This window comes from Cellvibrio sp. OA-2007 (genome assembly GCF_000953825.1).
Lineage (GTDB): Bacteria > Pseudomonadota > Gammaproteobacteria > Pseudomonadales > Cellvibrionaceae > Cellvibrio.
In genome coordinates this window covers 57,285-114,955 of sequence record NZ_BBUL01000086.1, presented here as the reverse complement: position 1 = coordinate 114,955, position 57,671 = coordinate 57,285, and the positions used below count along the sequence as shown (strand labels likewise).

Sequence of the window (57,671 nt, the reverse complement as noted above, 5' to 3'; positions counted from 1 at the left end):
CAAGCCTTATTGCCCAACGCGACACTTTACGCGGCATCGGTGTTTTATCCGCGCAATCAATATGCACAGGGCGCGACCATGATGGATTTGGTGCGCGCATTAAATTGGTTGGCTGGTGAAAAAGTCAGCGCAATTAATATGAGCTTGGCGGGGCCGGACAATCAAATTTTGCGCACAGTGATTGCACGTATTGCTGCGCACAATATTGCGCTGATTGCCGCTGCTGGCAATGAAGGCCCAGCGGCGCCGCCTATGTATCCTGCCGCTTATGCCGATGTGATTGCGGTGACTGCGGTGGATCGCGCGCAAAAAATCTATCGCTGGGCGAATCGCGGCGATCACATTGATTTTGCGGCGCTTGGTGTGTCGGTAAAGACGGCGCGTAGTGATGGCGGTTTTGGGCGGGAGACGGGTACTTCTATTGCAACGCCTTTGGTATCGGCATTTGTAGTCTGTGAGGTGGCGCAAGCCAACAACAGTGTTTCGAATGCACGTGCGGCATTGAGCAAAACCGCTATTGATCTTGGTGCGCCAGGCCGGGACCCAATGTTTGGGTTCGGCCTGTTGGATGCAACTCAATCAGTTGAAGTGAACAACAAATTAGAAAGTCACAGCAAAGATAATTGACCCGAGTGTTTCTGAATAATCGGCAGCGGCGAAATTGGACTCGTAATTACCGCGCTCAATTTTGCTGGTGGCGATAATGTTTTCGGTGAGATTAATTTCCCATTCAATGTTGGTTACGCGATGGGTGTCGGCGCGACGGCTATTAACTGCCGATGTGATGTCGGAATAATCCCGTGCGTGGTAGCGTGTACCCAGTTGTACTTTACTGTTCTTGCCCCAAACCGAAAATTTATGATTGATGCTCGCCCGCAAGCTGGTTGCATCGTAGTCAAACGAGGCTTGGTTTGCGTCTTCCTGTTCTTGTGTAACACCAGTGGCGATAAACGTAGCGCCTTGGTTGAAAAAAACAAACACATCGCCCGCAAAACCAGTATTGCGCGCATTGCGCTCGCCATTGCTGGGGAAATCTTTATCCTGAAAATTCACTGCGCCGCGCACGAACACGCGTTGATTGAATAAACGTGAGGCGTAGAAGCTGGTTTGTTGCAAGGTTAATAAATCTTTGTCAGCGAGTTCTGCATCGGCGTTGTGAAAACTTGCGCCTATAGTTACCGGTTCAAATTGATAACTCACATCGGCAAACAATTGCTGGATCGCCAAATCAAAATCGTCATAGTCTTGATAGGTTTTACTTAGATAAGAATAACCGCCTTTGAGTTCGAGTTTGTCGGTTGCTTTCCAGCGGCCATTTAAGCGTGCATTTAACACCGCAGCCCAATCGCTTTGGGTTGAAAATTGATCCAGCTCGATCACGCTCAAATTGGAATCGTATTCGGTGCCGGCCTCCAAGCGGATGGTGCCCTTTGGTGTTGCGGCGTGGAGAGTGTTAGCCAAACCGATCGCACTCACAATTAACGATACAGATAAAAAATGTTTCATGATGATTGCTCCACCAAAAAATGTTGCACAGAAATAAAAAAATAGGCGCGAAAAAAGGCGCCGAAGCGCCTTTCAGTTTAGATTCCCAGGCCCAGGCTGTTATTCAGCGCGGTGTTGACCGAGCTTTCTACAGTGGACTCGATAGTGTCGTCTATAGTTGCTTGAATGGTGTTGTTAATCGCGCTGTCAATAGAGTTGGTCACGGCACTGTTAACGGATTCATCCACCGAGTTGCCCACGACTGTATTGACAGTGTTATCAATTGTGCTGGAAACAGTAGCGTTCAGTGTGTCATTGATTGAGTTGTTGATTGAATTGTTCAGTGTGCTTTGCACGTTTTGCTGCGCACCAGTAGTGATTAGTGAATTGACCTGACCACTTACCCCATCAATCACCGCTGAGTGGGTGGCGGCAACTTTGTTTTGCACTTGAGCCCCAAGTTTGTTGCTGGTATCGGTTGATGCGTTGAGCGTTTGGTCAGCGCGGTTGTCCAGCGTAGCAGATGCTTTATTTGCCTTCTCTGCGGATTGATCCGCCCGATTGTTTACAACATTTAAGGCCTTTTGTGCTCCGACTGTTGCCTTGCTGGTGAGCGCAGCGGCACTGGTCACGCTATTGTCCGCGGTAGCGTTGGTGCTGTCTGCAGTTGACTCTTCATCAGCAGCGACGGGTGTTGCTGTTGAATCTTCTGCGGCTGGTGCTGTATTTGCGTCGGCACTCACGCTGCCTTGTTGGCTGACGGATTGTTGTTGCTGTAGTGAGCCGCCGAGCGCGATAGATCCGCTTTGGGTATCAGCTTGCATGCTGTGTGATGCTTGTGCGTTCACATTGGCATCGACACTGTAGGTAACCTCGTTCGCCAAGCACACAGATGACGCCAGACTGCAAACAGCGATGAACAACACGTTGCGGGTGAAAGTTTGGTTTTTCATGATTAGAGCCTCTTGGTTGTTTAGGTGGTTAGTCACTGAATTAGTTGACTTACAACCTGTTAACGGATGAGGCCTGGGTTTTATTCCCACCTAATGAAAATATTTTTATTAATACCGCTACAGCGAAGGTTCGACTTTTCTTCACTGAGTAAGGTTTTGCCTTGGCACGACCGGTGTTAGGGCTAAAACTGGCCACCAGCCCCCTGTTTTGGCGCGCTAAAACGGGTTTTAGGCTGCTAAAAGTTTTCATGGCTGGCGGTTAAAGCATTCAATATTTGTAAATTATTTTCTTTTAAGTGCCATTATTTGGTGTTAGGCTAGCAAAAATGATCGTTTTTTCTGCGTTTGATGAGAAAAAAGCATGTGCCAAGAAAATAATTTACAAAAAGCGCTTTCCGAAAGAGTGCTTAGCCCAACTGGAAAAGGCTTGGGTGATCTGAGTTCCCAGCTGCCCGTCTCTGCAACAGCCCAACTGGGGTGGAACCTCCTGCAGGAGGATGTGAGCTTGCCGGTGGCAGTGCTCAGCAGTAGCCGCGTGCAGCATAATCTTGAGTGGATGAAATCCTTTATCAGTACCTATGGGCTGAAACTCGCACCTCATGGCAAAACCACCATGAGCCCGGCACTGTTTCATCAACAACTTGCCCATGGCGCCTGGGGCATCACCCTTGCGACCGCGCCGCAGGTTCAAGCTGCTTACCATTTTGGTGTGCGCCGCGTGATCATGGCCAACCAGTTGGTGGGGCGCGCCAATATGGCAATCATCTCCCGCCTGTTACAAAACCCTGAGTTCGACTTTTTTGTGATAGTGGATTCCGCGGCCAATGTTGAGCAGTTGGGGCAGTTTTTTGCCCAAGCCGGACAGCGATTGAACCTGCTGTTGGAGTTGGGTGTGGAGGGGGGCCGCACCGGTGTGCGCGATGAACAAAGTCGCGCCGCTGTGCTCGATGCCATCGCCCGCTACCCTGAATCCCTTGCTTTGGCGGGCGTTGAGGTTTACGAAGGTGTCCTCAAAGATGAGCCTTCGATCCGCAACTTCCTGCGCCGCGCCGTGCGCGAACTGATGACGCTGGAAGCGCATGGCTTGTTAACTGCTGAGCAGCTAATCCTTACTGGCGCCGGTTCCGCCTGGTTTGATTTGGTGGCGGAAGAGTGGACTGGCGTCGCCTTGGGGCGCCCGCTCGATATCATCCTGCGCCCCGGCTGCTATCTGACTCACGATGTCGGCATCTATAAGGCTGCCGAAACACGTATCCACGCCAGCAATCCCGTCGCCCGCAGCATGCAAACAAGTTTGCTGCCCGCGCTGCAGCTCTGGGCTTATGTGCTCTCTATCCCCGAACCCGGCCTTGCCATTCTCGGCTTGGGCAAGCGCGATGCCGCGTTTGATGCTGGCCTACCCATTCCCGCTATGCACTTTCGTCCTGGGACTGAAGCTCCGGTCGCTGCGCCTGCCGATTGGCAGCTCACCGCAATGATGGATCAACACGCGTTTATGAAAGTGGCGCCGGATGCCGATGTGCAAGTGGGCGATATGCTCGCGCTGGATATTTCCCACCCCTGCCTGACGTTTGATAAGTGGCGGCAGCTACTGGTGGTCGATCATAACTACACGGTGATCAATGCCGTGGAAACTTTTTTTTAAGGCGCGTTTATGGAATTTGCTTTGAGCCCCGGCCATTGGTTACTGGTTTACGCCGCGATCAGCATTATCGCGCTGGTGTTGTTAATTGCCCGTTATCGCCTGAACCCGTTTATCACACTGACATTGGTGTCGCTTGGTTTGGGTTTGATGGCCGGTATCCCTGCAAAAGATGTGGTGTTTGTTTACGAAGCCGGCGTAGGTAAAACGCTTGGGCACATCGCGCTGGTTGTAGCACTGGGCACCATGCTTGGAAAAATGATGGCCGAGTCGGGCGGTGCAGAACAAATTGCGCGCACTATGATTCGCTGGTTCGGCGAAAAAAATGTGCATTGGGCGATGGTGTTTATTGCGTTTCTGGTGGGCTTCCCGATTTTTTTCGAAGTCGGTTTTGTTTTATTAATTCCTATCGCCTTTAACGTTGCGCGCCGCACGGGCACTTCCATGTTGTTGGTTGGTTTGCCGATGGTGGCGGGTTTGTCGGTTGTACATGGGTTGGTGCCACCGCATCCAGCGGCGATGATTGCGGTCGGTGAATATCAAGCCAACGTTGGTCGCACCATTTTTTATGCGCTGCTCGTGGGAATTCCCACCGCGATTATTGCCGGGCCCATTTTTGCAAAATGGATTGCTCCGCGCATTCAATTGCCAGCGCACAATCCGCTGGAAGAACAATTTATTCACGCCGATGCCGAGCGGCAGTTGCCAGGCTTTGGCATTACGCTCGCGACAATTTTGTTGCCGGTATTCTTAATGTTGTTGGGCGGTTGGGCCAATTTAATTGCTGCGACCGGCACAGCGCTAAATGATTTTTTGTTGTTTATCGGTAATTCGGTCGTCGCTTTATTAATTGCAACTCTCGTGAGTTTTTACACACTCGGTATTGCACGCGGTTTTAATCGCGATTCAATTTTGAAATTCAGTCACGACTGTCTTGCGCCAACGGCGGGTATCACGCTGTTAGTGGGTGCGGGCGGCGGCTTAAATCGTATTTTGGTAGAAGCCGGTATTGCTAAAGAAATTGTGGCCTTCTCATCTGATATGGCATTAACACCCTTAATGATGGGTTGGTTGGTCGCAGCATTAATGCGCATAGCAACTGGTTCTGCCACTGTGGCAATGAGTACTGCCGCGGGCATTGTTGCACCGATTGCGCTGGCAGCAGATTATCCGCACCCCGAATTATTGGTGATTGCGACCGGCGCCGGTTCATTAATTTTGTCGCACGTGAACGACGGCGGCTTCTGGTTGATTAAAGAATATTTCAATATGACTGTGACCCAGACATTAAAAACCTGGACGGTACTGGAAACGATTATTTCAATAGTAGCGCTCGGTTTTGTGTCACTGATTGCAGCATTTATCTAAAAGTATTTTGGAAAACATTATGACGGCATTGTTCGATATTGTGTACCACATGCGTGCCAGTCGCGATCGACTATCTGCGACCGAGCAAAAAATTGCTGATGCAATTTTAGAAGATATCGCCTTTGCTGCGTCGGCCAGTATTGATCAGTTAGCGGTGAAAGCGGCAGTTAGTATCGCGACAATTTCGCGCTTTGCCAAAGCAGTAGGTTGCGAAGATATCCGCGATCTGAAGTTAAAATTGGCACAAGCCAGTGCGGTAGGGACTCGTTTTTTGGCGGAGGTTCCTGCCGTAGAAGAAAGCGCTTTTTATACGCAAATTTGCAGCGATGTTGAATCGACGTTGCGCGCAAATCTGGCGCGGTTTGTGGAAGAAGATTTTCGTGCGGCGGCCGGACTACTCAATTCGGCGCGCTTGATTTATATCGGCGGTATGGGCGGCGGATCAACCATGCTGGCCGATGAGGTGCAATTTCGAATTGCGCGTTTAGGCAAGGCCGTTACAGCCTACCATGATCCGGTATTGCTACGAATGTTGGCGGCAACCCTGACCGAACAGGATGTGTTGGTGCTCTTGTCAGTCACAGGTGTTACTCCGGAAATGTTGGAAGTTGCCGATATCGCGCGTGAATACGGTGCGCAAATTATTGTGCTGACCTCCAAAAGTTCGCCGCTCGCCAGCAAGGCAAATATCGTTTTGCCGGTGGTCACCGAAGAGACCGATTTCATTTACAAGCCATCGGCATCGCGTTACGGCATGTTGTTGGCGATCGATATTCTTGCCACCGAATTGGCGCTTGCGCGTAAAACCGAGAGCAAGGAATTATTGCGCCGGGTGAAATTTGCGCTGGATGAATATCGCGGCGGCGATAACCGTTTGCCGTTGGGTGATTAGTACCAAGTTGATTGTCGGATTATTCAATTAAAGCAGTTAATAAAAAATTTTTAATAAAAAACGTTGATCAAAAAACGTAATTGGGAGCAGTGGGTGAAGTTCGATTTAATTATTCACAATGCGCAGATTATTGATGGCTCAGGCGAGCCCGCTTTTAACGCTGATCTCGCCGTCAGCAAAGGTAAAATTGCTGCGATTGGCGCTGTGTCCGCAGCAGATGCAACTCTTGTGTATGACGCACAAGGATTGGTTTTGGCGCCGGGTTTTGTTGATGTACATACGCACGATGATTTGCAAGTAATTCACGCGCCGCAAATGCTGCCGAAAATATCGCAGGGCATTACTACGGTAATTGTGGGCAATTGTGGAATTAGCGCTAGCCCTGTGACCTTAACGGGCGCGCTGCCTGATCCAATGAATTTACTTGGCGCAGCAGAGGATTTTAGCTACGCCGATTTTGCCAGTTACAAACAGGCAGTGAATCGCGCGCAGCCTGCGGTAAATGTTGCAGCGTTAATTGGGCACACTGCACTGCGCAATAATCATATGGACCGTTTGGATCGCACTGCGACTCAAGGTGAAGTCGAATTAATGCGTGTGCAGTTGCGTGAAGCTTTGACCGAAGGTGCGCTGGGTTTATCGTCTGGATTGGCTTACGGTTCTGCTATCGCCAGCAGCACCGAAGAAGTAAAAAAATTAGCAGAAGTGTTGAATGAGACTGGTGCAGTTTACACCACACATTTGCGCACCGAATTCGACGAGATTTTAACGGCACTCGACGAAGCGTTTGAAATAGGTGAACACGCAAAAGCACCGATTATCGTTTCGCATTTAAAGTGTGCGGGCGCGGGTAATTGGGGTCGCAGTGGTGAAATTTTAAAAAAATTAGAAACGGCTTCACAAAACCATCCGGTCGGTTGCGACTGTTATCCCTACAGTGCAAGTTCTTCAACATTGGATTTACAGCAAGTTACTAGCGACTTTGACATTGTGATCACCTGGAGTGAGCCGCATCCGGAACAGGGCGGAAAAAAATTGGCTGATATCGCCAAGGACTGGAATGTAAGTTTGGTTGACGCCGCTAAAAAATTGCAACCTGCTGGCGCCGTGTATCACGGAATGAGCGAGCAGGATGTACAAAAAATTCTGGCGCACCCGTTGACCATGGTGGGTTCGGATGGCTTGCCGGTTGACCCATTGCCTCATCCACGTTTGTGGGGCGCATTTCCGCGCGTGCTGGGGCATTACAGCCGCGATTTAAAATTATTCAGTTTGCCCGAAGCCATTCGCAAAATGACGCGTATGTCTGCCGATCGTTTTGGTCTGGACGATCGAGGCCGTATTGCAGTTGGCGCTGCCGCTGACTTGGTATTGTTTGACCCGGCAACAGTGAAAGATGCCGCAACCTTTACCCAGCCGCAACAATTGGCGGAAGGTATTGAAGCTGTTTGGGTAAATGGTGTTTTGAGTTACGCACAAAAAACCGTAACCGGAATGCGTGCGGGAAAATTTTTAACAAGGCAGCGTGATTTACGCATGGGGTTTTATTGATTTTTTTTTTGAGAAGCAAGATCGGCATTTAATAATCCGTCGTCATCCCCGCTTGCGGGGATCCATAGGTTCTAAAATAAAAAGCTGGATTCCCGCAAGCGGGAATGACGACTCCCAAAAAATGAAAAAGATGTGTATTGCGAAAAAGGTAGTCTCCTGATCAGCTCATTTAAAGAGAGAGAAGAACAATGTCAGAAATAAAACGTTACGGTGTTGAAGGTGGAAAAGGTACAGGCGGGCAACATTTGCCATTTGCTCGCGCTGCCGGTGCGGATGGTTGGTTGTTTGTATCTGGCCAGGTACCCATGGTTAACGGAGAAATTATCGACGGTGGCATTGTTGCGCAATCCCATCAAACTATTAAAAACGTACTTGCGATTTTAGCCGAAGCCGGTTATGGCCCTGAAGATGTCGTGCGTTGCGGTGTATGGCTCGATGACCCGCGCGACTTTATGTCATTCAACCGTGTGTTTATGGAATATTTCGGCGCTAATCCTCCTGCGCGCGCTTGTGTGGTGTCCAGCATGGTGGTGGATTGCAAAGTAGAAGTAGATTGTGTGGCCTACAAAAAGCCGTAAATAATTTAAAAATTCGTAGAGAAATCCAGATAGAAAATAGTGATGAATAAATACCTATTGTTAGTTAGCTGTTTACTCTGCTCCGTTTGGGCTACAGCCCAGGTGGAGCAATTGCCATTAATGCCTTATCCGCAAACTGTTGAACGTCAACAGGGGCAATGGGTATTAGGTGAAACACTGAACTATGCAGTAGACGGTAAAAAAACAGCAGCGATTAAAATGGCGGTAAAACAGTTTGCTGTGCGCGTAAAACAGCAGACCGGCCAAGCACTGAAACTAAAAGAAACCTCTATACCCAAAGCGCAATTCGTTATTCGTATTAAAAATACTCAAGCTATATCCAATCAAATCGGTGACTGGAATGAGGCGTATCAACTGCGGATTACAGCAGCAAAAATCGAATTGAATGCCAAGCAGTTGATGGGCGCCCAGCGCGGTATGGAAACCTTGTTGCAACTGGTCGGAACCGCACCGACCATCACATTGCCCTTAGTGAACATTCAGGATCATCCACGCTTTAAATGGCGCGGATTATTATTGGATACCTCCAGACATTTCTTTTCAGTCGCGACTATCAAGCGTCAGTTAGATGCGATGGCGGCAGCGAAATACAATATTTTTCATTGGCATTTGACCGATGATCAAGGCTGGCGCCTTGAATCAAAAAAATATCCAAAACTGCATAAGCTGGCATCTGATGGCGAATATTACACGCGTGCACAGATTCGCGATGTAGTTGCCTACGCGCGTGAACGCGGCATTCAGGTGTTACCGGAAATTGATCTGCCCGGCCATGCCAGTGCCATTGCAGTGGCCTATCCGGAATTAATGTCCGCACCCGGCCCCTATGCGATGGAATATCGGTGGGGAGTTCATAAACCTACGTTGAATCCAGCCAACGAAAAGGTGTACGCATTTGCCGATGCCATTATTAGCGAAGTGACGGAATTATTTCCGTTTGAATATTTGCATATCGGTGGTGACGAAGTGGATCCGGAGCATTGGAAAGCAAATCCGGAAATTCAAGTTTTTATGCAAAAGCAGGGTTTAACAGATCATCATGCACTGCATGCGTATTTTAATCAGCGGCTGCAGAAAATTTTGCAAAAACACAAGCGCAAGATGATTGGCTGGGATGAAATTCAGCACAAAGATCTACCTAAAGATATAGTTATCCACTCCTGGCGTGGGCCAGATGGGGTGAGTGATGCAGTGAGTCACGGTTTTCAGGCCATTTTATCCACGGGATATTATTTGGATCAGCCGCAAACAGGTGCTTATCACTATCGCAATGACCCAATTCCACCCAAGCCGGTAGTGGTTAAAACGCTTGCTGCTAATGAAACGATTAATAGCTGGCGTTTTGCAATGCCACGTAAACGCGGTAAGCCGGTAACTGGTACCTTCACATTTATTGGTAATGATAAAAAAATTACTCAGGCATTTATCGATTTTACCGGCAAGTCGCGGCGCGAAGTTTTGCTCAAGCAATACACTGGCAATAAAGCGGTATTTTCGCTGGATACCTGGATGGGTCCAGTTGAGTTTCGGGTGAGTTTTTCAGCAGATAAAATTCACGGTAGTGCTATCGTGGGCAACGCGCCCTATAGCCTTAGCGGCGACAAAATTCTTAATAACTTTTCTTTACAAAAAAATCAAAAAGTTACCGAAAATAATGCACAAAAACAGCTACCTAAAACTGAACCGGTGGCGCATTTGAGTGCACAACAGGAGGCGTTAATTTTAGGTGGTGAAGCTGCGCTTTGGGCTGAAATCGTTGATGAGCAAAGTATTGACCTGCGCTTGTGGCCGCGCGCATTTATTGTTGCAGAACGCCTCTGGTCGGCGCGGGATTTGCAAGATGAAAATAGCATGTATATGCGCGTAAATTTGGTTGCACATTGGGCAGAAAAATCCACGGGCTTATTGCATCGCCAACAGCAAACGAATGCATTACAAAAATTGGCTGGTAAAAACGAAATAACTCCAGTAAAAATATTTGCTGAGATGCTGGAATCTGCGCATTACTACCATCGTCAACATGAAAAATCAGTATATGAGAGTTATTCCAAAACAGATCCGCTTGACCGATTGGTTGATGCGTTACCTGCGGAAAATGAATATGTGCGTCAGTTTAATCAGCGTCTTGATAACTGGCTGAAAGAGCCGCGCGAAAATGCAGATTATTTTTCACTTTACGCTGAGCTGGAGCGCTGGGTTGCAAATCGCGAACAGCTGCAACCCTTGCTGGAAATGCATCCAGAGTGGATTTCCCTGGCGAGTAAGGTGAATTCAGTGGCGCGCACAAGTCTGGATCTGCTTGCGCTGCGTACAAAAACAAATTCACTTGCTCAAAGTGAGCGAGAAAAAATATTGGAAATGATCCAACAGGCTCAAATGTTGGATCAGGAATTGGTTGTAGCAGTAGCCTCTTCGTTGGAAAAAATCCTGAATTCATTTGCACATCCCTGATTAATGCATTGCGTTGGTCGGAAAAATTGTAAATTAAATTGACAACGTTGTCCTGCAGGATGTAAGTTGGAAGAGCCAAAGGCTGCGAGTTTTTGGTTCAGGTGACGAACAATAATTTAGGGGCGCAGAAGTAATAGCTTAGCGATTGGTGCATAACGCAAATTTATCAATATGGTTGGAGAGTGGCCATAGCGTGCGGCACCAGCAGAGTTACAACTGCGTTAAATATAAATACGTTATCTATGATGACCTGCGCTATCGGTAGACTGATATGGTTGAAGTAGCACTGTTTAATATCAATGATATTCCGCTGATATTCAGTGGTTTTCTCGCATTGGTTTTGGCGTGCCTGTTGTTTTTTACCCAACAATTGGGATGTGTCAAAAAACTGTATTGGCAATTTCTGGCGCTGTTCTTTTTGTTGGGCGCGCTGCGCACGTTCGACACCTTGGTATATTGGAATATTAATGTGCGCGACACCTTGTCATTGGTGTCGGCCAATTTTTTCTTTCTGTTCGGTTTTGTATTTTTTTTGCAAGGGCCGCTGCTTTTTTGGTTTTCCCAAGCGGCTATATCGCGGGATTTTTCCTGGCGCAAGGTCGAACTATTACATCTGTTGCCCGCATTTTGTTATCCCTTATACATTTACCACATTTTTCACCGTTTAGCGCCCGAACAAAAAATGCAATATGTGCACGATTGGGCTCATGTAATTAGCGATCCTTATTTTGAAGGTTTGATTTGGGTGCAGCGGTTAGTTCTATTTAGTTACAGCGCATGGTGTGTCGTTCGGTTATATCAAAGGCAATATCAAGAGCGGACACGTCACAGTCTGTTGAATAAGGTGGATCTGCATTGGTTAAAGCTATTGCTGGTTGGATTTTTCATAGTCAACTGCTGGGCACTATTTGCGTTGTTTGAAACACGTTTTGTTCAGCTGTTGCCATTAGGTTTGTTGGGTGAGTTTGAAAACTATTTGCTGCTGATTTATATGAGCCTGCTAGTGGTGTATTTGCTAAAAAACGCCACTGGTTTCTCTGCCGAGCAGATAGAGAGCACGGCTTCAGCTGATTCGCAAGTAGAAGAGCCGCAGCAGCAGTTGGTAGAAAAACTCACTAGTTTTATGGAAGAGAGCAAGCCGTATTTGGAACCACATATTACGGTGGAGCGTTTGGCCATTAAGCTGAATGTTTCACCAAAGTTATTGTCGTGCACTATCAATAGTCAAATGAATATGAATTTTTTTGAGCTGATTGGAACCTATCGTGTCGCCGAGGCAAAAAAACGTTTGGCGGATTCAGAGCTGCGCCAAAAGCCGATTGGCGAGATCATGAAAAGTTGTGGCTTTAATAGTAAATCGGTTTTCAACCAAGCGTTTAAGAAAACCGTTGGTGTTACTCCTAGTCATTATCGGCAGCAGCATCTGCATTAATTTTGCGGCTGAAGTCGCCTCGGGTTTGTTGGTTGGTTCGACTTTTAGTAGTGCGGTGTTCGATTTTTAGTTGTGTATAGAATCGATAAAAGGTGAATGTTAAATTCGGATGTTACTTCGTTTTTAATGGTTTGCACCTGGGTAGGCGAATTGACAATAAAAAGTAGTAAAAAGCAGTAGATGGAGCGCTTGATTAGGTGCGCAGAACTATCTCCAGTAATGCGCTTCCGTGGGTTTAATACGAGAGAAAACAACTAAGGGGTTGGATATGTTTACAAGTAAAAACAATATAGCCGAAACATCTAGTACACGATTTAAAAAATCGTTGTTGGCTGTTTCAATCATGGCGCTGAGTGTGCCAACGTTTGCACAATCAAGCGCAGCTCAAGATGAAAATCTTGAAGAAGTTGTGGTGACGGGCATGCGCAGCAGTTTGAATACTGCGCAAGAGTTAAAGCGTAATGCTGACACAGTAAAAGATGTTATTACTGCTACTGATATCGGCGCCTTGCCAGATAAGTCAGTCACCGAAGCGCTGCAGCGTGTTCCCGGTGTGACCATTGAGCGTTTTGCATCATCCAGTGACCCCAAGCACTACGCCGATGAAGGTACTGGTGTTTTGGTGCGTGGTTTGGATCGTGTGCGTTCAGAAATTAACGGTCGCGATGCATTCAGTGCTAACCCCTGGGGCGGTTTGAGTTACGAAGATTTCCCGGCAGAGTTGTTGGGTGCAGTAGAAGTTAATAAAAACCAAACAGCAGACAAAATTGCAGGCGGTATTGCGGGCACTGTTAATCTGATTACGCGCAAACCATTTGATTCCGATGAGCGTTTAGTGTCTTTTAATGCCAAAGCCAGTTACGGTGATTTCCGCGAAGAGGTTACACCGTCTTTTTCTGCGCTGTTTGCGGATAACTGGGAGACCAGCGCGGGTAAATTTGGTTTCTTGGTTGCGGCTTCGCAATCTGAATATAAAACCCGTGGCGATGGTGTTGGTTTAGGTAACTATCATAGCCGTGGTGTGATTGATACTTTCTCTTACGACGAGTGGGGCACACCTTCTCCAGGCGTTATTGCCGGCCAGTATTCGCAACCTTGTATTCCGGGTGATCCGGGCTGGCGCGCATGTAGTGCCCAGCAATTGAGTAATGGTGCTACTAAATATTCTGCGGAAGATTCGGCAGCCTATGTACCAAAATATGAAGGTGAAGCACTTGAGGGACAGCCTGAAGGTGTAACCTGGTATGCGCCCGCCAACTATCACATCAGCTCTGCAGAAAATGATCGTGAGCGCACTGGTTTCACTACGTCGTTGCAATGGGCTAATGCGGATGAGACGGTTACTGCAACTCTCGAACACATCAACTCTAAAGCATCGTTGGAATGGCGTGAACGCGTAATCGCATCTGGCGACCGCGGTTTCTTGCCCTATGTGCCGAACACTATTCAGTGGTTTGATGAGTCTGATGATGGTCGTCCGTTAACTGTAGATGACAAAGGCTTTTTGACTTCAGGCGTTGGTATTTCCAATGTTCCTGATATGCCATTGCAGTTCCGCTCGCGTTACAACTACAACGAAAACACCGTTGAAGATACTTCATTTAATTTGACGTTGAAGCCAACTGATCGTTTAACGGCATCGTTTGATTATCAGCACATTGATTCAGAGCAAGTGGTGCATAACTACGGTTTAACTTCGCGTATTAACGGAAATCAAACCGCTACAAATGCGCCTTTCTATATGGATTTGCGCGGCTCCACTCCCACTTTCGAATACTTGAACGAGAACGTATCTAACCCAGCTGATGTTGCGCCAAACACTAATCCGATTTTGCGCTTGGCCAGTGGTATGCAACAAGAAGTTCATGCAACCGCGCAGGCAGACAGTGTTAAGTTCGATCTTCAATACGATCTTGATGGTGTTTTCACCGCAGTAAAAGCGGGCGTGTTCTATTCAGATAAAGATCTCTCTATGGGTGATACTGAGTATGAAGGCTGGCAGGCATTAGGCACTCCATGGAATGCACAAGCTTCTTACAATGCATCACCACAAGCTGCGCCACAATTGTTTGAACGTGTGAGTTTTGCCGATCAGTACAACGGTAAAGTGGTTCAAGGTGAATACAACAGCTTCCTGTTTCCAAGTATGGATTTGACCAAAAACTACGTCCAAACTTTACGTGATGGCTGTGGCACTTGGAATGCTTTGGGCAATGCAATGGGTGCAGTTAAAGATGGCTTGCAAAATTGTGCTGTGCCCTACGAGGATCTCAAAGATCGCACCACTAGTCACTTTGCGCCACGTCACCTCAGCTCAACTAATGAAGAGCGCACCGAGTTTTATGTTCGCGGTGACTTCGCATTTGATGATTTAAGTGTGCCGGTAAAAGGTAATGTTGGTTTGCGCTATGTGGGGTACCAACTGGAATCTACCGGTAGTTTGACCTTGCCGGCAACCGCCAGACGCGGCACCAGTGCAACACAATCACTCTACCAAGTTATGCAAACCAAATATCCAGCTCTTTTTGCATTGGCATCGGGCGGCGCAGTCTCCAGTACAGTTGACGGCACTGACTACAACACTGTGTTGCCAAGCTTGAACCTGAGTTTTGGTGTGGCTGAAGATGTGGTTGTACGCTTTGGTGCATCGAAAGGGCTGTATTACCCTTCACTTACCGATGCGCGTAACAGCATGGTTGTTAGCTTGGATTACACCGAGGTTCTGCAAAAACCAAGCGAAGGTAAAGACGATGATTCAACCAGTGCAACCTATAACCCGGTTGTGGATTTAAGAAATGTGGAAATTAGTGCAAACGCGCGCAATGCATTTCTGGAGCCGGAAGAATCAGTTAATTTTGATTTGACGACTGAATGGTATTTCGCACCTGCTGGTTCGTTAGCAGTTGGTTTATTCCACAAAGAGCTGGATAACATTATTCGCAACAAGCAATTCTCGTTGGATATTGATTACGCTGGCAATAACTATCCGGTATCGGCTTACGGCCCTGATAATACTGGCTCAGGTACTATTCGCGGTGTCGAGTTCTCCTACTCGCAGTTCTACGATATGTTGCCAGGTGCCTGGAGTGGTTTAGGTATGCAGTTTAACTTTACCTATATCGATCAAAACGGTTTGGAAGATCCAAATACTAATCCAGCAGAAGAGTTGCGTTACGACGGTAACGGTAATCCAATTACCGACAACCGCAACAGCTTCCGTGTATTTACTGGTTTGCCATTGCAAGGTTATTCAGACAAGAACATGAATATCGTCGGTATGTATGAATACGAAGATATTGCGTTCCGTTTGGCATACACCTGGCGTTCAGAGTACTTGTTAACTATGCGTGAGTCGGAAGAATTTGTACCGGCATATGCCAAGGCGCAAGGTATGGTAGATGCGAGCTTGTACTACACTATCAACGACAATGTGAAAGTGGGTATCGAAGCCAACAACTTGCTCAATGAAGCTACCCAAACTCAGTACCAATTGAATCAGGCTGGCGATAAAACTGATGCTCTGAGCTTTACGACTGACCGTCGTTATGCACTGAGCCTTCGCGCAACCTTCTAATTGGCTGTGTTCTGTTAGCAACAGTTGAGATGATGTTGTAGATAAAAAGCGCGCAGCATTTTCACTGCGCGCTTTTTTGTTTTGATCATGTAGGTGAATGAGTTGTTAACTGAGTAGACGCTGGTTATGCAAAATACCTTGAACTCCATCTGTATTGTAGGTGGCGGCACTGCCGGTTGGATGGCGGCAAGCTTGCTGTCATCCGCATTGAGCGGAAGCCAAATTAAAATCACTCTGATTGAGTCACCGGATATAGCCACCATTGGTGTGGGTGAGTCAACTGTGCCCTCGATCATGGAGTTTTTGCGCGTTTGCCAGATTAACCTCAAAGATTTTGTGCAGGCGACATCGGCCAGTTTTAAATTGGGTATTCGCTTTGACGATTGGCAAAAACCTGGCGAACAATTTTTTCATCCATTTGGTGCGGTAGGGCAAAATATTCATGGCTTTGATTTTTATCAAGCCTGGTTGAAAACCGTAACAGATGGCAATGGCACTCGCTGGCTAGAGCATTCCCCCGGTGCTGTTATGGCTGAGCATCAGCGGTTTATGCTGCGCTCGCCCGAGCAACAACATTGGGTATCGCGCAATTATGCATACTCTCTGCATTTTGATGCGGTATTAGTTGCCCGCTATTTACGCCAGTTTTCACTGAGCCGTGGCGTAGAAAGAATTGAGGCAACCGTCAACAAGGTTGTTGTCGATGAGCGGCAGTTTATTTCAGCGGTAGAATTAAACAGCGGTGCAGCAGTCGCCGCCGATTTTTTTATCGACTGTAGCGGCTTTAACGGTTTGTTGATTGAAGGTGCATTAAAAATTGGTTACGAAGATTGGACCCATTATTTGCCCTGCAATCGCGCAGTGGCGGTACAAACAGAGAGTACTGGTGAGTTGCCTCCTTATACAATAGCCACCGCGCGCGAATGTGGGTGGACGTGGAAAATTCCCTTGCAGCATCGCACTGGCAACGGTTATGTGTTTTCCAGTCAGTATTGCAGCGATGATCGCGCAATCGATACTCTATTAAAAGTGGTTGAAGGAAAACGGCTTAATGATCCTCGCGTCATTCCATTTACCACTGGGCGGCGCAAAAAAATATGGCACAACAACTGTTTGGCGCTGGGTTTAGCTTCCGGATTCCTGGAGCCGCTGGAGTCCACTGCTATTCATCTAGTTTATAAAACCCTGATTCGTTTTATTAGTTATTTTCCCGACCGTGATTTTGAGGCGCATACCGAGCAGTCTTTCAACCAGAAAATCAACGGCGATTATGATGAGATTCGCGATTTTATCATTTTGCATTATTGCACCAGCGGGCGGCAGGATACGGAGTTTTGGCGTTGGTGTCAGACTATGCCGGTGCCCGACTCCCTGCGTGAGAAAATAGCTTCATTTCGTGAGCGGGGTCAGATAGATCATCACCCCGAGCAGTTTTTTAGTGCGGATAGCTGGTGTTCAATTTTGGAGGGTATGAAAATACGACCGAAAAAATATCACCCATTGATGGCGGCATTTGACCGGCAGAAGTTGGCGCAGTTGTTACAGGAAAGTAAGCACAATATTTATCAAACCGTGATGCAAATGCCCATGCACAGTGATTATATTGAGCAGCATTGCGCTGTTAAAAAAGATGACTATGTATAAACAAGTATCGGAATACTCGGCTCTGTCTGCGCAGCAATTTTTTGCTGAGCTTGCTCCCGCACAACAACCGGTGGTCATTCGGGGCTTTGCTCGGGATTGGCCATTAGTAAATGCAGCAAAAAAAACACCGCAGGACTTTGCGGCCTATTTGTTGCGCTTTTATACGGGAAAAAAAGCGAGAATTTTTGTGGCCCCCCCTGCGGCCAATAAACGTTTTTATTACAACGACGACATGACAGGTGTGAATTACATCAGTGGTGAAGAGCGTGTGGATTTATTTCTGGGGCGGCTGCTGGAATTAATTGATAGGGAAGTATATCCGGCAATTTCGATGCAAAACTCTTTACCCAGTGAAATACTGCCAGGTTTGAGCGATGAAAATAAATCGGCATATTTTCCGGATGTGGAGCCGCGTTTATGGGTTGGCAATGAGGGTATTGTCAGTGCGCATTACGATGGTGCGGACAATATTGCCTGTGTGGTTGCCGGGCGTAGGCGCTTTGTATTATTTCCGCCTGAACAAACCGGAAATTTATATCCTGGTCCGCTGAATTTTACCCCCGCGGGCGCGCCCACCAGTATGGTTAATTTAAATGCGCCGGATTTTGAACGCTACCCTCATTTTAAAACGGCGCTGGCTAATGCCTATTCTGCGGAGCTGGCTCCGGGCGATGCAATTTTTATCCCTATGCTCTGGTGGCATCATGTTGAATCACTGGAAAAAGTAAATGCTTTGATGAATTACTGGTGGAATGGATCCTCCGCCAAGAGTGCGATATCGCCAAGCCCTATTGATAGTTTAAATATCGCGCTCTTGGCAATGCGTGATTTAACACCTAAACAGCGCGCTGCATGGCGCTGTATGTTTGATCACTATTTATTTAAGCAGGGCGTTGATCCTGCATCTTATATTCCCGAGCATCAACAGCATCTGCTGGGTAAATTATCCTTGGATTATGTAAGAGCTATTAAAGATTATTTTATCGAAAAACTAAAAAAATAATGCTAATTCCGGTGCCCAACAGTGAATTGATCAATATGACAAGTGAAGCGAAAAAACCTGAAAAAATCCTGATTGTTGGTGGTGGAACAGCCGGGTGGATGGCCGCTAATTTATTGGTAACCCGTTGGCCTGATGTTGAAATTTCTTTACTGGAGTCGCACGATATTGGAACTATTGGTGTAGGCGAAGGCTCAACACCTCATCTGAAGTTATTTTTTGATGAGGCAGGGATTGAAGAATCGGAATGGATGCCGCGCTGCAATGCTACTTATAAAAATGGGATAACCTTTGCAAACTGGTCATCTATTCCCGGGTTTGATTCATACTTCCATCCTTTTCCTGCACAGACAGATGATATTTTTACGGTCCCGGTTTTTTTTAATAATATTAAAGCGCGAATGCAGGGGCTGAATGCCAACGCCCATCCTGATCCCTATTTTTTAGAAACCTATATCACCCAAAAAAATCTTGGCCCTATTGCCGCAGAGACTTTTCCGTTTGGCGTCGCTTATGGCTATCACTTTGATTCTGGTTTGTTAGGTCAGTTTCTTGCGGATAAAGCGGTGAGTCGCGGAGTCAAACGAATTGTTGCCACCTTGAACGAGGTAATCACTGGGTCCAATGGCGAATTGTGTTGTGTGCGATTGGATGATAATTCGCTGGTAGAGGCAGATTTTTTTATTGATTGTTCCGGGTTTAAATCTTTACTGTTACAGGGCGCTTTAAAGGCAAACTATAGAAGCTTTAAAGAAAATTTGTTTAATGATTCGGCCGTCGTCATGCCGAGCGTAATGACGGAAATAATTCCCCCCGAGACTAAAGCGACTGCATTGTCGAATGGCTGGGCATGGAAAATTCCCTTAACCAACCGCTATGGGAATGGCTATGTTTACAGTGCAGATTATATTTCACCAGAACAAGCGGAAAGCGAACTAAGACAACATCTGGGCATGCTTGATAGTGACGTTGCTGCCAGGCATTTGCAAATGAAAGTGGGGCGAGTTGAAAAACACTGGGAAAAAAATTGTGTGGCGGTAGGTTTGTCGCAAGGGTTTATTGAGCCGTTGGAAGCTACTGCGCTTGCCTTATCTTTTGAAACTATTTCACGTTTTATGAAATATTACGAAGCCGGCTTATTTACTAACAAGTTTGAAAACGATTTTAACAGCGATATCAATATGAAGTTTGATGGGGTGAGAGATTATATCGTATGCCACTACAAAGCTAATCAGCGCATAGATAGTAATTACTGGCGCGATAATGCCGCCAATACCAACCTGTCAGAAAGGTTAGAAAAAATACTGTATTTGTGGCGAAACAGTAAAGATTTCGCCAAAGAAATGCATATGCATAATTTGGTTGTTAGTTACCAGCCAAAATCATGGGCTTGTCTTTTTGCTGGTTACGGCATTTTTCCACCGCTGAAAAGTGATCATAAAATTGTCCAACAGGAACCATCACAAGAAATGCAGCAGTTGGCCGATTTTATTCGCCGCTGTGGGTTGAACTTTAAAAGCCATAATGAGTTGCTCGGAAAAAAATCTGAATAGCACCTCTTTGCGCTAAAAAAGTTCGATCTTTAGTATTCAGGTACGACTTTTATCCAAGCCAAAAAACGTTATTGCTGGCGGTATATGTCAATGTTAGTTTTGCGCTCACTGCAATGCAAAACTTAACGCTGATTCAGTACTCATGACGGATTTAACAATTTCAAAAAACAGTCTCTTGATGATATTCCATGTTGTGAATGTCGGTTTGTTGTTGACCTTCTGTGTTCTGTTAATAGTAAAGTAGTTTGCTTTTGCAAAACGTGTTTTCCCGTGACTTGCCAGAACCCCGTTCTGGCTTTTTTATTGGGTAATGATTCGTTAATTTGCAACGCCGATTCCTTCCCCCTCATCCAAAAAGGCTTACACTGCGTAACTGGTGTACTTATCTTGTTAATTGAGGAACTACCTGTGAAATCATTTATTACCCCTCTGGCTAGGTTATTGGGAGTGGCTATGGTCGGATTAGTTAGTGCTGCCGCTTCTGCGTGCCCGGACTATATGAAAGGCGAATACCGGAAGTTGCACTCCAAAGATATGGTGGATGTCTGTCAGTTGATGGAAAACAAAACCGTGCTAGTGGTGAATACCGCCAGCCACTGTGGGTTCACTTCACAGTTTAAAGAGTTGGAAGCACTGCACAAAAAATACAAAGACAAAGGTCTCGTAGTGGTTGGTTTTGCCAGCGATGACTTCAAGCAAGAAGATGCGGATGAGGAAAAGGCAGCAGAAATTTGCTACCTCAATTACGGCGTGACATTTACCATGCTGTCGCCAACCCATGTGACTGGCAAAGAGGCCAATCCGCTGTTTAAGGCGCTGGCGGAGCAAGCCAAAGAGCCAAAATGGAACTTCAATAAGTACTTGGTAGGCAAAGACGGCCGGGTTGCCGAGTACTTCGGCAGTATGACCAAGCCCGACTCCCCCAAATTGGCTGAGGCGATTGAAAAATTGCTTTAGTGTCGTTTTATTTCAACGTTCCTAAAACCCGGCATGGCCGGGTTTTTTTATGAATCGTTGGCAGCTCGGTTACTGGATTACAGTGAAAACGGTATCTTTTTACATGCTTGTTTTTTTATTTTGATTCCATATGCTGTTTATTTTTTACTAATGATTTTGTTGTTTGATTGCAATATTTCGTCGGGCATTACTAAAATTCCTATATATTTCATGTTGATAGCAATTTTCTCTGGCTATATTTTGGTTTTTTAGCGCATCTCACCCTCCGTTTTATCATTAATTATTCTATGTAACCGGTCACAAATTCCTCTTGAAACCGATTACATTTTGATTCATTATCACTCAGCTCCATAAATTCCAATAAGTGCCATTAATACTATTTAATCGCGATATCAGTACGGCAATTACAATAAATTTACGCAATTAAAGAATCTTCAGTGCTGCAAAACTAGTAAAGGATCTCATCGGCTCGCCGCTCTTGCAGTGGCTGTGATGCTTTGCATTCTTTGCGTTTGCTGCCGCCTGTATGTCTGGATTTTTATAAAAGATAACAACACGAGGAAGCTCAAGATGACCAAACCTAGCGGTATCACTACCGGAAAAAAAGCGTTGGTTCTGGCGATAGGCTGTGCCCTTTACGGTGTGCAGGCTTATGCACAAGAACCTGCAGCCGCGCCAACCAGCGATGAGCAGGTTGAGGAAGTTTTCGTTAAAGGCGTGCGTGCATCGCAGGCCAAGGCGATTGATATCAAACGCAACTCGTCCGTAGTGGTAGATTCGATTGTTGCCGAGGATATAGGCAAGCTGCCCGATACCACCATCACGGACTCCCTGCAGCGTGTGACGGGTGTGCAGATCACTCGCGAAGCGGGTGAGGGTACCACCCTGAACGTGCGCGGCATGCCGCAAGTATTGACCACGCTGAATGGCGAGCAATTTCTCAGCCCTTGGTCAATCACGGGTATTCAGGCCAACTATTCAGACGTACCCGCTTCAATGATCAGCGGTGTGGATGTGTACAAATCGCAATCGGCTAAAACTCTGGCGGGCGGTATTTCGGGTGTGGTGGATTTGAAAACCCTCGACCCTTCTACTCTGGATCAAGGTCTTACTGCTCGTGCGCGAGTAGAGGGCGGTTGGGGCTCACTTTCTACTGAAGAGTATAACAATGACGGGACTACGGGCACGCGCGACCCGGATTACAGTGTTTCCGGTGTTTTTGGTTTTAACAACGGCGATAACTTTGCGGTGTTGGCCAACCTTTATACGGCTAACTCTTACGCGGCTAACTACTCCATGTGGGAAGAGCATAATTTGGCTTTTCTCGACAGTCAGGGTGGCAAGCCGGTTGGCGATTTGAGTAATCCTCATCCTGACGCGGGCTATGAAACCACCGATTGGTATTTGGTGCCCAACGAATTTGGCGCTAGCAGCAGCTTTGTTGAGCGCGACCGCGATGGTGGCTCTATCACGGCCAAGTACACCTTGAATGACAACTGGTCGGTGCGCGGTGATGTGTTTTACACCCAGATGGATAAATACAATCGCGGTGTAAAAGCCGGCTTTAATGGCCGCCACACGCCGGAGTCTTTCCAAGTCAATGGTCAATCAGCCAAATACCGTGAACAGATCTTTGATGTATTGCAAGCGGGCACTGTGGTGGGCGAAGGCCATCCTTTTACTTATACCGACAGCGAGGGCACTAGCCGAACGGTCAATATCCACTCCCTGCAAAAAGCCGAAATTTGGTCAGCCGATTTTCAAACCAATTCGACCAGTGAAATCGAAAAAACGGCTGCTCTTAACACTAACTTCCAGGTGAATTACACCAATAACGAGAATCTGGAAGCAAGCTTGCGGGTGTTGCATGCCGAGGCGGAAAAGCAGTACCGCAAAGCGGCGTTTCAGCAAGGTACTCCCGCCTGGTTGTGGGTCGATGAAGACGGCATTAGTGGTAAAGATGCGGTGGATGGCTTCCGCGTGACCGTGGATTACACCGGCGACTATCCAACTTTTACCTATCCGGATGATCTCTCCAGTTCTGACTTGCTTAAGCAGTACCAGGGTTTTGCTGAGGGCGCTAATACGGAAGCGGAGCTCAATGTGGTGCGTGCGGATGTGAAGTTCAATCTGGATGGCGACTTTATCGAATCGATTGAAGGCGGTGTGCGTCACTCAGTGCGCGAGGCGGATCACAATAAGTTTTTCTACGTTACCCCAACCGGTCGTTACACCGACTGGGAAGACTCCCGAGTGCCGGTGGACAAGCGCTACAAACTGCTGCCGGGCAACCTGATTTGGCAGAAGTATCCCAACTGGTTGAAGTTTAACTTCGCCGAAACCAATTCCAGCCTGATTGATATTGGCGGTTTGCAGGACAATGGTTTCAGTGCAGCAGATACCATGGCGTTCAGCGACTTTGGCCCGATCAAAGGTTTCGAGCAGGGTGTTGCCTCGCTCAATCCCTCGCAATGGGATAACCCCTACGAGTTTATGAATCGCCTTTACCCCGGTACCCGTACCGTTAACGACCCGGGTTATACCTACGGCGTGGAAGAGACATCAACCAACACCTATGTCCAGCTTAATTTTGGCAACGAAAGCACCGGTCTGTTTGGTATTCCTTACCGCGGTAACCTTGGTTTGCAAGCGGTAAAAACCGAGCGCTCAGTGGACAAGAGTGTCGTGCCAGACGTGCTCGATTCCTTTAACTCCATCGGCTATGACGACTGGCAAAAAATCGCCTATGTCTACGAGACTGAAAATTACAAAAATAGTAATACCGAAGTCTTGCCCTCATTCAACCTGAACCTGTTCCCTAGCGATGATGTGATCGCGCGTTTTGGTGTAGCCAAAACCATGACCCGTAACGACTTGGAGCAGGTGGGTTCAAGTATGGCGCTCTGGTACGGCCAATGTAATAAAACCGATGAAAACGGCAATCCAGTGATGGTGCTTGATCCATCAAATGGCCAGCAGCGTCAGGATACTGTGGGTTGTATTGGTGGCGGTGAGGATAAGGGGAATCCTGATATCAAACCCTGGATGTCTACCGTCTATAACGCATCGGCCGAGTGGTACTTTGATGAGAATGCCATTCTCGGGCTGGGGATGTTTTTGATTCAGGTGGATACCGCAGTAGAGGATTATCAAGAGGCGCGCCACTTTCTGGATATGGACGGTATCGATCGCGGCCGCCAAGCCAATATCTACACCACCCGCAATGTGGGTGCATCGGATCTTTATGGTATCGAATTTGGCTACAAACAGCCGTTTACTTTCTTGCCGGGCGAATATCTGAGTGCCACCGGTATCGAATTTAACTACACCTATTCGCACAGCGAGACCAGCGAAGTGGACATCTTGGGCAACAAGCTGCCACTGCCGTCCAACTCTGAAAATCAAACCAACCTGATTCTCTGGTATGACAAAGACGGACTGAACGTTCGTTTGGCCTACAACTACCGCAGTGCCGAGTTCTCCAAACGCACGGGGGTAACAACCAATGTGGCGGTGATGCAAATGGCGAATTGGGTTGAGCCGGTGGGTTATTTGGATTTGTCCATTAGTTATTGGCTGAACGATAACTGGAGCTTCTTCCTCAATGGCACCAACCTCACTGAGGAGAGCAGAAAAAGCTATGCCCAGTTTGAGGATCAGTTCCAGTCCCTGTGGGTGCAAGAAGCGCGTTACACCGCCGGTGTAAATGTTTCTTTCTAAGTTCATGAGCGATAAGCGCCGCATGGCGGCGCATAACGAATAATAGAATTCTGGAGTTTGAAATGAAAAATAAGATGACGTTAATCGCGCTCATGACCAGCGCAGGATTATTGTACGGCTGCGGTGGCGGCAGCATGTTGGGCTCCTCCGATGCGGAAGATCATAAACTGATACCGGAAGTGGTAACGGAAGATCCCAATCCCCAGCGCCCAACTGCAGGTTTGCCTGTATTGCGCGCAAGCGGTGAAGATATTCTTTTTCAAGGGAAGCCCGCCAGCTTTCACGGCATCAACTTGCAATATGCGGAGGATCCGCTCGGGCGTTTTGATGGCATTAAAGCAATCAGCGAAACCGGCTCCAATATTGTCCGCATCACGGTTAATTCGACCACTGTGCCATCCAATTTAGAGGCGGCACTCAATGCGGCCATTACTAACAAGCTGTTTGTTATCTTGAGCCTCGCGGATACAGCGCTCGCTTGTACTGATGACGAAAGTCTGTTTTCAACTGCGGTAAAAACAACCTGGTTAAAAACCTTTTTGCCGATCATCCATCAAGATCGCTATCAAAATAATTTGATGATTAATATCGCCAGCGGTTGGGGGCCGAAAGACGTGTTTAACGGCAACTCCACCGGCTACAAAACTTACATCGACAATTACAAAACAGCGATCCGCGCTTTTCGTAAAGCAGGTTTTCAACTGCCTTTGGTAATCGATGCGCCTTGTGGTGCGGATTATTACGCGTTTGCGGCTGATCGCGGTAAGGAATTGTTGGCGGCTGACAGCGAGAAAAACTTGGTGCTCTCGGTGCATGGCTACGGCTCATATTGGAACAGCAACGCCAAAATCGATACTGCCTTGGCGGTGCTGCGCTCGCAAAAAATGCCGTTCATTATGAGCGAATTTGGTGGTTCGGGTGTGGGCGACAAACCGGTCAAGCATAAAGAGATTATCGAAAAAGCTGCCGGTGATTATGCGCTTGCAGTCGCTGTTCCCTGGAAGAGTGCAAACGATAAAGTGGGCTACACAGTGCCTTTGGATGAACCCATAGATGTGACTGGTACCGACATAAGTTTTGATGTGCTGTTTGATAAAGCTTATGTCAACGACGGCAACATGGGCTTTCAAATGTACCTGCGCGATGAAAATGGCGAGTATGCCAATCTGGGTTGGAATGGTGTGTGGCAGCAAACGCCGGATGCGTGGAATACCATCAAGGTTGCCGTAAAAAACAAGGGTTCATTTGGTTGGGCAAGTGACAACTTTAATATGAAGCGGGTAACCAAAGTCGGGTTGGAGTTGGTATCCAACGGCAAAGTCCCGGAAGTTGTCGGCGATATCAAATTTGATAATTTCAAAATCGTTGAGGGCAGTGGTGCAAAAGAATTACTGAATGCGAATTTTGAAAATGCGATCACTGGTTGGGAAACGGCATGGGAAGGTACCTTGGTTGCTCAGGTCGCGGGTGAAGGTGTTGGCTTAACACGTGCGCAAGGTAAGGATCAGGTTGTGGCCATCTATAAAGGTATTACCGGCGTAGATTTCACCAAGCCGATTCAAATCAAAGCCAATATTTATTTCCCTGCTGGCTACCAGGGTTCATGGGCATACGGCAAATTTTTTAACAGTGAGGGTGAGTGGCTGACCTCGTCAGACTTAGGCAATATTACCTACGGTGCCTGGAATGAAATGATTTTGACTGCTGACTTTGGTGCAAAAGGAGCAGGCTTAAGTTCGCTGGGAATTCAGATTGGAAACTTGGGGGTGGGTGACGGCACCGCCAATCCTAATTTCTACGGCGCGGTGGTGATCAAAGATTTAGTGATCAGCGGCGTGGCTGAAAACAATGCGTTTGAGTTGGGCACTATTTACCATGGTACGTTCGAAGTTGATGCCGATAATTGGGTGGCTTTCAGTTGGGGTGATTCTGCCATCGTAGAGGCGAGTGGTGGCACCTTAAATATCACCGCAAAAGATTTTGCTGACCGCATCGATGTGCAGCATCAAAATCCCGCAAAAATTGAAGGCCTGAATTTCAACGACCCCTTCACCTTTAAAACGCGCTTGTTCATACCTACTTATTATCAAGGTGTTACATCCTTGACCGTGCAGTTCTATTTGCAGGATTCGAATTGGTCGAATCATTTTGATGTGATCAACATGACTTACGACCAATTAAAAATCGGTGAGTGGAATGATATTGCGGTGAAAGTTGCATTCCCCGCTGCGTTTAATCGCGATGGCTTGCCAAAGCATATGGGCTTCTCGTTTGCAACCAGCTTGGATGGCTCAGTCACTGGCCCTGCAATGTCCAAAACTGATCCAATTAAAGTAGACGACCTTATCTTTGAAGGATTGGTGCCGGTGGAAAAAGAAGAAGTGATATTTGGCCAGGTAGATTTCTTCTATGCACGCCATTTCAATGATTTAACCGTAGATATTACTGAGGGCGTAATTCTCCCTGAAGATTTATTAGGTAAGGGTAGAGCCGATTTGCGTAGCGCGGGCTTTAATTGGTTGGCTTGGTCATGGTATGGCAACAGTTCAGAAAAAGCAGACTTGGATTTAACTAAATCTGTTGGCGATGCAACCGCATTAACTGAGCGCGGCGAAGACATCGTGAATGGTAAGGGGGGCTTAAAGTATTACGCTCCGCCAGCGACCGAATAAGTTCTTAACCTGCGTTAAATAAACATAGAAATAAAAAACCGGAGTCAGAAATGGCTCCGGTTTTTTTGTTGGTGATTTTCGCAAACTATGTGATGAGCGTTGTAATAAATGATGTGCTGAGTCCAGCGCATTTCCAATCCACATTCAACGCTGTAATCCTGTTTCCTTATAGTTACTCTCAAATAGAAGTTAGACGGGGCAGTCGCAGGTGGACTAATTTGCTTGCTCCTGCCCTGTTACCAGCAGCTTAGCTTGGCGGCATAAAAGCCCCCCGTGATGAAGCGGAGGGCTTTTGATTTAAGTGGTTAACTCTATTCGGCGCTAACTACAACCGTTTGTGTGTATGTCACTGTGCCGCTAGGAGTTGGCACTTTGATGTCGATATTGAACGTTCCGAAAGGGATGCCGGTTGCTCCTGCTACTACTGTCACGAATACTTTCGCTGGCGCAAGTGATGCCGCAATTGGCCCCTTCAGGCCAATGGTAGCCTCGGCGTTTTTAAGATTGGCTGTGTCAAGTGACAAGGTGGTGCCCTCTGGTAAGCCATGGCCGTTCTCATCTGCCATCCAAAACCAGATGCTTTTGAAGTCGGGGCCGCCGTTACCTGAAGATGATGAAGCGCCAGATGATGCCGCACTTGATGAGCCTTGTGGTGTTGGTTTGAGTTTTACATTGGCTGTAATAAAGGGAAATACACCGTTGCGATAGAGCATGTTGGTGCTATTCATAATCAGCAGTAAGTCTTCGCGAATTGTTACACCAGTTTTGGTGCAGCCATCGCCCTCTATTTGGCAAAGGACGCCGTTGTACATGCCGTTTTCAATTGAGTGAGCGTTGTCTTTGTTGAAGTCGGTGAATTCTTCATCGCTGTCACGCTTTCTGTTTTCATTTTTGTCTAGGTAGGCTTCGACTAAATCATCACAAGGTATAACACTGGAGTTTGAGGGTGTTTTAGCTGAGGACGGCGGTACGTTTGCATCGCAATTGCCGCCATCATTGAATGATTTGAATATATCGATTCCTTTATCGAAATAGCCATTGCCATTGGCATCGATAAAGCTTTCATTGCCAATTGCTGTAGCCAGAATAGTTACTCGGCCGGCACGCTCCAAAGCACAGGCTGCTGAGTCGGCAACTGGATCGCCTAGATTGTCCACGCAGAGAATACGTTCAACACTGTTGTTGGCGCTGTTGCGAGTGGGCTTTGGAGCCTGGCTTACCCATCTCACGGTACAGGCACCATCTACTGTTGGGCAGCCAGAGACAATTGCGCCGCCCTCAGTGGTAAAGGTGACGGCAGTGCCGTTGGGTGGTGGGTTATTAAATGCATCAGCCATACGAATGGTGATTTGTGATTCTATGCCATCGTAATTCCAGGCACCGATAGGAATCGGTTTGCTGGCTGACAAGGACATACTGTCTTGATCGGGAATACCAGTGGATACAATTAATTGATTTGATTGAGTTGATATCTCAGTGCCGCGCGCTTTACCAGTAACGCGCACGGTGGTTGCTACAGCGCCGGCTTGTACGGTGGTAATTGCATAGCCTGACTTATCTGTCTTGGCAGTGGTATTGGTCAGGCTTAGACCGCCGACTGAGGTACTGAGAGAGAAATCTATATCTATATCTTTCATGGGCGCGCCAGTGCCACCGAGCACGCGGAAGCGCACAATGGATGTTTCTCCACCGCCTGTACCTTTCAGGTTTACCAAGGTGGGAATCGCATCAATAAAGGATACGGTTTGGATGGTGTCGGACGCTATATTTAAGGTCGCTTTTGCTGTTTTGGTGGTGCCGCCTAAAGTAGCGCTAGCGGTGATCTCGTCGTTACCTACGCAGCCATTAGCCGTGTAGGTAATAGTGGCTTGACCATTATTGGTTGAAACGCTGTTGGTGGTGGCGTCGCCAGATTTGAGGGTGGCTTCACCTGCCGCAACACACACTGAGTTAAAAGTAATGTTGATAGGGTTGGTCACCAGCGTATTGGTTGGGCTCACCACATTCACGGTCAATGTGGTGCTGCCGCCAGGGGATAGTGTGGTGCTACCTATACCTACGCCGATTTGACCTGCAGCAAAGGTGGTGCCGCTGCCTAGTCCAATGGCTGTTGGAGTGGTGGTGTCTACAGTACCTGAACTAACACTGCTTGAACCTTGATTGGATATAGGTGAACCGGAACCACCGCAAGCGGAGAGTAGCAGGCTGATGAATGCTGCACTGACAATCGTCGTCGTTTTTAGAGTATGCATGATGTCTTCCTAGGTTACCGACCGCCGTAAAGTGATTATAAGGCGGCGGCTGGTATTGAATTCGATGGTATAAATGGCATAAAGAGTCTGCGCTAAGCTCTTGAGCCTATTGGGACTTATGGCCACAGCTAACGTTAGCTCATATCTTTTCAATGATAAAGTGCTAAGCGTTCAAAAAACGTGCTCCTGCATTCAAAACACCCGATATTTGTGCGTTTCTTAGCATTTTCCCTGTCATTTTGCTCGCCCTGCTGACGCATTTTGCAGTTGGCGCATTTTTAATTCTGTGTCCCAGTCGCACAAGGCTTATAATCCGCTCACTTTTTTTGCTATGTGAGCCTTGCCATGAGTCTGCCTACCCTTGTTCTTAACTCCCAAGCGGATCGCCGTTTAAAGCTGGGCCATTTATGGATTTACAGCAACGAGGTGGATACCGCGAAATCACCGCTGAAATCGTTTTCTATGGGGCAACAAGCACTGGTGACAACCAATAGCGGCAAGCTGCTTGGCATTGCACTGATTAATCCCAATGGTTTGATCTGCGGGCGCTTGGTGAGCCGCGATGAAAAATATCCGCTCAATAAATCCCTCTTGGTGCACCGCATCAAGCAATCATTGGCGCTGCGTGAACTGGCGTTTGATGAGCCTTTTTATCGCTTGATCTACGGCGATGCCGATTTGCTGCCGGGGCTAGTGGTGGATCGTTTTGGCGATTATTTAGTAGTGCAAATTGCCAGTGCTGGAATGGAGTTGGTGAGGGATGAAATTGTCGAAGCGCTGGTGCAGGTGCTGAATCCGCAGGGTGTTTTGCTTGCCAATGAGCATAGCGCGCGGGTGTTGGAAGGGTTGCCGGAGTACACCCAAGTTGCCTACGGCGAAGTGCCGGATTCAGTTGAGCTGGTGGAAAACGGCACGCGGTTTATGGCGCCAGTACAGGCGGGGCAAAAGACGGGTTGGTTTTACGATCACCGCATGAACCGCGCGCAATTGCAGCAGTACGTGCAAGGTAAGCGCGTGCTGGATGTGTTTTCCTATATCGGTGGCTGGGGAGTGCAAGCGGCAGTTGCAGGCGCGAGCGAGGTTATTTGTGTGGATGCATCGGAGTCAGCTACTGATGCGGTTCTGGAAAATGCTCAGCTTAATGGTGTTGCCGACCGGGTTGGGGCGATTCAGGGTAAGGCGATAGATGTGCTGAAAGAGCTGATCGCCAGCGATGAGCGCTTCGACGTGGTTGTGCTTGACCCACCGGCGTTCATCAAAAAGCGCAAAGATCAAAAAGCTGGTGAGGCGGCGTATCGCCACATCAATGAATTGGGTATGCGCTTGTTAGGGCGCGACGGCTTGCTGGTGTCGGCATCCTGTTCGATGCATTTGGGCAAAGATACCTTGCTGGAGATAGTGCGTGCATCTGGCCGCCATTTGGATCGCCATGTACAGATTATCGGGCAGGGCGGGCAGGGGCCGGATCATCCGATTCATCCGGCCATTCCTGAAACTGACTACTTAAAAGCGGTATTTGCGCGGGTCTATTTAGCTTAGTTAAAGAGGGTGTTTCTTCTCATCAATAAGCCTGCCTAGCGCAGGCTTATTGGTTTCCAATTGCGCTCGCGGGCTATAGCCGTAAGCTTCTCGTCTGCATCCACCACGATTGGATGATCAACCTGTTCCAGCAGCGGCAAATCATTAATCGAATCACTGTAAAAGTAAGCGCCCTTTAATGAATGATGATTGTGCTTCAACCATTCATGCAGATGAGTGATCTTGCCCGCCTGAAAGCAGGGTTCGCCAACAAAATTGCCGGTGTAAGCGCCATCTATCACTTCTGGATCAGTTGCCAGAATGTCATCAACCCCTAGACGTTTGGCGATAGGCCGAGTCACAAAACCATTGGTGGCGGTAATGATCAGCAGGTGATCGCCTTGATCGCGGTGGTGTTGTAACAGCGCTTCGGCTTTGGGCAGCATCAGTGGTTCGATGTGGTCGCGCATAAATTCTGCGTGTAATTTTTGCAGCTCTGCCATGCTGTGCTGGGTTAATGGCGCGAGTGAAAATTGCAAATAAGCGCGGATATCGAGCGTGCCATTTTTGTAATCGGCATAAAAGCCATCGTTGGCGAGGCGATAGGTTTCGGCGTCCACTAACTGCTTTTCTACTAGAAATACGCCCCAGCTGTGGTCGCTGTCGCCTGCAATCAAGGTGTTGTCGAGATCAAAAATAGCCAGTGCCACACGCGTTCCTCATATAGATGAAGTGAATCATTGCCGAAGTTGTTACAACGGGGCGCTAGAATAGCGGCAGCGGCGAGCGCGCTCAACGAAAACCATTTCCAAGATTCAGGGTTGCGGCTTTGGGTAAGCCTGATATAGTGCGGAAAACGCTGTTTTGTGGAACATGTCCGCTCTTTATCGCTGGAGTTTTGTTTTCTGCCACAGCAAAACCTTTTATATGGATAATTCCCCCGTGATAGATTCCGACGGATTTCGCCCTAATGTGGGTATTATTTTGACCAATGATCAGGGGCAGTTGCTCTGGGCTCGGCGCGTAGGCGGTCAGGATGCTTGGCAATTTCCACAAGGCGGCATTAACCCGAATGAGACGCCTGAGCAGGCGCTCTATCGCGAGCTACATGAGGAGGTTGGGTTGCGGCCAGAGGATGTGCAAATACTGGCCTGTACCCGTGGTTGGCTGCGCTATCGTCTACCGCACAGGTTGGTGCGTCACAACTCTTTACCCTTGTGTGTCGGCCAAAAACAAAAATGGTTTTTGCTGCGCATGATGAGTGAGGATGCAAAGGTGAGTCTCAATAATGGTGGTCGCGCCGAGTTTGATGACTGGCGCTGGGTCAGTTACTGGTATCCTCTGGGCAAAGTCGTCTCTTTCAAGCGCGATGTTTATCGCCGGGCGCTGAAAGAGTTGTCATTGTTCCACGCGCATCTTGAAGATCGCAGCTCGCGTTCGCTAATCAATACATAATATAAGCAACTCTACCGACAGGTTTGATCGACACGCCCTATGCTAAATTCACTCCGCTCCATCGTTCTGGAAGTAAACGCCGCGCGCGATATGAAAACCGCGCTGGCGATTATTGTTACGCGGGTGAAGCAAGTGATGACCACGCAGGTTTGCTCTGTCTACTTGCGCGATGCCAAAGGCGACTATGTGCTGATGGCCACCGATGGCCTCAATACTGATGCGGTCGGTAAGGTGCGTTTGGCTGCTGGTGAGGGCTTGGTAGGGCGCGTAGTGGTGCGCGAAGAGCCGATCAACCTCGAGCACGCAGAGGCACACCCCAGCTATCAATACTTTCCTGAAACCGGTGAGGAGCGCTATCGATCTTTTCTTGGTGTGCCCATTATCCATCACCGTAAAGTGCTCGGTGTATTAGTCGTTCAGCAAGTCGAACAACGTCGTTTTGACGAGGGCGAAGAGGCATTTCTTGTCACTATGTCGGCGCAGCTCGCCGGTGTCATTGCGCATGCGGAAGCAACCGGTGGTGTCGTGCCGGTGGGAGCCAAGGCGACCCAAACAAAATTCATCGGTGTCTCTGGCGCCTCAGGTATTGCGATAGGGGAGGCGGTGGTGATTACGCCATCAGCCGACCTGCGCTCGGTGCGCTATCAGCCCTGTAAAGATGTAGATGAAGAAATCGCGTTTTTCCTGCGCAGTTTGATGGCGGTGCGCGAGGATATTAAATCCCTCGGCGAGCAGTTAAAGGCGCGCATTAATCGCGAAGAACAAGCTTTATTCGATGCTTATTTGGCGATGCTGGATGACGCATCTCTTGGTGGCGAAGTGACCGAACGCATCCGCAAAGGGGCCAACGCCTCCTATGCCTGGAGCGAGGTCATCCTCGAGCACGAAAATATTTTTAACAGCATGAACGACCCTTACTTGCGCGAGCGGGCGACAGATCTGCGCGATCTGGGGCGGCGCGTGTTGGAGTATCTACAAGAATCCAATCAAAAGACCCGTGTGTATCCCGATAAAACCATCCTGATCGGTGAAGAGCTGACCGCCTCAATGCTGGGTGAGATCCCCAAAGAAAAGCTGGCCGGTTTGGTGTCGGTACTGGGTTCGTCCAACTCCCATGTCGCCATTTTGGCGCGGGCGATGGATATTCCAACAGTGATGGGCGCGGTGGATTTACCCTTTACCCAAATGGATGGGCGCCCGATTATCGTAGACGGCTACAAGGGCACGGTTTACTGCGACCCCAGCGCGCAATTGCGCAAGCAGTACAAGGCGATATTCCTTGAGGAGCAGGCGCTGGTAAAAGGCTTGGAGGCGCTCAAGGATCTGCCGTGTGAAACCAAAGATCGCTATCGTCTGCCGCTGCATGTGAATACCGGACTGATGGCCGATGTGCTGCGTTCGCTGGAACGTGGTGCTGAAGGTGTGGGCTTGTACCGTACCGAGGTGCCTTTCCTGCTGCGCGATCGTTTTCCCAGTGAGGAAGAGCAGCGCGCCATCTATCGTGAACAGTTGGAGGCTTTTGCGCCTCACTCGGTCACTATGCGGACCTTGGACATAGGTGGTGATAAAGCCTTGCCCTATTTCCCGATTGAAGAAGACAACCCTTTCCTTGGTTGGCGCGGTATTCGTGTTACCCTCGATCACCCCGAGATTTTTCTGGCGCAAATTCGCGCCATGATTAAGGCGAGTGAAGGTTTGGATAATCTGCGCATCCTCTTGCCAATGATCACCAATATGCAAGAGGTGGATGCTTCCAAGGCACTTATCCAGCGCGTACATAAAGAGCTGCTTGAAGAAGGTTATAGGGTGCGCAAGCCGCAGATCGGGGTGATGATTGAAGTGCCGGCAGCTGTTTATCTCGCGCCGGAATTATCGCGCCGGGTGGATTTTCTCTCGGTTGGCAGCAACGATCTCACCCAGTATTTATTGGCGGTGGATCGCAACAATGCTCAGGTGGCCGATCTTTATCAGGCATTTCATCCCGCCGTTTTGCGGGCCCTTCAATACATCGTGTACGCGGCACATGATGCGGGTATAAGTGTCAGCATCTGTGGTGAATTGGCGGGTGATCCGGGGGCTGCCATTTTATTGATGGCCATGGGGTACGATGTGCTTTCAATGAATGCCACCAACTTGCCCAAGGTAAAATCGGTGATTCGCGGCATTACTTTTGAGCGCGCCAAACAATTGCTCGACGAAGTGATGCGGATGTCTAATGGTGAGCTTATCCGCGAGCATATCGCCCGCGAATTGCGCGAAACCGGCTTAACACGATTAATCCGCCCGGTTGCGTCCGATGCAAATGAATGAAAATGTCTTGGGCGGGTCACATTTCCGCGCCATAATCATCGCCCATTGAATTGGCTGTTTCAGGTTTAATCGCTTATGTTGCAATACCCGGATTTGAATCCCATCGCATTTACCCTTCTCAAAGAGCCTATTTCTATTGGTGGCATGGCGCTTGGTCCATTCAGTGTTCATTGGTACGGCATTATGTATTTGCTGGCTTTTGCCAGTGCATGGCTGCTTGCTATGCATCGCGCCAAAGCGCCGACCGCTACAGTTAATCGCTCCCAAGTGGAAAACCTGATTACCTATGGCGCCTTTGGCGTGATTCTCGGCGGTCGCTTTGGTTATGTAGTTTTTTACAATTTTGAGCAGTGGATGCGCGACCCATTGTGGTTATTTCGTGTGTGGGAGGGCGGCATGTCATTCCACGGTGGTTTGATCGGTGTGATAGTCGCAATGGTTATTTACTCCTACCGAATCAATCGTCCTTTTGTTGGTTTAATGGACTTTGTTGCTCCCATAGTGCCGCTTGGTTTGGGTTTTGGTCGCATGGGCAACTTTATTGGTCAGGAGCTCTGGGGGCGTGTGAGTGATGCGCCTTGGGCAATGGTCTTCCCCAAAGCTATGGATCCGGCCGGTATTGCGCGCCATCCCAGTCAGCTATATCAGGCATTCCTCGAAGGGCTGGTTTTGTTTGTGATTGTATTTTGGTTTTCAGCCAAGCCTCGTCCACGCGGTGCGGTCTCTGGTGTGTTTTTGCTTGGTTACTCCACTTTCCGTTTTGGGGTTGAGTATGTGCGTGAGCCGGATCTGGGGGTTGCCCTGATTGCTGGAATGACTCGCGGCCAATTGCTATGTGTACCAATGTTTTTGCTTGGTGTTGGACTGTTGGTATGGGCCTACGCTTTTGCTCCTAGGGCTATTAAGAATTCATAGGCTTATTTAATTTTTTAACAGGTTGGTTGATGAAGCAATATCTAGAGTTGATGCGCGATGTAGTCGAAAACGGCACCCTGCGAGGCGATCGCACCGGCACTGGGACTTATTCGGTATTTGGGCGTCAATTGCGTTTTGATTTAAACGAAGGGTTTCCCTTGGTGACAACCAAGACCGTGCATCTGAAAAGTGTAATTGTTGAGCTGCTTTGGTTTCTGCAGGGGCGCACGGACGTTGGTTGGTTGCAAGAGCGTGGTTGTAATATCTGGAACGAGTGGGCTACTGAGGCAGGTGATTTGGGGCCTGTATACGGAAAGCAATGGCGTAGCTGGGCGTGCCCTGACGGCTCCACTATTGATCAGATATCACAGGTGATTACCCAGATCAAAAAGAATCCCTACTCGCGTCGCCTGATTGTTAGTGCGTGGAATCCTGCCGATTTACCAGATGAATCTATGAGCCCCCAGCAGAATGTAGAGCAAGGGCGCATGGCATTGGCGGCGTGCCATACTTTGTTCCAATTCTATGTATCTGAAGGCAAGCTTTCCTGCCAGCTCTACCAGCGCAGCGCGGATCTATTTCTTGGTGTGCCTTTCAATATTGCCAGTTATGCGTTGTTAACTCATATGATTGCGCAGCAGTGCGATTTGGGGGTAGGAGAATTTGTGCACACGTTTGGCGATTGCCATTTGTACAAAAATCATATTACAGACGACATAGTTTACGAACAATTAACACGCGAACCGAAAAACTTGCCTACACTTACGATTCGTCGTCGTCCGGATAGTATTTTCGGTTATGAGTTGCAAGATTTTGAATTTGAAGGTTACCATCCCCATCCGCGTATAGTCGCGCCTATCGCTATTTAGTGGTTGTTGGCGAAATTCAAGTATTAATAGAAGCAAGGCGAAGACACTGCATGAAATTGTCCATCATAGTTGCTGCAGCTAAAAATGGTGTTATCGGATGCAATAATCAGTTGCCTTGGCATCTGCCGCAGGATCTGAAATATTTTAAATCGGTAACCTTGAATAAGCCGGTAATCATGGGGCGAAAAACCTACGAATCGATCGGCAAGCCGCTTCCTGGGCGCACAAATATAGTTGTTACGCGCAACAAAGATTGGTTGGGTGCTGATGGTGTGGTTGTTACCAATAGTTTCGAGCAGGCATTGATTGAAGCAAATAAAGTTTTGCTTGCTGCTCCGCTTGCCTCGGATGAGGCCATGGTTATTGGTGGCGCAGAAATATATCGTTCTGCATTGAATGTTGCGGATCGCGTCTATCTAACGTGTGTCGATCTTGTGCCCGAAGGTGACGCATTTTTTGAGCCCTTAAGTGCAGCTGAGTGGGAATTGAAAACAACCTCTCTCGGAGATGAGGCAGCAGCAGTGGGGTGCCAGTTTTTGGTTTATGAGCGATCTGCCCGTACCTAAAAGCTAATAACTAAAAGTTTTGTTCTAAATGTGTTTTTTTGTTTTGGTTTTAAAGGTTTTGTTTTTGTGTTACCCGTGCACTTATTAAAAGCAATAATGTGTTACCGGTCTGATACTTAAATACACACGTAGAAGGTTGTAGGATAAATCATTGGAAGTAGGTCATGGTGCTTATTACAATGCCGCCGTTCTTAACCGCCTCGCAGAGGCTACGTGGATAACGCGTCTGTGGCAGCCTGTTGCCACAAACTCACTTGATTGAACACCCAGTTGGGGGGATTATGAAAAAGCAGCGATTGAAAGCGGTGGCTCTGACCACAATGCTTTCTGCGGGCGCGCTAATGGGTAGCGTTGCCATGGCAGATCAAGCTCTGGATTCTGTACTTAAAGTTGGTCAAGCAAAAACGACTTTGGCGCAAGACTCCCAGAAGCGCATTGATAGATTGGCCCAGGAAACTGATGATCTGGCTCAACAATTCAAACAGCAAAATAAGTTGATCGATGATCTCCGCGTGTTCAACGCTCAGATGGAAAAGCAAGTTGCGAAACAACTGGTGGTTGTTCAAGACTTGGAGAAGTCCATTGAGAAAGTGACCGTTATTGAGCGTCAAATCCAGCCCTTGATTTTCCGTATGTTGGAAAGCTTGGAGCAATTCGTCAGTCTGGATAAGCCCTTCCAGCTTGAAGAGCGTAAGGCGCGCATTGAAATGCTGCGTAACAATCAAGATCGCGCGGATATCTCTGTTTCTGAGAAGTTCCGTCAAGTGCTTGAAGCTTACAAAATCGAATCTGCTTATGGCAGCACGATTGAGGCTTACAAAGGTACATTGCCTGTTGATGGGCAGGATCGTGAAGTGAACATCCTCCGTGTAGGTCGCATCTCTTTGATGTATCAAACTACCGATGCTAAACAATGTGGCACTTGGGATGCGGCTCAAGGTCAATGGGTTGCGTTGGATGACTCATACAACGCCAATATACTGAAAGGCTTGCGCATCGCACGCGGTCAAGCATCTAAAGATATTATGACCATGACCGTTCAGGCACCGGAGGCAGCACAATGAAAATGAAATTTGTTAAAAGCTGCTTAATGCTCGCTGCTGCTGGCGTGTTAAGTAGTTCCTTCGCTGTAGCTCAAGAGAAAGCGCAAACTCTTGATCAGCTGTTGGATATGGTAAAGAAATCGCAAATTAGTGAATCTGCAGAGCACAAGCAACGCGAAGCTGAATTCGCTCGTGATAAGGCGAATCAAGCGAACTTGTTGGCTCAAGCAAAAGCTACTCGTCAAGCTGAAGATGCTCGCTCTGTTGCACTCGAAAAGAAATACCAAGAGCAAGACATTCTGGTTGCAGCTAAAAAAGTTCAATTGAATGAACGTCTTGGCTCAATGAAAGAGTTGTTTGGTCATTTGACCTCTACCGCAGGTGATTTGCGTGCAACTCTGGAGACCTCAATCGTTAGTGCACAACACCCAAATCGTGGTGAGTTCCTTGAGACTCTGATTGAGAAGATGACCAGCAGCACCAGCCTGCCGGACATCGAAGAGATTGAGCGCTTGTGGTACGAAGTTCAGCGTGAAATGGTTGAAACTGGTCGTGTGGTCAAATTCACTGCCAATGTTATCAAGCCTAGTGGTGAGCAGGCACAGCAAGAAGTTGTGCGTGTCGGTACATACAACTTGGTCTCAGAAGGTAAGTACCTGACTTTTGATGGCGTGAAGATTCAAGAATTGCCTCGTCAACCGGGTAGTTTTTTGGCGGGCGCTCAAGCGTTGCAAGATGCTAACTCCTCAATTGTTGCCTTTGGTGTCGACCCAACTGGTCCCGCTGGCGGCCAATTGTTGACCGCATTAATCGATACTCCAACTCTGGTTGAGCGTTGGCATCAAGGCGGTTCAGTAGGTTACGTAATCACTGCGGTTGGTGTGATTGGTGTGCTGTTGGGCTTATTGAGAATATTGGTGCTGCTCGTTGTAAGTGGCAAAGTAAAAGCTCAGCTGAAGTCGGACAAAGCCAATACCAACAACCCTCTGGGGCGTGTATTAAAAGTAGCTGAAGAGAACAAAAATGTTGATACAGAGACATTGGAGCTCAAATTGGAAGAGGCTGTTCTGAAAGAACGTCCATCCATTGAAAGCGGCTTGGCGGTGTTGAAAATTATCGCTGCGGTAGCTCCTTTGTTAGGTCTGTTGGGTACAGTAACCGGTATGATCGAAACCTTCCAGGCAATCACCATCTTCGGTGCAGGCGACCCTAAAAACATGGCCGGCGGTATTTCGTCAGCGTTGGTTACCACTGTACAGGGCTTGGTAGTTGCTATTCCGGTAGTACTGATGCACACCTTAGTTAACGGCCGTGCCAAAGCTGTTGTGCAAGTATTGGACGAGCAAACCACTGGCATCATTGCTGAAAACTCTGAGCGCACTAAGTAGGAGATAACACATGCAGGCTTTAACGGACGCTTTTAGTTCCATTGGAGCCTTTATGGATCAGGGCGGTTGGGTAATGTACCTCATCGCCGCCCTTACCTTTGTCATGTGGACGCTCGTGTTTGAGCGAGCGTGGTACTTCAAAGGTGGTCTAAAAGGCGATGTTCAGCAAGCATTGGCAAGCTGGGAGGCGCGTAAAGAGCGCAAGTCCTGGAATGCTCACCAAATCCGCGCAAAGATGATTTCGCGCATGTCTGCCAAGATAAATGCGAACATGGATATGATCGTTACTCTGATCGCCCTCTGCCCTTTAATGGGATTGTTGGGAACGGTAACAGGTATGATCGAAGTATTCAGTGTGATGGCATATACCGGCGGTGGTGATGCTAAATCCATGGCTGGTGGTGTATCAAAAGCAACTATCCCAACAATGGCGGGAATGGTTGCGGCATTATCTGGGATTTTTGTGAACACCTATTTGTCGCGTATTGCTGAGCGTGAAGATCACTTGTTTGCTGACCATTTGACAATGGATCACTAAGTGATCGAGCAATATTAACCTGTAATTAAGAGATGTCTCATGAGCAGGAAAAACGCAAAACCTGAAGAGGAAGCTCAGGCAATTGACCTCACTCCAATGTTGGATGTGGTCTTTATTATGCTGATCTTTTTCATCGTTACGGCGACATTCATCAAAGAGACTGGTAAAGAGGTGACAAGACCTGATGCCAGTACCGCTGATAAAAAGCCTAACGCCAGTATTCTGATTGCCATTGGTGAAGATAACGAAATTTGGATTGATAAAAAAGAAGTTGATCCTCGTTTGGTTGCTAAAGTTATTGAGCGTATGCGCGCTGATAATCCAAATGGTACTGTCTCTATTCAGGCAGATGCCAAGGCAGATCTCAAATACGTATTGGAAGTCGCTACTGCTGCGCGTGAAGCGGGTATTAGTGATGTGTCTGTCTCTACTGAAGAGAAATAGGTCGCTATGAACTTCGCAAAAGTAGGTATAGCAGGGCTTTTAGGGGTGGTCACCACCCTATTGCTCTTGTTTTTAATGTATCAATTAATAAACAACGATCTAGGCGAATTAAAGCAGAAGAAAACGGTAAAAATTCCTGACATTACGATGCCGGACACTAAAATTGAAACCCGTTTTGAAGATGCTAAGCCGGAAAAGCCGGAAGAGCCTGATGTTCCGCCAGACTTACCTGAGCCAGAGTTTGATGCGCCAGATATTTCTGGTGAGGCGCTTAATATGACAGCCCCTGTTGCTAAGGCTGGAATAGATATGGGCAATGGTTCGTTGGCTTTTAGCGAAGGTGAGTATCTTCCAATTGTGAAGGTTCCACCTGAGTATCCGAGTACTGCACTATCTCGTGGCATTGAAGGGTTTTGTACCGTTGTTTACACGGTTACTGAGACTGGTACCACTCGTGACCCTGAGCCAATTGAAAGTGAATGTATTACCAAAGAGGGTAAGCCTACTTCTGTATTTAATCGTGCATCCGTTAAGGCTGCGCTCAAATTTAAATACAAGCCGAAAGTGGTTGATGGGAAGCCTGTTGAGGTTCCTGGGGTGAAGAACCGATTCACCTACACGATGCAGAAATAAGGGGTAATGAAATGAGACAAGTATTTCCTGCTGTTTCAATTGCTCTCAACCGTACTTTGCTGGCCGGTGTTATTGCTGTGTCTCCATTGTTTATAGGTAAAGCAGTTGATGCGGTTGTACCTGGTGCAATTCAGATTTCCAGTGCCATTGCTCAGGTTAGAGCCAAGAATAAACACGCTGGTGAGCAACGTAAGTTCCCCAACGTGACTGAATCTTTCGGTAAAAAAATCACTGAAGCTGCCGGGTATTTACAACCGCAAGATGAAACAGTAAAGCCTGATCCGCGCAAGGCTATGCAGGTATTGAATGAAATGGCTGCTAATTCGTCCAAAGCTAATGCATACGAATTGGTCTTGCTTCATCAGTACACTGGATACGCACATTTGGGTAGTGAAAATTATGCTAAAGCCATTGAGAGCTTTAACAAAATGCTTGCTCAAAGTCCAAATATGCCGATTGGAACCGAATCCGCTACTATCCGTATAGTTGGGCAGCTTTATTCTCAAATTGATAACCCCAGAAAGGCACTGGAAACTTTGCTGAAATGGACTGAGTATGAAGATGCTCTGAAGCCCGAAGACTCTTATATGTTTTCGACGCTGTATTATCAGTTAGAAGACAGTAAAAACGCTTTGTTGAACATTAATGAGGCGGTAAAGAATCAAGAGGCTGCAGGTAAAGTGCCCGCGGAATCGTGGTACATTCTTCAGCGCGGTCTGTATTTTGATAAAGAAGACTACAAAAGTGGTCTGCTGGTTTTGGAAAAGTTAATCAAACACTATCCAAAAGCTCAATATTGGAAGCAGTTGTCGCAAGTGTATTATGTTGTTGATCGCACTAAAGACTCCTTGTACGCATTTGAAACCTGCTATTTGATGGGCGGCTTAACTAACGAAAAAGATATAATTCGTTTGGCGAGTATGTACTTGGAAGCAGAGGTACCTTACAAAGCTGCTAAAGTGCTTAAGAAGGGTATTTACACGGACAAGATTGTTGAGCCAACAGCTAAAAATCTTAAATTGTTAGCTGATTCTTTACGCTTGGCTCAAAATGCTAAAGAGTCTTTGGTTGAATATGAAAAAGCAGCGACTAAGTCTACCGATGGCGATTTAATTATTGGTCTTGCACAGGCATATCTTGCTACTGATAAATTCAAAGATGCTTCTAAATGGGGGCGTCAAGCGCTTAAAGCCGGTAAATTAAAGCGTGTTGATCATGCTAATTTGACTGTAGCTCAGGCTGAATTTGAATTGAAAAACTTTGAGGAAGCGATAAAGTTCTTTAAAGAAGCAGGAAAAGATGCTCGTAGTTCTAAAGTTGCTTCACAGTGGGTGGACTACTCACAGAGAGAGAAAGCTAGATTAGAAGCTTTAGCTAAGCAATAGTATCTGTGAGTATTGAGTTAGACAAAAAGCCAGCTATTGCTGGCTTTTTTATTGGAGCCTGTTTGAGATGAAAATGATTTTACTTATGATGTTTTTTTGCTGCAGTTTTATGGGGGCTGTGGCGCAGGCGGATTGTCTAAATACAGAAAACCTTTTAAAACTGGATGCGCAATACGAAACTGCTTTACAAGTGGGTAGCGTTCAATTTTTGGATAAGTTGCTTGCCCCGGAGTTCTATTGGGTGCATAACCTAGCAAGCCTGCAAGAGACCAAAGCGCAATTGCTGATGCGAATCAAAAAACCGGAAGCGCAAGCGCATCAGCGCCGCTCCCATGATGTTAGCGCTCATCGCTTGGGCAATACAGTAGTGTTGCAGGGGCTGAGCAGTGTTGACAAGTTAAATCCTGATGGCAAAACCCTGCGTACCTCGCGCTACCAATTTATGCGCACTTATGTCGAACAACAAGGCGAGTGTAAATTGCTTGCAGTGCAAACCATGAAGGTCTGGTCAAGTGAAGGGAATTGAAGTTTCACGCTGTTATCCTTCAATGCCGCATTTGCGCGGCAATGAAGGTGCTGTGACTAGTATCTATTGCGGATATTGTTTAGCCCAGCGGGTGTACTTTGCTAAAACCTCATTGGGTGAAGTTGTGTACCAGGCATAACCCAAGCGGCGCTCCTCCGATACTTTTGCCAGTTCGTAATGTACGGAATCATCGCGATCGCCAAACAAGGGTTTGTTGGTTCCTATCTCATAAAAACGTGCCCACATCGGCGGCGCATTTGTATCCTCTTTCAGTAGGGCATCGCCCCGCGTCCAGGTCTTTCCGACAATTTTATTTTCTTCGTACCACGCGGCGGCGGCATGAATAGCATTGATAATCTCACTACTTGGGGATTCCAAATCCATCAAAAAATTCAGCATGCCGACACTTTCTGAGCTGGTGAGGGAAATCATTTCATAGGCGCGAGCTTTGGCTGGCTGTAAGGTTTTTGCATCGTGTTGCGCCCCCCAGATGGTACGTTTCCCATTGCTGATAACTTGGGTTTTGAGTACGCAATCAAGCGCACGCGAGAGGCTGGTTTGCGCTGCTTGTTGTTGTGCGGGTGTTGCAAATGAATACTCTTCTTGCGCAAGAGCAACCTTATGCAAAATTACCATCAGGTCGCTCATAAGTGCATCATTGTAGGTAATGTGATCATGGTAGCCGCCAACCAAGGGGAAGTTTTGTGGCCAGCCGCCATTGGGATATTGCGCTGCGATTATAAAATCCAAACCTTTGGCAAATGCATCGCTATAACGTTTATCTCCGGTGGCCTGATGTGCTTGTGCCAGCAGCATTAGCTGTGTGCTGGTCGCACCATTGTCAAAGGTAGGGATGTAATCTTGTTCAACACCAAAAGCTTGACCGGGTTTACGCGGTGCTTTGCTCATATCGGTGCGTTTTGACCAGCCGCCAGACGGGGTTTGAAACGAGAGGATAATATCCATCACGCGTTTACCTTCGGCGCTTTTAAACCAATCGGTTTTTTGTTTGACTTCAAAGCCAAATTCTTTGGTGTATTCCGGCAGGCTTGCTTTTTTTTGCCCGAGCATTTTTAGCTCGTTCTTAAGAAATACTTGGTCGGCTTTGCGCAGCGCTTGGGATTTGGCGAGATAAGTTTTCCAGGCTGCTTTGTCCTTCGTAGTTTGGGTGAATGCGTTAGATTCTTTAGTGGCAGGTGTATCTGCGTGTAGTGGTGCGATAAAGCAGCTGCTTAATAGAGCAATAAGTAGTGATGTTTTGCTGAACATAACTCGTACCTTTTTATTACCGTTGAAGAACGGTCATCGTTGATATGTGGGTCGCATTGTGATTGTTGTGCGACTACGTGCCGAGTTTTTTGCCGATTAGGTAAAAGTGTAGCAACAGGGCAAAAAATTGCCCTGTACCAATTTGTTTTTATAGAGAGGAAATGAAGCTTAAAGGAAAATATTGTCGTCGCCGGGAAATGTTCCAGCTTTGACGTCGGCAACGTATTTTTGCATTGCGCCGGGAATGTCGGTTGCTTCTAACAAAAAGTTTTTAGAGAACTTAGGTGGCTGTTCGGTGAGGCCGAGAATATCGTTGATTACTAATACTTGCGCGTCGGTATCGCGCCCTGCACCTATACCAATGGTTGGGATCGCAATTTCGCGGGTAATGCGCGCACCTAAATCGGCAGGTACACATTCCAACACTAATAAATCAGCACCGGCATCGGCGAGTAATTTGGCATCGGCGAGAATTTTTTCCGCGCCCGCTTCATCGCGCCCCTGCACACGAAAGCCACCAAATTTATTCACCGATTGCGGTGTTAAACCCAAGTGTGCACATACCGGAACGCCGCGCTCGGAAAGCATGTGCACCGTCTCGGCGAGCCAGGCGCCGCCTTCGAGTTTTACCATCTGTGCACCGGCTTGCATGATGCGCGTGCAATTGCGCATGGCTTCATCGGGTGTGGCATAGGTCATAAACGGCAGGTCGCCAATAATCAGCGATTTTTTATTGCCGCGCGCCACCGCTTCCACGTGATAAATCATCTGCTCCATAGTGACCGGGATGGTGCTGTCGTAGCCCAATACCGTCATGCCGAGCGAATCGCCGACCAACACAACTTCTACACCGCAGCGCTGTGCCATAGCTGCCATGTGTGCATCGTATAGGGAAATCACCACAAACTTTTCGCCACTGGTTTTTAATTTGTGCAGTGTATTGATGGTGACATTTTTGGTGAGCGCGGTATTCGCCGTGGAGGTGCTGTTAAGGGTTGCGTAGGGCATGGCATTCTCGCTGAAAATATAGAGTCGTGCGCGTGGCCGTTAAAGCGCAGGCACTGGATTGTAATAGTGGCGGCCGCTGTTAATGGTGAGAATATATTCCACCAGCTGCTTAAAGTGATCGCGGTTTTTCGCCAGATTGAGATCTTTGGCGTTAACGATCAGCAGCGGCGCGCCATCGTAGAAATGGAAAAATTCAGTATAGGTGTCGTTGAGCGCTTTTAAATAATCAGCGCTGATATGTTGCTCGGCGCTGATGCCGCGCTGACGAATACGGTCGAGCAGTACATCGAGTGGTGCCTGTAAATAAATCACTAAATCCGGGCGCGGTGCGTTGATGACCAGCCGATCATAAACCTGGCGATAAATATTGAGTTCATCGTCATCCAGTGTTACCCGCGCAAACAGCTGATCTTTCTCGATTAAAAAATCCGCCACCCGCACTGGTTCAAAAATATCGTCCTGCCGCAGGCTTTGTAATTGATTGGCGCGCTGGAATAAAAAGAATAGTTGTGTGGGCAGTGCGGTGGATTTGGGATCGCGATAAAAGCGCTCCAAAAAGGGGTTCTCTTCTGGTTGCTCCAGCAGCATATCGTAATTAAATAATTGCGCGATATTGCGCGCGAGCGTGGTTTTGCCCACACCAATGCAACCTTCCACGGCGATATAACGGGGTAATTTAACGTTGGTTAAATCCAGTCCGAGCTCTTCAAAAACAGCGTCCACGGCAACTCCTTGAAACTAATTTGTTAAGCGGGCGATGGCAGGCGCGTCAGGCCGTCTGCGGGACAGCGGCTGAGCAGCTCGGCGAGCGGGGTGCCATCAGGCAAGTGCAAATTCGGGGTGATCTCCGCGAGTGGATACAGTACAAAACTGCGCTGGCTGAGATAAGGATGAGGTACGGTCAGTCGCTCAACAGCGATAGTCTGGTCGCCATAGAGCAGCAGATCCAGATCCAGCGTGCGCGGGCCCCAATGTTGAATGCGCACCCGCTGATGGGCTTGCTCTATAGCCTGCAGCGCGTCTAACAGCGCGATGGGCGCGAGCTGGGTGTCGAGCAGGGTGACTGCGTTGGTGTAGTCGGGTTGTGCGGGGCCAACGGCGCGGCTGGTGTAAATCGACGAGCGCGCCAGCAGTGCTGTGGTGGGAAGATCCGCTAGCTCAGCAAACGCGCGTGTCACTTGTGCGAGCGGGTCTTCCAGATTGCTACCCAGACCTATGTAGGCCAGCGCCATGAATTACTCGTTCCCGCCGGGTGCGGCATCGGTTTTGGGTTTGCGCGGGCCGCGACGACGACGCGGTTTGCTGGCCGATTTGCCCCCGCCTTGTTTGCCTATGTCTTTCACCATTTGCTCGCGCTCTTCATCGCTGGCAGTTTGGTAATTCGTCCACCATACACCTAGGCCATCGAGTGCTTCGCCAGCGGCTTCGCGCATCAACAAAAAGTCGTAAGCGGCGCGGAAGCGCGGGTGATCCAGAGTGCGCAACGCGCGCATACCCAGGCGGCTCGGCAGGCGCTGCTGCAGGTCCCAGATCTCGCGCATGGGGATCAGGAAGCGTTTGGGAATGGCGGTGCGGGTGAGCTGTTGGTTTATTACATTTTGGGATGCTTGCATCCAGGCTTGGGTTGGGGTCATCTGTCCGCTGAGCAGTTTGAATTGCTGTTGTAGCGCCGGCCAGAGCAGAGCGGCATAGATAAACGCCGGAGTGACGGTTTTTTCGCCGCGGATACGTTTATCGGTATTGATCATGCACTGTTCGATTAAATTTGCGCCCAACTCGTCGCCTGCTTTCAGGGCTTGGTCTGTGCCGGGAAAGAGGTGAGTCAGCAGATCGTATTCACGCATCAGGCTGAAAGTTGCCGTTGCCGATCCGCCCAAAAACAGTTTAAGCACTTCCTCGAACAGGCGGGCATCTGACACGTTTAGCAACAGGCCGCTCAGCTCACGGATAGGCTTGGCGGTTTTGGGTTCCAGATTAAAGCCCAGTTTGGCGGCAAAGCGCAGCGCGCGCAGTATGCGCACCGGATCTTCTTTGTAGCGGGTTGCTGGGTCGCCAATGATGCGTAAGGTGCGCTGTTTGAGGTCGTCCATACCATTGCAGTAGTCAATGACAGAAAAGTCCTTGAGCGTGTAATAGAGCGCGTTGACGGTGAAGTCGCGGCGCATGGCGTCAGTTTCGAGTGTGCCATAGACATTATCGCGCAGTAGCATGCCATCTTGGCTGCGCGCGCTGGAGGCCTCATCGTGGTGACCGCGAAAGGTGGTTACTTCAATCACCTCACGGCCCATGCGCACATGGACGATTTGAAAGCGGCGCCCAACAATTCGCGCGCCGCGGAAGATGCGCTTTACCTCTTCCGGTTTAGCGTTGGTCGCCACATCAAAATCCTTGGGGCGATTGCCGAGCAGTAAATCGCGCACACCGCCACCGACCAAATAGGCGGCAAAGCCTGCGTCTTCCAGTTGTTTGATAATCTTGATCGCCGCAGGGCTAATGTTCTTGCGGGAGATGGTGTGTTGGTCGCGCGGGATAAGCGCGGCGCCATCGCTATTGCGCGCATTGGATACCTTACTGGAATCTTTGGCGCCGGTGGTAAAGAGGTTTAGCAAGCGTTTGAGCATGTTGTCTCGCTGGTGTTTAGGCAGTCAGTTGCACAAGAGCGGCGAGTTTAGCAGAAGCACAGGGTTTTTTACGACAATACTACCGATCGAGTTGCGTTGAAATCTGGCTTGGAAAGCAAAACGGGAAAGCTTTCGCTTTCCCGTAGGAGGGAGCACCGGAGTGCTTTAATCGGCATTCAATGGGGTGCTTCCGTGCCCATATCCAATCTCGCGTGCTATCCCATCCCGTGCCTAGTCAGTATCCGCTTTATTTTAGTGTCTTATTGCTCTTGTCTTCTAGCGTAGGTCTATCTAAGTTATTGTTTTCGTTATTATTATTCAATTTATCTTGTTATTGTTTGTTGTTGTTATGTTCTTTTATCTTCTGTTTCTTATTATTTCTTGTTGTTATTCGTTCGCTTCAGTTTCTTATTGTCTATTGTTGTTATTTTTAAGTTCGTTACGTTTTTTATTATTTGTTGTTGTTATTAGATTTTCACATTTAATTCTTATTGTTTGTTTTTGTTATGGCGCTCTAAAAGCAGTACTTGTGCCACTTTTTAAATTATCAATTAAAACAATTAGTTACGTTTTTGTTGGCTCTCCTTATTACTTTTTGTTATTTCGAACGGTTACATGTTTGTCACTGAATTGTTACGCAAAATGGTTCCGGTAACAGTATTTGCGCGGTAACACTCCCGTGGTTGGGGGTAACGATTTGGCGCAAATAACCACAGCCGTGGCGCATTAATCAAAAAAATTGTCACTAAAAACAAAAATCCCCAGTGTTGGTGAACCACTGGGGATTTGTTGTTTGTTTCAGCGATGGTGTCTTATTTGGCGCTACTAACGGCCGCTGTGGATTTGCTGCGTGGTATGCCAAGGCGCTGGCGGCGCTCCCACAGGCACTTGCGGCTAACGCCCAACTTACGTGCCAGTTCGGTTTCGCTCATGCTGTCTTGGTGCTCTAAGACAAAGCGCTGGAAATAGTCTTCCAGCGACAGGTCTTCTGATGCGGCAGGGGCGCTATTGCGGTTGGCGAGGCGCGCCGGTTCAAACAGTGAGCTGCCGGTATTGTCGTCCAAGTCCTGTGAATCCATATCGATAGAGAGCAGGTGGTCGCCGATTTCGTTGCTGTCCTCGCACAGAATTACCGCTCGCTGCATTGCGTTTTCCAGCTCGCGCACATTGCCCGGCCAGTTGTAGCTCATGATGGCATCCATAGCGGAGGAGGATAGCTTCAGCTGTGTTTTACCAAATTGGGCGCAGTAGCGCTGCAGTAGGGATTCGGCGATATTGATGATGTCGCGCCCGCGCTCGCGCAGTGGCGGCAGTTCAAGCTGGACTACGTTGATACGGAAATAAAGGTCTTCGCGGAATTTGCCTTCTTTGGAAAGTTTGCGCAGATCGCGGTGAGTTGCGGCGACCAAACGTACATCCACCTTGCGCGATTCAACCGAGCCGAGTGGGCGCACTTCACCTTCTTGTAATACGCGAAGCAGGCGCGCTTGCGCTTCCAGTGGCAACTCGCCGATTTCATCGAGGAATAAGGTGCCGCCATCAGCCGCAGCGACGAGACCTTCGCGATTGGTAGCTGCGCCGGTAAAGGCGCCTTTTTCATAGCCGAACAGTTCGGATTCGATCAAGGTGTCGGGAATTGCAGCGCAGTTGACCGAGATCATCAGATGGTTGTTGCGATTGCTTTCTTCGTGCAGTGCGCGCGCCACCAGTTCTTTACCGGTACCGGTTTCGCCGTGGATTAATACGGTGGCGTTGGTGGGGGCAACTTTGTGGATGCGGTTGTACAGATCCTGCATTACGTCGCTCGCGCCAATCATGCCGGCGATCGCGGTGCTGGCGGTGAGTCCACCTGCCGCCGCTTTATTGGCCGCTTTGGCTTTGCCGATCACCCGCTTCACTGCGTTGACCATCTCGTCATGGTCGAAGGGTTTGGCGATATAGTCCACCGCGCCCATGCGCATGGAGTCTACCGCTGAGCGCAAACTGGCGTAACTGGTCATGATGAGTACCGGCGTATCACCTGCCAGTTTGATCAAGTCGGTACCCGGTGCGCCCGGTAGGCGCAGGTCGCTGATGATCAGGTCGAACTCTTTCAGTTGGAATTTGGACGTAGCCTCTTTTACCGACGGAGCCTCACTGACCTCGTACTGGTTGCGCTCAAGTAGTTTGCGCAGGGCGTTGCGGATGATGGTTTCGTCTTCAACAATCAGAATCTTACTCATAGCTATCCGGGTCTTGCGTTAAGTGTTACGGGTCAATAGCTTGCAGGCTATGCTTGCAAGCCGCTGGTGTGATTCACTTTTTTGGTCATGCATCCATGAAGTAATCAAGATGGCGCGGCAGGGTGATAACAAAACTGGCGCCGCGATTGTTAACTGTGTCAGCAGGGCTGATGATGTCCATATGGCCGCTATGGTCTTCGATAATGCTGTACACCATGGCCAAGCCCAAACCTGTGCCTTCACCGGGTTCTTTGGTGGTGAAGAAAGGTTCGAGAATCCGTTCAATCAGTTCGGGAGGGATACCATGCCCCTCGTCGGTAACAGAAACTGTTACCGAATCCTCATCTTCGTTACTTTCAAGCATAACACGCCCTTGCTCTGGGCTGGCATCCCGCGCGTTAGATAAAAGATTTATAAAAACCTGAATAATGCGTTGTGCGTCACCGGCCACTATGGCGGTTTTGGGGATGTCGTTGCAGAACAGTACTTGGGTTTTCTCTTTTTGCAGCGAGAGCAAATTGATCGCTTCATTAGCGCAATCGCGAATTGACACAGCTTCAAACTCGGTTTTGCTGGCGTGACCAGCGTGGGAGAAGCTCACCAGCGACTGCACAATGCGCCCGACACGATCGGTCTGGCTGAGAATCTGCTCGGCGGTATCTAATACTTCGGCAGGATCGTGAGAGTCATATTTGAGGTTTTGCGCAAGACAGGCGATGCCGGTAATCGGGTTGCCAATCTCATGGGCGACGCCCGCCGCAAGGCGGCCGACCGAGGCGAGGCGCTCGGAGTGCACCAATTCCTGTTCGAGCAATTGGGTTTCGGTTACGTCTTCCAGCAGCATGACCTGATCGTAGACACCTGCGGTGATCGGTCCTTCAATGTTGGCTTTGTGCAAGCTGATCCAGTGCGGGCGGTTATTGAGTTCGATTTCACGGCGATAAAAATGCGGTTCGCTGCTCTGGCTGAAGTCGATCAGCAGGCTGCACCAGGGTTCAGGGATATCTTCTAAATAAGAACCGGTGACGTCCTCGCCCGGGGTTTGGGTAAGCTCGGACATGGCGCGGTTCCACATGAGCACTTCCATGTCGCGCCCGAGGGAGCAGACCGCCATCGGCAGCTCTTCCAGGGTTTTGCGGTGGTAGAGGCGCAATGTATTCAGCTCTGCGGCCATGCCGGTGAGATGGTTGCGGTATTCCGCGAGGCGGTTTTCAATCAGGTTGATATCGACGGTGGACTGCGCTTCGGCGGTCGCATGCGGAATGCATTTATCCATGATCTCGCTGGCGACATGAATCCCCATCAGGCTCGATAAGTTGCCCTCAATCTGGTCGCGCAGGCGGCGCAGGGCGTAAGGGCGACGCTCGTCGATACCTAGGTTCAGCTCTTTGAGCGCTATATCCACCTCGCGGCTGGCGGTTACTTTGCCCAGTGGTTTGGCGAGGCGATGTTTAAACTCGGAGGCGGAGTGCACATCCAGCGCCTGGCGCACCGGGTGGCTGATTTCGTCGGCGGCGCAGAGGTCGGCGCTGTATTGCTCATCTTCTGTTTGGCGGCTGAGCATGGAGATCACTACAAAACAGAAGGTATTAAGCCCGAGGGAGATAAGTGTGACTTCGCTCCAGTACTCGATGCCGACTGGGATTGACCAGCTGAGCAGTGGCAATTGAATAAATTGCATGCCGGTGACTATAGGCACAAGCAAGCCCAGTGCCCAGATACTGGTGCCAACTGCCAAGCCAGCAATAATCCCGCGCTTGTTGCCTTTGCTCCAAAACACAATCGCAAAAGTGCCGGGCAGGAATTGCAGGGTTTCGATAAAGGCAGTCATGGCCAAATCGGCGAGGCTGAGGCGGTTGTCCAGAATCCAATAGAGTAAATAGCCGCCAAAAAAGATGGCGGCGATCAAAATCCGGCGCAGCCAGATCAATTGGCTGTACAGGTCGGAACGGGTGCGCAGTTTTAAACTCGGCAGCAGCCAGTGGTTCATCACCATGGTAGAGAGTGCGAGCGATATAACTACCATCGCCCCGGTTGCCGCCGAGAGTCCGCCGATAAATGCGAGCAGGGTCAGGCCGGGCGAGTTAAACAGGATCGGCACACCCAGCGTGTAATATTGCGGCGGCAGGGGCACGCTCAGTTCGGTGCCCGCCCAGAGGATGGGGAAAATCGGCAGCGCCATCAATAATAAGAACAGTGGAAACGCCCAGGTTACTGTGTGCGAGTTGCGCATCAATGGGTTTTCCGCCAGCCCCAAGTGAAAAATATGCGGCATGGTGACGGCGGTGGCGACAAACACTAGCAGCAGTGCGTGGGCGGAATCGGTGTGGATGGGCGTGTGCAACAGGGCGAGGTTTTCCGGGTGGTCCAGCAGCCATTGATCCAGCCCTTCCAGCCCATCAAACACACCAAAAACCGCAACCAAGCCGACCGCACAGAGGGCGCAAACCTTGAGTAGGGATTCAAATGCCATGGCGGTAATCAGGCCGCGATGTTGTTCGCGATTGGCGCCAAAAGAGATAGTAAAAAAGGCGAGGATGGCGCAGTAGCAGAGTGCCATCACATCTTTAAAGGTGAGGCCGGTACCTGCCAGTGGCAGCGATGGATTGCCGCTCACCGTGAGGATATGCATGGTGTCGGCGATCGCCTGAATCTGCAGTGCCATGAGCGGTAAGATTCCGCACAGCATACAGAGGGTGGTGAGCGCGCCCACGCTGTGGCTGTGGTAGCGAAATACCAATAGATCCGCAAGCGAATGCACTTGATGGCGCCGCGCCAGTTCTGCCAGCGGCGCCAGTGCAACCGGTGCAAACAAAAAGAGTGCGCCGGTGCCAAGGTAATAGGCGAGTGCGCCATAGCCATATTGAAAGGCGAGGTCGATCACCCCGTAAAACGCCCAGGCGCTGGCAAAAATACCCAGCGATAAAATATAGGTGATGGGGTGAGAGGTGACCGCTTCGGGAATCCAGCCGCGCTCGGTAATCCAGGCTATGCCAAACAGCAGCAATAAATAGCTAATGCCGATGAGTGCTACTTGGCTGAGATCAAATGTCATATTGTTTTAGTTCTTATCAGTCTTATGGGAGAGCTAGTTCCAAGGCGAACTAGTCAAACTCGTGGTAATTCTTGCGGCGAATCTGCATCACAAAGGCGATGACAATCACCGCTACCCAGACTAAATAGGGGCGATACCAAGCCCCTTCAGGGTTGATAATCCAGTTAAACAGGCTGGGTGAAAAAATATAGGCCACTAACAGCAGCAAAATAACCAAGCGTTGATTGTTCATAATTCGGTTCCCCTTGCACAAGGCGCGGCGGGTTGAGTTTTTTTATTCTTCTTGGTGTAAATGGCTTAAGCCGTGAATCGCACTGCGCTGCCAATGATGCAAGGCCCAGTCCAAACATTCAGATGTAGAAGCATCTGCCAAATCAGAGGGGGGATTCTGCCCTAAAAATGCTAGCCCACGCCATAGGTTCCTGCTGGCGTGTTGGCTTTCAATAGCTTTGGCATGGTTTTGTTTACTGAGTTTTTGGCCGTTGGCTTGCATTGCCAAGGGCACATGGCCGAATTGCGGTAGCGGTGCGCCTAATAGCGCAAAGAAAAATAGCTGCCTGCCGGTTACCTCCAGCAAGTCGCTGCCGCGAATAATATGGGTGATACCCTGGGCTATATCATCGACTACTACGGCCAGTTGATAGGCGTAAAAGCCATCGCGCCGCTGCAGGATTTGATCGCCCGCTTGGTTGCGTAAATGTTGGGTTTGCCGCCCCTGTATTAAATCGTCAAATTGGATCTGCTCTGCGGTAACGCGATCTGGCAGGTCGTAAAGCTTCAGTCGCACCGAACAAATTTGTTCTGGGTTTGGTTGGTGGTTGCGGCAGCGGCCATCGTAAATACCGCCCATGGCTGTTAAATCTTGCCGCGAGCAACTGCAGTGATAGGCCAGCCCGGCATCTAACAATGCATCAAGGCAGGCTTGGTAGGCATGACTGCGCTGGCTTTGATAGATGACGTCGCCATCCCACTGCAAACCGTGATCTTCCAAGCTTTGCAGGATTGCGCTGGCGGCACCGGCTTGTTCACGCGGCGGGTCGAGATCTTCCATGCGCACCCGCCACAGTCCGCCATTGGCTTTGGCATCCAAATAGCTGGCAAGCGCACTGACCAGCGAACCAAAATGCAATGGGCCGGTAGGTGAGGGGGCAAAACGGCCGATATAGCCTGAGGGTGTGCTGCCGTCGGGTAAACGAGCGGGGGTGAGGGCGATAGGTGTGACTGACATGATGAAAGAGGCGAGCACTGCCCGCCTCGATCAAACCGGCATTAACCGCCGACTTGTTTTTCTTTGATTTCCGCGAGGGTTTTGCAATCCACGCAGAGGGTAGCGGTTGGGCGCGCCTCAAGGCGACGAATGCCAATCTCTACACCGCAGGCATCGCAGTAGCCGTAGTCATCGTTTTCGATCAGCTCCAATGTGCTGTCGATTTTCTTGATCAACTTGCGCTCGCGGTCGCGGGTGCGCAGTTCAAGGCTGAATTCTTCTTCCTGGCTGGCGCGGTCGGCTGGGTCGGGAAAGTTAGCCGCTTCGTCCTTCATGTGGGTTACTGTGCGGTCTACTTCTTCCATCAGCTCTGAGCGCCAGTTGAGCAGCAATTGTCTAAAGTGCTGCTTTTGACCTTCGCTCATATAATCTTCGCCTTTTTTCTCCACATAAGGAGTAAAAGGGCGCAGTGCAAATGTTTCAGTAGAGGGTGTTTTTTTCGCCATAGTAGCGCCTCGCAAGACTTCCTGGATCGGCAATAATCTGCACCAGCGGGTGGGCAGAATTAGAAGGGGGAGCAAGCTATCAGATAACAAATGCGAGTGCTAGCGTTTTTTCGCGCGCCTGTTAGCGGATTGCTTCTATATCATCCAAACGCTAATTCAATCCTGTCTCAAGCAAAAACTATAGCCCCAAATTGGCGCGTTTGTGCTTCAATTTGCCATCAATTTGTCATCTGCGAGTGCTTTTTGGCTATGTCCCAGTTTTATCCTGCGCTGTTACTTAAGCGTTACAAACGCTTTTTGGCTGATATCCGCCTGCCCGATGGGGCGGAGTTAACCATTCATTGCCCCAATACCGGTTCAATGAAAAATTGTCTGGTGCCCGAAAGCCCCTGTTGGTATTCGGTGAGCGATAGCAAAACCCGCAAATACCCACAAACCCTGGAGTTGGTGACTGCGCCCGGTGGTCATCTGGCGGGGATCAATACTGCGCGCACCAATGAGCTGGTTGCACAGGCGCTGCACGCTGGTGTGATTGCCGAGCTGCGCGGTTATCAAACTGTGCGACGCGAGGTGGTGTATGGCAGCGAAAAATCGCGCATCGATTTTCTCTTAAGTGAAAATAGTGGCGATACACGCCGGTGTTATCTGGAAGTCAAAAACGTGACCCTGATGGAAGCAGAGGGTGAAGGATTTTTCCCCGATGCAGTGAGTGAGCGCGGCAGTAAACATTTGCGTGAATTAACCCTGATGGTCGAGCAGGGGTACAGGGCGGTGTTGTTATTTTGTGTGCAGCACACGGGGATTCAATCGGTGCGCGCGGCGGCGCATATAGATCCAGTTTATGCTGCGACCTTGCAAGCAGCGCGCGATGCCGGTGTTGAGGTAATCGCCTATGCGGCCAACATCGATCCAGCGCAAAATATTATTGCACTGGATCGCGCTGTGCCGGTTCTGGTGTGAGCGTTTATCGATTACTGAGCCGCAGTCTGCGGTGGAAAAGGCGTGAGCAGCTTGTTAAAGGTTTCACGCAATTTTTGCTCGGCTTTTAGCGAAAAGTGAATCAGTGGAATGCCCTCGGCGTTGCCGCGCCAAATTAATTGGTTGCTGCTGGTTTGAGTGATATCAATCACGATTACACCTTCCTGTTTGCCTTTGCCCAGTGTTTGCCCAGTACCTAAACCGATGCTGCCATTGCGCCCGACTGGCAAACCAATGCCAATGCCGATACTGGTATTGCCGCCTTTGCTCACCCGTGAAAACACCTGCATGTCGATCAATAACTCAGCGCTGGTGTCGGCCAGAATAAATCCCTGTGCGTGCAACTGTTCATCGGCAATTTTTTGCAAAACGGTTTTATCTATTCCGCCTATATCAACACTAATTGCCCGCCAGTTATAGGTTTTTAATCCGCTAAAATCGGTGCCGCTTTTGTAGTCGTCGGCATATTGGATGTTGGTGCAGGCGCTGAGTAGCATCAACATGACAGACAGTAAACCGGTGTAAGTGAATAAGCGCATGGAGCTGTCCTCTTGAGGGAAATGCGTCAGCGGCGAGTATAACCTAGCCTCACCCTCGATATAGGCACATAGATTGCAAACACTGGGTAATTACCGCAGACTTGCGCCGCCTTTTTATCGCTTACTTTGCCAATCAGGGAGTTACTGTGGATTTACTGCTGATGTTACAAGCCATCATCATGGGGGTTGTCGAGGGGTTGACCGAACTGCTGCCTATTTCCAGCACTGGCCATTTGATTCTGGCGGGCGAGTTGATGGATTTTTGGACTAAAGATAAGCGCGTGGTATTTGAAATTTTTATCCAGATGGGCGCCATGATGGCGGTGGTTTGGGAGTATCGCCAAAAAATATTTTCCAGTTTGTTGGGGCTGGGCAAACCCGGCGTTGAGCGCAACTTATACATCAATGTAGCCGTTGCTTTTTTCCCTTTTATTTTGATCGGTTACACCTGTGCGGATTTTATTCGCGCGGTATTGTTTAGCCCCTATGTGGTTGCGACTGGGTTTATTGTGGGTGGCTTGGCGATTATGTGGGTGGAGAAACGCGCCTACAGCCCCGACACGGATGATATGGATGCGATGAGTTACAAGCGTGCGTTTAAGGTGGGCATGTGCCAATGCTTGGCGCTGGTGCCGGGTGTGTCGCGTTCGGGCGCATCGATTATCGGCGGTATGTATTTTGGTTTATCGCGCAAAGCATCGACTGAGTTTTCTTTTTTCTTGGCCATTCCGGTGATTAGCGCGGCGTCGCTGTACAGCATGTGGGGCGCGCGGGATTTAATTGAGGTGGCGGATATTGAAGTTTTTGCGCTGGGTTTTATTGCATCGTTTGCCAGTGCATTTGTAGTGATGCGTGCGCTGCTGAAATTTATTAGCAATCACACCTTTATGGTGTTTGCTTGGTATCGCATTGCGTTTGGCTTGCTGATTTT

45 protein-coding genes (2 of these 45 cut by a window edge) are annotated in these 57,671 nt (G+C 48.7%); 30 read left to right on the top strand and 15 right to left on the bottom strand.

Annotation, left to right across the window (positions count from 1 at the left end; translation table 11 throughout):
- Positions 1-627, top strand: partial view of a S8 family serine peptidase gene (locus AWU77_RS08595; protein WP_062061768.1) — the 3' portion only. The gene continues 876 nt to the left of window position 1, outside the view; 627 of the gene's 1,503 nt are visible here — the last part of the coding sequence; its start codon lies off the left edge, out of view; its stop codon occupies positions 625-627.
- Here the strand turns inward: AWU77_RS08595 and AWU77_RS08590 are convergent.
- Both AWU77_RS08590 and AWU77_RS08585 read right to left on the bottom strand, forming a co-directional pair.
- A complete protein-coding gene (locus AWU77_RS08590) occupies positions 601-1,506 on the bottom strand; it encodes a hypothetical protein (protein WP_062061765.1) in 906 nt (301 codons plus the stop codon). The genes AWU77_RS08595 and AWU77_RS08590 overlap by 27 nt on opposite strands.
- Before the next feature lie 77 nt (positions 1,507-1,583).
- Positions 1,584-2,438 carry a hypothetical protein gene (locus AWU77_RS08585; protein WP_062061762.1) on the bottom strand — a complete coding sequence of 285 codons (855 nt, stop codon included), beginning with the start codon at positions 2,436-2,438 and terminating at the stop codon, positions 1,584-1,586.
- Between the two features lie 361 nt (positions 2,439-2,799).
- Between AWU77_RS08585 and AWU77_RS08580 the strand changes: the two genes are divergently transcribed.
- From AWU77_RS08580 to AWU77_RS08510, 14 genes are all read left to right on the top strand, one after another.
- Positions 2,800-4,083, top strand: coding sequence for an amino acid deaminase (locus AWU77_RS08580; RefSeq protein ID WP_062061759.1), 1,284 nt, complete (start codon positions 2,800-2,802; stop codon positions 4,081-4,083).
- A 9-nt stretch (positions 4,084-4,092) separates the two neighbouring features.
- Complete coding sequence (locus AWU77_RS08575) at positions 4,093-5,448, top strand: GntP family permease (RefSeq protein WP_084618212.1); 1,356 nt, start codon at positions 4,093-4,095, stop codon at positions 5,446-5,448.
- A 19-nt stretch (positions 5,449-5,467) separates the two neighbouring features.
- Entirely contained in the window at positions 5,468-6,340 is an 873-nt protein-coding gene (locus AWU77_RS08570) for a MurR/RpiR family transcriptional regulator (protein WP_062061756.1), read from the top strand.
- A 93-nt stretch (positions 6,341-6,433) separates the two neighbouring features.
- Entirely contained in the window at positions 6,434-7,891 is a 1,458-nt protein-coding gene (locus AWU77_RS08565; protein ID WP_062061754.1) for an amidohydrolase family protein, read from the top strand.
- Positions 7,892-8,079: 188 nt separating this feature from the next.
- On the top strand, positions 8,080-8,469 hold the full coding sequence (locus AWU77_RS08560) for a RidA family protein (protein ID WP_062061751.1): 390 nt from the start codon (positions 8,080-8,082) through the stop codon (positions 8,467-8,469).
- A gap of 42 nt (positions 8,470-8,511) precedes the next feature.
- The gene (locus AWU77_RS08555) at positions 8,512-10,941 is read left to right on the top strand and encodes a family 20 glycosylhydrolase (RefSeq protein WP_062061748.1); all 2,430 of its coding nucleotides are present in this window, start codon (positions 8,512-8,514) and stop codon (positions 10,939-10,941) included.
- A 271-nt stretch (positions 10,942-11,212) separates the two neighbouring features.
- Positions 11,213-12,373, top strand: coding sequence for an AraC family transcriptional regulator (locus AWU77_RS08550; RefSeq protein WP_062061745.1), 1,161 nt, complete (start codon positions 11,213-11,215; stop codon positions 12,371-12,373).
- 268 nt (positions 12,374-12,641) lie between these two features.
- The gene (locus AWU77_RS08545; RefSeq protein WP_062061742.1) at positions 12,642-15,947 is read left to right on the top strand and encodes a TonB-dependent receptor; all 3,306 of its coding nucleotides are present in this window, start codon (positions 12,642-12,644) and stop codon (positions 15,945-15,947) included.
- A 126-nt stretch (positions 15,948-16,073) separates the two neighbouring features.
- Positions 16,074-17,591 carry a tryptophan halogenase family protein gene (locus AWU77_RS08540; protein ID WP_062061739.1) on the top strand — a complete coding sequence of 506 codons (1,518 nt, stop codon included), beginning with the start codon at positions 16,074-16,076 and terminating at the stop codon, positions 17,589-17,591.
- Positions 17,584-18,594, top strand: coding sequence for a cupin-like domain-containing protein (locus AWU77_RS08535; protein ID WP_238582351.1), 1,011 nt, complete (start codon positions 17,584-17,586; stop codon positions 18,592-18,594). Before AWU77_RS08540 ends, AWU77_RS08535 begins: the two co-directional genes overlap by 8 nt.
- Positions 18,594-20,144 (top strand): tryptophan halogenase family protein, encoded by a 1,551-nt coding sequence (locus AWU77_RS08530; protein WP_255353641.1) that lies wholly within the window; start codon positions 18,594-18,596, stop codon positions 20,142-20,144. Before AWU77_RS08535 ends, AWU77_RS08530 begins: the two co-directional genes overlap by 1 nt.
- A 408-nt stretch (positions 20,145-20,552) precedes the next feature.
- Positions 20,553-21,101 carry a glutathione peroxidase gene (locus AWU77_RS08525; RefSeq protein WP_375600836.1) on the top strand — a complete coding sequence of 183 codons (549 nt, stop codon included), beginning with the start codon at positions 20,553-20,555 and terminating at the stop codon, positions 21,099-21,101.
- Positions 21,102-21,671: 570 nt separating this feature from the next.
- Positions 21,672-24,821 (top strand): TonB-dependent receptor, encoded by a 3,150-nt coding sequence (locus AWU77_RS08515; protein WP_062061726.1) that lies wholly within the window; start codon positions 21,672-21,674, stop codon positions 24,819-24,821.
- 62 nt (positions 24,822-24,883) lie between these two features.
- A complete protein-coding gene (locus AWU77_RS08510; protein ID WP_062061723.1) occupies positions 24,884-27,493 on the top strand; it encodes a cellulase family glycosylhydrolase in 2,610 nt (869 codons plus the stop codon).
- A 311-nt stretch (positions 27,494-27,804) separates the two neighbouring features.
- Here the strand turns inward: AWU77_RS08510 and AWU77_RS08505 are convergent, their stop codons facing one another.
- Positions 27,805-29,745, bottom strand: a complete 1,941-nt coding sequence (locus tag AWU77_RS08505) for a hypothetical protein (protein WP_062061720.1) — start codon at positions 29,743-29,745, stop codon at positions 27,805-27,807.
- Positions 29,746-30,090: 345 nt separating this feature from the next.
- Here AWU77_RS08505 and AWU77_RS08500 point away from each other — a divergent pair, with 345 nt between their 5' ends.
- Positions 30,091-31,284, top strand: coding sequence for a class I SAM-dependent rRNA methyltransferase (locus tag AWU77_RS08500; protein WP_062061717.1), 1,194 nt, complete (start codon positions 30,091-30,093; stop codon positions 31,282-31,284).
- A gap of 35 nt (positions 31,285-31,319) precedes the next feature.
- On the opposite strand, the gene AWU77_RS08495 is transcribed toward AWU77_RS08500, so the two are convergent.
- Complete coding sequence (locus AWU77_RS08495) at positions 31,320-31,973, bottom strand: HAD family phosphatase (protein WP_062061712.1); 654 nt, start codon at positions 31,971-31,973, stop codon at positions 31,320-31,322.
- Between the two features lie 232 nt (positions 31,974-32,205).
- Here AWU77_RS08495 and AWU77_RS08490 point away from each other — a divergent pair, with 232 nt between their 5' ends.
- The 12 genes from AWU77_RS08490 (at position 32,206) to AWU77_RS08435 (ending at position 43,335) form a co-directional block, all read left to right on the top strand.
- The gene (locus AWU77_RS08490; RefSeq protein ID WP_193747517.1) at positions 32,206-32,718 is read left to right on the top strand and encodes an RNA pyrophosphohydrolase; all 513 of its coding nucleotides are present in this window, start codon (positions 32,206-32,208) and stop codon (positions 32,716-32,718) included.
- A gap of 39 nt (positions 32,719-32,757) precedes the next feature.
- Positions 32,758-35,028 carry a phosphoenolpyruvate--protein phosphotransferase gene (ptsP, locus tag AWU77_RS08485; RefSeq protein WP_062061709.1) on the top strand — a complete coding sequence of 757 codons (2,271 nt, stop codon included), beginning with the start codon at positions 32,758-32,760 and terminating at the stop codon, positions 35,026-35,028.
- A 75-nt stretch (positions 35,029-35,103) separates the two neighbouring features.
- Complete coding sequence (gene lgt, locus AWU77_RS08480) at positions 35,104-35,943, top strand: prolipoprotein diacylglyceryl transferase (RefSeq protein WP_062061706.1); 840 nt, start codon at positions 35,104-35,106, stop codon at positions 35,941-35,943.
- Positions 35,944-35,972: 29 nt separating this feature from the next.
- Positions 35,973-36,812, top strand: a complete 840-nt coding sequence (locus tag AWU77_RS08475; protein WP_062061704.1) for a thymidylate synthase — start codon at positions 35,973-35,975, stop codon at positions 36,810-36,812.
- A 50-nt stretch (positions 36,813-36,862) separates the two neighbouring features.
- On the top strand, positions 36,863-37,378 hold the full coding sequence (locus AWU77_RS08470) for a dihydrofolate reductase (RefSeq protein ID WP_062061701.1): 516 nt from the start codon (positions 36,863-36,865) through the stop codon (positions 37,376-37,378).
- A gap of 281 nt (positions 37,379-37,659) precedes the next feature.
- Positions 37,660-38,442, top strand: a complete 783-nt coding sequence (locus AWU77_RS08465; RefSeq protein ID WP_062061698.1) for a DUF3450 domain-containing protein — start codon at positions 37,660-37,662, stop codon at positions 38,440-38,442.
- Positions 38,439-39,809 (top strand): MotA/TolQ/ExbB proton channel family protein, encoded by a 1,371-nt coding sequence (locus tag AWU77_RS08460; protein WP_062061696.1) that lies wholly within the window; start codon positions 38,439-38,441, stop codon positions 39,807-39,809. Before AWU77_RS08465 ends, AWU77_RS08460 begins: the two co-directional genes overlap by 4 nt.
- A 10-nt stretch (positions 39,810-39,819) precedes the next feature.
- Positions 39,820-40,347: a MotA/TolQ/ExbB proton channel family protein gene (locus AWU77_RS08455; RefSeq protein WP_062061693.1), complete on the top strand. Its 528-nt coding sequence runs from the start codon at positions 39,820-39,822 to the stop codon at positions 40,345-40,347.
- A gap of 39 nt (positions 40,348-40,386) precedes the next feature.
- Complete coding sequence (locus AWU77_RS08450; protein WP_062061691.1) at positions 40,387-40,791, top strand: biopolymer transporter ExbD; 405 nt, start codon at positions 40,387-40,389, stop codon at positions 40,789-40,791.
- Between the two features lie 6 nt (positions 40,792-40,797).
- A complete protein-coding gene (locus tag AWU77_RS08445; protein WP_062061688.1) occupies positions 40,798-41,424 on the top strand; it encodes an energy transducer TonB in 627 nt (208 codons plus the stop codon).
- Positions 41,425-41,435: 11 nt separating this feature from the next.
- The gene (locus AWU77_RS08440) at positions 41,436-42,809 is read left to right on the top strand and encodes a lipopolysaccharide assembly protein LapB (protein WP_062061685.1); all 1,374 of its coding nucleotides are present in this window, start codon (positions 41,436-41,438) and stop codon (positions 42,807-42,809) included.
- Between the two features lie 67 nt (positions 42,810-42,876).
- Entirely contained in the window at positions 42,877-43,335 is a 459-nt protein-coding gene (locus AWU77_RS08435; protein ID WP_062061681.1) for a nuclear transport factor 2 family protein, read from the top strand.
- Between the two features lie 63 nt (positions 43,336-43,398).
- Here the strand turns inward: AWU77_RS08435 and pelA are convergent, their stop codons facing one another.
- The 10 genes from pelA to dksA form a co-directional block, all read right to left on the bottom strand.
- A complete protein-coding gene (gene pelA, locus AWU77_RS08430; RefSeq protein WP_062061679.1) occupies positions 43,399-44,604 on the bottom strand; it encodes a pectate lyase in 1,206 nt (401 codons plus the stop codon).
- Between the two features lie 168 nt (positions 44,605-44,772).
- Positions 44,773-45,612, bottom strand: coding sequence for a 3-methyl-2-oxobutanoate hydroxymethyltransferase (gene panB / locus AWU77_RS08425; protein ID WP_062061677.1), 840 nt, complete (start codon positions 45,610-45,612; stop codon positions 44,773-44,775).
- Positions 45,613-45,651: 39 nt separating this feature from the next.
- Positions 45,652-46,335 carry a deoxynucleoside kinase gene (locus tag AWU77_RS08420; protein WP_062061674.1) on the bottom strand — a complete coding sequence of 228 codons (684 nt, stop codon included), beginning with the start codon at positions 46,333-46,335 and terminating at the stop codon, positions 45,652-45,654.
- Positions 46,336-46,358: 23 nt separating this feature from the next.
- On the bottom strand, positions 46,359-46,844 hold the full coding sequence (gene folK / locus AWU77_RS08415; RefSeq protein ID WP_062061671.1) for a 2-amino-4-hydroxy-6-hydroxymethyldihydropteridine diphosphokinase: 486 nt from the start codon (positions 46,842-46,844) through the stop codon (positions 46,359-46,361).
- A gap of 3 nt (positions 46,845-46,847) precedes the next feature.
- The gene (gene pcnB, locus AWU77_RS08410) at positions 46,848-48,233 is read right to left on the bottom strand and encodes a polynucleotide adenylyltransferase PcnB (protein ID WP_062061668.1); all 1,386 of its coding nucleotides are present in this window, start codon (positions 48,231-48,233) and stop codon (positions 46,848-46,850) included.
- A gap of 812 nt (positions 48,234-49,045) precedes the next feature.
- A complete protein-coding gene (locus AWU77_RS08405; RefSeq protein ID WP_062061665.1) occupies positions 49,046-50,455 on the bottom strand; it encodes a sigma-54 dependent transcriptional regulator in 1,410 nt (469 codons plus the stop codon).
- An 85-nt stretch (positions 50,456-50,540) separates the two neighbouring features.
- Positions 50,541-53,510: an ATP-binding protein gene (locus AWU77_RS08400; RefSeq protein WP_062061662.1), complete on the bottom strand. Its 2,970-nt coding sequence runs from the start codon at positions 53,508-53,510 to the stop codon at positions 50,541-50,543.
- 49 nt (positions 53,511-53,559) lie between these two features.
- Entirely contained in the window at positions 53,560-53,742 is a 183-nt protein-coding gene (locus AWU77_RS08395) for a hypothetical protein (protein WP_062061659.1), read from the bottom strand.
- A gap of 42 nt (positions 53,743-53,784) precedes the next feature.
- Positions 53,785-54,756 carry a tRNA glutamyl-Q(34) synthetase GluQRS gene (gene gluQRS, locus AWU77_RS08390; RefSeq protein ID WP_238582348.1) on the bottom strand — a complete coding sequence of 324 codons (972 nt, stop codon included), beginning with the start codon at positions 54,754-54,756 and terminating at the stop codon, positions 53,785-53,787.
- Between the two features lie 23 nt (positions 54,757-54,779).
- A complete protein-coding gene (gene dksA / locus AWU77_RS08385; protein ID WP_062061654.1) occupies positions 54,780-55,223 on the bottom strand; it encodes an RNA polymerase-binding protein DksA in 444 nt (147 codons plus the stop codon).
- Between the two features lie 249 nt (positions 55,224-55,472).
- Here dksA and sfsA point away from each other — a divergent pair, with 249 nt between their 5' ends.
- On the top strand, positions 55,473-56,183 hold the full coding sequence (gene sfsA / locus AWU77_RS08380) for a DNA/RNA nuclease SfsA (RefSeq protein ID WP_062061651.1): 711 nt from the start codon (positions 55,473-55,475) through the stop codon (positions 56,181-56,183).
- A gap of 11 nt (positions 56,184-56,194) precedes the next feature.
- On the opposite strand, the gene AWU77_RS08375 is transcribed toward sfsA, so the two are convergent.
- Positions 56,195-56,740: a DUF4136 domain-containing protein gene (locus AWU77_RS08375; protein WP_062061648.1), complete on the bottom strand. Its 546-nt coding sequence runs from the start codon at positions 56,738-56,740 to the stop codon at positions 56,195-56,197.
- 146 nt (positions 56,741-56,886) lie between these two features.
- Between AWU77_RS08375 and AWU77_RS08370 the strand changes: the two genes are divergently transcribed.
- Positions 56,887-57,671 carry the 5' portion of an undecaprenyl-diphosphate phosphatase gene (locus tag AWU77_RS08370; protein ID WP_062061645.1) on the top strand. It continues 40 nt past the right edge of the window, so only the first 785 of its 825 coding nucleotides appear in the window; it begins with the start codon at positions 56,887-56,889; its stop codon lies off the right edge, out of view.

What these genes read in the sequence shown, in the direction of transcription:
- AWU77_RS08590 (WP_062061765.1), bottom strand. Translation starts at nt 1,506, where the DNA reads ATGAAACATTTTTTATCTGTATCGTTAATTGTGAGTGCGATCGGTTTG.
- AWU77_RS08585 (WP_062061762.1), bottom strand. Translation starts at nt 2,438, where the DNA reads ATGAAAAACCAAACTTTCACCCGCAACGTGTTGTTCATCGCTGTTTGC.
- AWU77_RS08580 (WP_062061759.1), top strand. Translation starts at nt 2,800, where the DNA reads ATGTGCCAAGAAAATAATTTACAAAAAGCGCTTTCCGAAAGAGTGCTT.
- AWU77_RS08575 (WP_084618212.1), top strand. Translation starts at nt 4,093, where the DNA reads ATGGAATTTGCTTTGAGCCCCGGCCATTGGTTACTGGTTTACGCCGCG.
- AWU77_RS08570 (WP_062061756.1), top strand. Translation starts at nt 5,468, where the DNA reads ATGACGGCATTGTTCGATATTGTGTACCACATGCGTGCCAGTCGCGAT.
- AWU77_RS08560 (WP_062061751.1), top strand. Translation starts at nt 8,080, where the DNA reads ATGTCAGAAATAAAACGTTACGGTGTTGAAGGTGGAAAAGGTACAGGC.
- AWU77_RS08555 (WP_062061748.1), top strand. Translation starts at nt 8,512, where the DNA reads ATGAATAAATACCTATTGTTAGTTAGCTGTTTACTCTGCTCCGTTTGG.
- AWU77_RS08550 (WP_062061745.1), top strand. Translation starts at nt 11,213, where the DNA reads ATGGTTGAAGTAGCACTGTTTAATATCAATGATATTCCGCTGATATTC.
- AWU77_RS08545 (WP_062061742.1), top strand. Translation starts at nt 12,642, where the DNA reads ATGTTTACAAGTAAAAACAATATAGCCGAAACATCTAGTACACGATTT.
- AWU77_RS08540 (WP_062061739.1), top strand. Translation starts at nt 16,074, where the DNA reads ATGCAAAATACCTTGAACTCCATCTGTATTGTAGGTGGCGGCACTGCC.
- AWU77_RS08535 (WP_238582351.1), top strand. Translation starts at nt 17,584, where the DNA reads ATGTATAAACAAGTATCGGAATACTCGGCTCTGTCTGCGCAGCAATTT.
- AWU77_RS08530 (WP_255353641.1), top strand. Translation starts at nt 18,594, where the DNA reads ATGCTAATTCCGGTGCCCAACAGTGAATTGATCAATATGACAAGTGAA.
- AWU77_RS08515 (WP_062061726.1), top strand. Translation starts at nt 21,672, where the DNA reads ATGACCAAACCTAGCGGTATCACTACCGGAAAAAAAGCGTTGGTTCTG.
- AWU77_RS08510 (WP_062061723.1), top strand. Translation starts at nt 24,884, where the DNA reads ATGAAAAATAAGATGACGTTAATCGCGCTCATGACCAGCGCAGGATTA.
- AWU77_RS08505 (WP_062061720.1), bottom strand. Translation starts at nt 29,745, where the DNA reads ATGCATACTCTAAAAACGACGACGATTGTCAGTGCAGCATTCATCAGC.
- AWU77_RS08500 (WP_062061717.1), top strand. Translation starts at nt 30,091, where the DNA reads ATGAGTCTGCCTACCCTTGTTCTTAACTCCCAAGCGGATCGCCGTTTA.
- ptsP (WP_062061709.1), top strand. Translation starts at nt 32,758, where the DNA reads ATGCTAAATTCACTCCGCTCCATCGTTCTGGAAGTAAACGCCGCGCGC.
- lgt (WP_062061706.1), top strand. Translation starts at nt 35,104, where the DNA reads ATGTTGCAATACCCGGATTTGAATCCCATCGCATTTACCCTTCTCAAA.
- AWU77_RS08475 (WP_062061704.1), top strand. Translation starts at nt 35,973, where the DNA reads ATGAAGCAATATCTAGAGTTGATGCGCGATGTAGTCGAAAACGGCACC.
- AWU77_RS08470 (WP_062061701.1), top strand. Translation starts at nt 36,863, where the DNA reads ATGAAATTGTCCATCATAGTTGCTGCAGCTAAAAATGGTGTTATCGGA.
- AWU77_RS08465 (WP_062061698.1), top strand. Translation starts at nt 37,660, where the DNA reads ATGAAAAAGCAGCGATTGAAAGCGGTGGCTCTGACCACAATGCTTTCT.
- AWU77_RS08460 (WP_062061696.1), top strand. Translation starts at nt 38,439, where the DNA reads ATGAAAATGAAATTTGTTAAAAGCTGCTTAATGCTCGCTGCTGCTGGC.
- AWU77_RS08455 (WP_062061693.1), top strand. Translation starts at nt 39,820, where the DNA reads ATGCAGGCTTTAACGGACGCTTTTAGTTCCATTGGAGCCTTTATGGAT.
- AWU77_RS08450 (WP_062061691.1), top strand. Translation starts at nt 40,387, where the DNA reads ATGAGCAGGAAAAACGCAAAACCTGAAGAGGAAGCTCAGGCAATTGAC.
- AWU77_RS08445 (WP_062061688.1), top strand. Translation starts at nt 40,798, where the DNA reads ATGAACTTCGCAAAAGTAGGTATAGCAGGGCTTTTAGGGGTGGTCACC.
- AWU77_RS08440 (WP_062061685.1), top strand. Translation starts at nt 41,436, where the DNA reads ATGAGACAAGTATTTCCTGCTGTTTCAATTGCTCTCAACCGTACTTTG.
- AWU77_RS08435 (WP_062061681.1), top strand. Translation starts at nt 42,877, where the DNA reads ATGAAAATGATTTTACTTATGATGTTTTTTTGCTGCAGTTTTATGGGG.
- pelA (WP_062061679.1), bottom strand. Translation starts at nt 44,604, where the DNA reads ATGTTCAGCAAAACATCACTACTTATTGCTCTATTAAGCAGCTGCTTT.
- panB (WP_062061677.1), bottom strand. Translation starts at nt 45,612, where the DNA reads ATGCCCTACGCAACCCTTAACAGCACCTCCACGGCGAATACCGCGCTC.
- folK (WP_062061671.1), bottom strand. Translation starts at nt 46,844, where the DNA reads ATGGCGCTGGCCTACATAGGTCTGGGTAGCAATCTGGAAGACCCGCTC.
- pcnB (WP_062061668.1), bottom strand. Translation starts at nt 48,233, where the DNA reads ATGCTCAAACGCTTGCTAAACCTCTTTACCACCGGCGCCAAAGATTCC.
- AWU77_RS08405 (WP_062061665.1), bottom strand. Translation starts at nt 50,455, where the DNA reads ATGAGTAAGATTCTGATTGTTGAAGACGAAACCATCATCCGCAACGCC.
- AWU77_RS08400 (WP_062061662.1), bottom strand. Translation starts at nt 53,510, where the DNA reads ATGACATTTGATCTCAGCCAAGTAGCACTCATCGGCATTAGCTATTTA.
- AWU77_RS08395 (WP_062061659.1), bottom strand. Translation starts at nt 53,742, where the DNA reads ATGAACAATCAACGCTTGGTTATTTTGCTGCTGTTAGTGGCCTATATT.
- dksA (WP_062061654.1), bottom strand. Translation starts at nt 55,223, where the DNA reads ATGGCGAAAAAAACACCCTCTACTGAAACATTTGCACTGCGCCCTTTT.
- sfsA (WP_062061651.1), top strand. Translation starts at nt 55,473, where the DNA reads ATGTCCCAGTTTTATCCTGCGCTGTTACTTAAGCGTTACAAACGCTTT.
- AWU77_RS08375 (WP_062061648.1), bottom strand. Translation starts at nt 56,740, where the DNA reads ATGCGCTTATTCACTTACACCGGTTTACTGTCTGTCATGTTGATGCTA.